This window comes from Sphingobium fuliginis, from assembly GCF_004152845.1.
GTDB classification, from domain to species: Bacteria; Pseudomonadota; Alphaproteobacteria; order Sphingomonadales; family Sphingomonadaceae; genus Sphingobium; species Sphingobium fuliginis.
Genome location: NZ_SEON01000008.1, coordinates 55,285 through 110,907, shown reverse-complemented (window position 1 = coordinate 110,907; position 55,623 = coordinate 55,285). Strand labels below are relative to the sequence as shown.

The following is a 55,623-nucleotide window of genomic DNA, read 5'->3' as shown; positions in this document are numbered from 1 at the left end:
GAGCGTCAGGCTGCGCCCGCCCGCTTGTCGGACCCGGGTCCGCCCGGTCGTGGCATAGCTGGCCCGGGCGGGAACCTGGGTCGATAGCCCGAGCCTGTTCGCCGCCGCCGCGCCCGACGGCGCGAGCTTGTCCCCGCTCTGCGTCGAGAGGGCCTTGGCGACATTGGCGGGATCGGGACTGAGCGCACCGAGCTTGTCATGCTGGCGCGGATAGTCATAAAGACCCCGGCCGATGCGCCGGATGTCGCCGGCGGTCGCGAGGCGCGACAGCGCCATGTCGACCGACCCACGCGTCCCGAAGTCGACGAAGCTCTTGGGCGTGAACACCCAGCCACGGCCCTTGCCGCGCACGCGCTTCATGATCCGAGCGGCTACCGCAGACATTGACTGTGCTCCTACCCGTTAGATAATAGCACGCTTTTTTCTAACAAGCCAGAAGCGCGCATCAGCGCCTAAATCAGCTATTTTTCGCGGTATTTTGACATTTCATCCACATAGGATGCCCAAGCCGCACAGGCAAGCCGGCCGACAGCGCCGGCCATCATCGTTCCCGATCCCGGTGAGGCGATGGCCGCCCCTCGTCCGCACCTGTGGGCGGCGAAACGCCCTCCGGCTCGTTTCGGCGCTCCTGCGGCGGCCGTTCGGATTGCAGTATCTCCCGTGCGCGCGCGAGCCGCCGCGACACCGCCGGCGGCATCGCCGCCAGAAAGCCGGCGATTTCCTGCCCCAAGGCACGATCTTCCGGTTTCCCGGTGCCGGCGAGCGCGACCGCTGCCTCGGCATAGGCGCCGCGGATCTGCTTCTGGCGCGAAAGCGCCATGACATCTTCTGCCCGGCGCTCCTGGTCGGCCGCACGCACGAAGCTTTGCGCTCGCAGTTCGTTGAGCTGCGCGAGATTGAGCCTGCGCCCCTCGCCCCCAAGCCGGGCATCGAGATGGAGCGCGGACGAACGGACCCGCTTCTGGACATGGCCGCGCGCGCGCCGGGGGGTGGCTTCGGCCGCGACACCGCGCGCGCGCAGCTCATGCGCGAAGGTCTCACGCATATGATGGAGATCCGCCTTGCGCGGATTGAAGCGGGTTCCGTCCGCCCCTTCGGTCGCCACCGTCAGATGGACGTGGGGATGATCGGTGTCGGTATGGAGTGCCAGCATATAGGCATGGTTCCCCTCGAACAGGATCCGCGCGAATGCCTGCGCCGCATCATGAAGCGTCTCAGCGTCGGTCGATCCCCCGGGCATCGAGAGCACGAGCGACATCGACGTCGGCCGCTCCCGGCCATGTTCGTTCATGGCCTCGTCGAGCATCGCCCAGTCCTGAGCGATGGCCTTGAGCCGATCCGGCTCGGTGACAATCTCGCCCTCGCTCGATCGGACGGCGAGCTTCCCGTGGCGCGCCACATAGCCGAAATGCTCGGCGACATGATGAGCGCCATATTGCTTGCCGGAGACCTTCACCATCACCTCGGGCGCCTTGCGCACGATCCGCTCGAGCTTGGCGCGCGCCTCGGCCTGGTCCATCGACATCGGCCGGGCGGCCCCGCCCCCGCTTCCGCCCGGTTTGATCCGAACATAAGCGCCGCGCAGGGTCCGCTTGCCGCCTGCCGGCGACCGCCAGGCCTCCATCAGGCTGGGAAGCGGGAGAACCCCCTCCTCCTCACGCATCGGCCGTGTCCCAGTAGCGAAGATCGCCCTTGAGCGCGGCCCCGAGACCGGCGAGCGCATCGACGATCTCGGACCTAAAGCTTGCGACCCTGGCCGCTTCCCGCGCGACGTCGAGGCCGGATTCGACCATCACCGAGGCGTTGAGCGCGCGGGTCGCCTGGTTGAGGTTGATCCCGATCCGATTGAGCTCGCGCCACGCCTGCGCGATGGCCGCCCGCTCCTCGCGCGGCAAGGGCGCGTTTGCACGCAAGCGCCGCGCCAGCAACGTGGTGATCCAGTCGGTACGCTTCATCCCCAGCACATCCGCCGCGCGGTCGAGCGCGGCGATCTCTTCCGGGATCAGCCGAACCTCGACCCGGCAGGTTGCGCGCTGGCGGGCGCGCGGCGCCTGATGCCCCTCCCCCGCCTCCATGGCCAAGGCGTCACCGATCAAGCGGCGCAGCAGCGCCGAGCGGCCGCCCGATACCGCCGCGAGCGCGGCGAAGCGCTGGGCGACATCATCGTCGAGCCGAAAGGTGAGGACGGGCATGTCCCCAACGCTATTGTCATACATCCCCGGCGCCAAGCCTATCCGGCCCTCATCTTTACTCAACTCATCTTATAGTCTGCTTGGGCAGACTATTGTTCTTCGGCCAGCGAACCCCTCTCGAACACCGATCGTCCGCAGCAAGGGGCGGCGCCTTCGGCGCCGCCCCCGCCCATCGACACGAAAAGGGCCGCACCCCGAAGGGTACGGCCCAAACCATCGTGCAAGATAAACTACGAACGCGGAGGAGGCGGGTCAGTTGTTGGCAAGGCCTCGCTTCTCTCGCCGGTCGGACCGATCGACGAGGCAGCGACTTCACGCTCGCGGCCATCCTCGAAAATCACCGTGACCAAAGGCGCCAGCGGGAGCCACGCAGGGAAGCCGTCGACCAAGACCGGTAGTCTAGGAGATCGGATCGGCGCGGAGGGTTTGTCCGTGAGGCCCGATCGAACCGGATCGCGGTCGGTGGGGGCCAATGGCTGTGCCACAGGCGCCCGCGGAGGGACCGGCGCCGGGTGCGTCTGCTTGAGTTCGGCGATGAAGCGCGATCCTGCGGCGAGCGTTGCGCCGGCGTCGCCCCAGCTGGCGACATATGCCTCGACCTCGGCAGGGTAGTCCCTCGCCGTCCGGTGCAGATCATAGAGAAGGCGAATAGGCGCAAACGGCAGGGCCGCCTTGAGATAGGCCGGCATGTCGCCATAGGCGGCATAGAGCGAGACGAACTGCTTGGATCGGCCGAGTGCCGCCGCGATCTCGACCTGGTTCATCCCGCCCTTCAGCATCCGGGCGATCGCATGGGCGAGCTCGACCGACGACAGATTGGCGCGCTGGTCGTTCTCGACGATCTGGTCGGCCAGCAGTTGCACCCCCTCGCCGACCGGCACGACGATCGCGGGGATCGTGGCAAGGCCCGCCAGCTGCGATGCGCGGAAGCGGCGCTCGCCCAGACTTATCCGGTGCATGCCGTTCGCGTCGGGCGGCGTGACCGTGATCGGCTGCAGCACGCCGCGCGACGCGATCGAGGCGGCCAGCTCGGCGAGCGCGTCATCGTCGAAGCTGCGCCGGGGATTGCCGGGGTCGGGCAGGATGCACGCAAGTTCGATATCCTCGACCCGGCGCGCCCGTTCATGGTCGCCGACAAGAAGTCCGAACTCCTCGATGCGCTCGTCGAACTTGCCCATCAGGCGGCCGCGACCTCCTGGCTTGTCATGCGCCGCTCGATCTCGGCGAGCACCGCGCGGATCTCCTCGGCCGCCGCCTTGGCGCCGCTGCCGGTCTCCAGCCATACCGGACGATGATTTTCCGCGGCATGCTTGTAGGTCGGCCGCGCCTTGATGAAGGCCGGGAACATGAGCTTCTCGCCGACCGCATGCGCGAGCTTCACCGCATTCTCCATCTCGCGCCGGTCGAACGGATTGACCATCGAGGGGAGGAGCCCGAGGAAAGCGATCTTGCGACCGGCGCGCGCGGCCTCGGCCTTGCGCAGCGCGGTCAGCAGCATCTTGGCGCATTCGACCGAATCCTCAGCCACCTGCACCGGCGCGATCACGGCGTCGGCCACCGCCATCGCGCTCAAGGTGAGCTCGTCCCACTTCGGCCCCGTGTCGATGACGCAATAGTCGAAATGCGGGCGGAGCGCCGGGAAGCGCCCGATGAAGTCGCGCACATCCTGCGCCGCCTTGACCATCTGCAGGCGGGGATCGGCGCCGAGCACGGTCAGCCCGGCCTGCCCGTCGGCGCACAGGGTAGCGGCAGGATCGAACAGATCGGCGGAAAACCCGCCCTGCCGCTCGGCGCCCAGGCGCCGCGTCGAGCTGCCCTGGGGATCGAGATCGACGAAGGCGACGCGGCGCTCAGGCGGTCCGGCGAGATACCAGGCGAGATGAGTGGCGATGAAGGTCTTGCCGACCCCGCCCTTGAGTAGGCTGACGACGATCGTCTTCATGACCGCGGCACCTCAGCAATAGTCGTCCGGACCATCGCGCAGGTTGCGCTCATAATGATCGCGCGAGGACCAGTCGCCGCCACCGCCAATGCCGGGACCGACATAGCGGAACAGATAGACGGTGAGGGCGAAGCAGCCGAACGCGAAGAGAAACGCGTGATCGGGATGCGCGGCGAAATATGCGGCCATGATAAGTCTCCTTGGAGCCAGTGAAGGGCAAACGAACGGCGCCACTGGCGCCGGCCACGCGCAATCGCGCGGCATCTCAGACCCGCGCCCTCCCCTCCCGCATTTGCGGACGCGGCGTCCGTTGCCCGCATAGTCTGCTCAAGCAGACTTGGGCGGGCCATCCCCCCGGTCGGGGGGATGGCTGCGCCAGATCAATATTCGTCGGCCAGCAGGATGGTGAGCACGCGCGTCGTGACCTCGGGGTTCGCGGCATCCGCCGAGCCATAGGCGAGCTCGAGATCATAATAGTCGATCTTCCAGTAGAGGATCGCATCCTCGAACTCGAAGCGGCCGAAATCATGCTCGCCGATCGGATCGTTGTCGGGCGTGAAGCTGTCATAGTCGCGCACGATCCGGAGGATCTCCGCGCGGCGGCGAAAGCCGCGGAACAGGGCGACGTCGCCGATCAGCGCCGCAACGCCCGCAGTCATCACGATCTGGTTGCGGCCCGGGCTATGGATGGACCGGCGAAGCGCGTCATTGAGTTCGGCGACGCGGGCGATCCGCTCGGCCTGGCTCATCGCATTCGGGGAGGATTGGGACATGAGAACGCTCCTGATCTGTCCGGCCCCGCCCGCCGGGGCCTTCCGACAGGCGTGCCAAGGGCCGGCGGCAGAGCGCGGCCGAGCACCCGCAGGGTCGCAACGGCAGTGGAGAAGCGCGCGGAGCGGGCTTGCACGGGCGCGCGCGCCGGCCAGGCGAGCCGACAGGAGGAAGGTCTTGGCGGGCAGGATCGCGAAGAGATGATCGCGGTGTCCTGATTCTCTGGCTCCGCGGAGAGCCCGGCGCTATCCTCCGCTCATTATGACGAGCAGCGCCACTCTCTTCCGCCTTGCCCCGGCCTGGACCACGTCACTCCTGGCGATGCGGCTGCGCCAAATCCTCGTCCGATCGCAATGCCGCCGCTGCGGCGGGTTGATGCGCGAGGATGTCGATGCCCTTATCGGGCTCCATGGAGCAGGCGCCAGCCTCATAGATCGGCAGGCCCGATGCCGCATGGTCGGCTGCGACGGCGCGGCTTATTATCTCGCGGCGCGCGGCCATGACCGTCCCTGGCACATATTGCTGCACGATGAGCACCTGCGCGCGGGCCTGGCCAACTGCCCTCCAGCGCGCGGCGCGACCGGCCGGGCCATCGTTTGCGCGCAGGGTTGAAAGTGCGAGCAGCCACGGCAGGGATCGTCACCCGAATGGGCTGAGACTTGGCACAAGGCTCAGGGCGAAGCCTAGAGCCCGGTCCGGCCGCGCCGGAGCCGCCATTCTCAGCGCATAGATGCACAGAAATCCGACTTTCAGACGGCAACCGCCCGTCGCAGATTGCCAAGAGCAGAGCACAATTTCTGCGATACCTTACGGAGCTGCTGAAGCCTCTCCGCCGCCTCGCTCTCTTCGATCACGAGCGTCGAACGATCAGCCTGCCGTGCCCGGATCGCGATCACACGAAAGATGGCGGCCCATCGACTGGTCCGTTCGACTGTCAGCTTCGCCTGACCATGGGCGAGCATCGTGCGCAGCCCTTCCTGGTGCCTAAATTCCGCCAGCAGGCTCGCGACACCCTTTCCCTCCACGGAAAAGGGGCCGCCCTCATTGACGAGTGCAGCAAGGTCATCGAGCCGTTGCCCGACCAAATGCCGTAGCTTCACCGACTGTCCTCGTCCCGGGTGAGCGCTCAGATGCAGCAAAGTCTCGGTAACGGCCACCTCCACCGAGGCGAAGCATTGCAGACAGGCACCGCGCCAGGCGTTCACCTCCTGGGTGACGCGCGCCCACAGGGCATCATCGCCGGCATTCGCTATCTCAGCCTCAATCGTCATTATCGCAGCATAGTCGCGGCATCTGAACAATCGGTTCCCATCTTCGGCGCAAGCCGCGAGCGAAGCGAGGGGAATAACCGGGAGCCGAGCGGCTCCCGGCCGAGCCGTCAGGCAAAGGGATCGAATTCGGTGACGATGGCGACGCTGCCGTCGGCGTCTTCGGCGGTGATGACGCCATAATGCTGCCCGATCGCGATGACGAAGGTTACCACCATGAGGCTGCGCGAGAGGCTGAAGGCGTGGCGGCGAGCGATTGCGATGTCGGTGAACATGTCGAGGCTCCTTTGCGCGCCGGCGGGTTCGTCCCGCTCGACAGGCGCCCGATGTGTCCGGCCGGTGGCCGCGATCACTTTTTTGGCTGGAGGCCCAAAAAGCCGTAGCGAAGCGACCGGACCCCTTGCGGGTTGATCGCAAAGGGCACCGGGTGGACCAAGGATCGCGCCGATTGAGAGCGGGCGAACCCGCCGGCCAGGAGGCCAGGTCCCCGCCGATGTCGCGCCCCGCCCCTTGCCCTGCCTGCCGCTCCATCCAGCGGGGGCCGGATGACAGGCCGCCGCTTGTTGGTTAGCCCCGCCGGATGCTGTTCCCGCTCCTGCTTGCCGCCGCCGTGGTCCCCAATGGTCAGACCTTCGCCTGCACACCGACGCGCGTCTGGGATGGCGATGGCCCGATCTGGTGCCGCGAGGGCACCCATGTGCGGCTCGCCGGCATTGCCGCGCGCGAGATCGACAACAGCTGCCGCCCCGGCCAGCCCTCTCCGAGAGCAAGTGGCCCGGCCGCCCGCGATGCGTTGGTGCGCCTGCTTGGCGGACCGCGCGGCCAGACATCCACCGGGCATATTCGGGTGGCTGGCCCCACCATGCGCTGCGTCTCGACCGGCGAAGCCAAGGGCAACCGGACCGGCGCCTGGTGCAGCGCGCCCGGCATCGGCGATCTCAGCTGCGCGATGATCGCTACCGGCACCGTGCTACGCTGGGAGCGCTATGCCAAGGGGCGATGCCGATCCCGCTGATCCGCTTGGGATCATGCCGCGCCTGAACAGGATAAAAGGCCCGGCGGCGATGCCGCCGGGCCGCCCTGTCCGACCTCAGAAGGGGATTTCATCGTCCTCGGGCTCGTTGCCGCCGCCGCTATTCTCGTTCGACTTGGCGCGAGTGAGGAAGGTAACCTCGTCGGCGATGATCTCGACGCCGTAGCGTTCGATGTTCTCGCTGTCGGTCCAGCGGGTGTAGTGGATACGGCCTCGGACCATGACCTTCATGCCCTTGTCGACATATTGCTCGACCGTCTTGCCGACGCCGTTGAAGCAGGTGATCCGGTGCCATTCGGTGTCCTCGAGGCGGTGATTGTTGTCGTCGCGCAGGATCTTGCCGTTGCTGTCGCGCTTCGGGCGCGAGGTGGCGAGGCTGAAATGGGTGATGCGGGTGCCGCCCTGGGTGGTGCGGGTTTCCGGCGTGCCACCGACATTGCCGGCGAGGATGACGAGGTTCTGCATGGTCTGGGTTCCTTCGATGTGGGTCCAAGGGGCCGTCCCTTCGACTGATCCCCGGCCAAGGCGGACAGGACGGCCCATCCACCGGCAGCGCAGCGCCGGGGAACCCCGAGACAAGGGGTGGTGCGGGCAGCCGTGGCACACGGCAACTCGGCCCGATGGCTCGCGGGTTGGATGGGTCGGACGGCCGGCTTAGGGGTCAGATGAGGAGAAGGACGGTGCGTCGCTTGGCCCATGACCGGAGCCCACCCATCGAAGCCGCCGATATTGCCGGCTTTGCTGAGCTCGCCGGTCCGGCATCTCGCGGACCTTACGCGCGTGCCTTATCTGCCCGTCCCTTGAGCCGCGGGACGGGATTGTAGATCCTTCGCATGGCCACTCGTGGGCTCGACACGACGTCCGTTGCACGATCACGCGGAGGGGGAAGAGGAGGTGGGCAAGGTGGCGGCGCCTGGCATGGCTGGGCTCAGGCAGGCCGCCACGGCATCGAGGAGCTGCGTGGTCTCGCAAAGCACGGCGCCGATGTCGCAGGCATAGCCACCTGCCACCAGCGCGTCGATCCGATGCACGGCATAGGCCGGGCCGAGGTTCTTGATGAAATCGGCCAGGGGACGACCGGGCGCCGGCAGGCCTAGCTGCCGCGCCTCGTCGAGGGCGCGGACAAGGTCATGACGGGGATCGCGGGCCAGCGCATCGTCCGTCCAGCCATGACCCAAAAGATGCGCCTTCAAACCCAGTTCGCAGGAGATCGCGAGCAAGTGCAGTGCCGGCGCGGGCGCAATAGGCGCGCCAATCTGCGCGCCGCGATGAAATTCGCGCGCACGATCGAGAAACACCGCTGCAAGCACCGGGTCGCCGGGCGCCGCCAATCTTTCGATCGCGCGCCAGCGGCGCGGCGTCAGCTGGCCGAGCCAGGAAGGACCGGCCTGGTTGCGCAGATGTCGTAAGTGAGCGCCATCGGCTTCGTCCACATCGCGGCCCGTCGACCATAACGACAGCAGCTTCGCCTTCCAGTGGCGGCCATGCACAGCGCGGAATGCAAGGAGCACGCACGCACTGGCGCGATCGGGCATGAACATGATGCGGAACCTCCAAAGGGAACAAGGGACGCGTCCGCCCCGCCCCCTCCCCTCCGGCACCGGAATCCGCGAGATTGAGAAAAGCCGGCCGCCGAAGCGGCCGGCACGGCGGTCAGCCGCGGGATAAAGCCGCCGGCGGCGTTCCGAGCGGTCCGCGGCGATCGACGACATGGATGCCGCGCGCCTTGGCCTCGATCACCAGCCGTTCGGTGACACCGTTGCCCTGGAAGGCGATGACGTAGCGCGGCTTGACCGAGAGCATCTGCTCGTTGCGCCGAAAGCCGGCACGATCGCCAAGCTTGCGATCAAGTCCGAACCGCAGCTGCTGGATGCCGTTCTGCTCGGCCCAGGATGCTGCAAGACGCTCGATGCCCTTCATGTCGCCGCCATGGACGAGATACATGTCGCCCACACGTTCGCGCACGGCCTTGAGGGTCCGCAGCAGATTGTCGGCAAACTGCTTGGCCTCGTCGTCGCTGGCGAAGCGAAGGCGCCCGCCGGCGAAGACCACGGGCGTGCCATGGACCATATTGGCATCGCGCACCCGTTCGCGCCGCGCCTGCAAATAGGCCCGGCCATCGACGATCGCAGCGGTCGTGCCGAGCGAGATGCGGTTGCCGGTCGCGGGCACCCAGGAGCGGCCGGTCTCGTGCAGATAGTGACGCGCCGCGGTGTCGCGCATCCCCTCATAGGCCTGGGCGGACTGCTCGACCTTGCGGGCGAGATCGATCTTGTCCTCGAGGTCGGCGGTCGCGATCTCCGACCCGTCCTGCTCGGCGAGCAGGAGCCGGATCTCGTCGGTCAGGCGATCGATCAGCTGATGCTTCTTGGCGGCCGCGCGGTGGAAGAGATTGACGAAGCCCCAGCCCAGATCCTCGATGTCGCGTTCGAGCGCGGTGAAGGGGAAGAGCGCGAAGAGATCGCTCCAGATGGCGCTGACGGTCTGTTCGAGCGCTTCGGCCGGTGGCGGCGCTTCCATCGAGCGTTGGTCGCCCATCAGGTCGAGATGGCCGAGTTCGAGTGCTTGGAGCACTGCTGAAAGGGAGCTGGTCATGAGGGATTGCCTTTCCGTGTCGCAGGGCCGGCGGCCTTTCCGCCGGATGCGCACCCTCCGGGCCATCGAAAAAGCGGCGGCGGCACCGCCGGGCAACGCCCAAGGGGAACCCGATAAGGTCCGGGTGGTGCGGGCAGGCGCGCCTCGGCGCGCCAACACGGCCGGAGCGTTCGGGTTGCCGCCGCCAGCGCGGTGGCCCATGTGCTGCATCCTCTGGCGAAAGGCGCGGAGGCCCTGTCGCGTCAGGCATTCATGGCGCGGAGGACCTTAAGAAGGGCACCCGCAACCCGATCTCCCGATACGCACAGGACGGCATGAAAGCGCGTCGCATCGCAAGCACCGGGCCGTCAGGCTGTCGACCGTGAGGCCAGATCTTGGGCCGCGTCGCGCTTGGCGGCTGCCGCCTTGCGTTCCGAATAGCGATCCACGAGCTGATCGGCATGGCGACGTGTCAGCACCGTGAAGCGCACCAGCTCCTCCATGACGTCGACGATCCGGTCATAATAGCTTGAGGCTCTGAGACGGCCGTCCTCGTCGAACTCCTTGAACGCCATCGCGATGCTCGACTGGTTGGGGATGGTGAACATGCGCATCCACCGCCCGAGCAGCCGCAACGTGTTGACCGCGTTGAACGACTGCGATCCGCCCGAAACCTGCATGACGGCCAGGGTCCGGCCCTGGGTCGGACGCATGCCGCCGAATTCGAGCGGCAAATGGTCGATCTGCGCTTTCATGATGCCGGTGATCTGGCCGTGCCGTTCAGGGCTGCACCAGACCATGCCTTCGGACCAGAGCGCATGCTCGCGAAGCTCATGCACCGCCGGGTGATCATCGTCCTTGATCTGGTCGGGGAGCGGGAGATCGGCCGGATCGAAGATCCGCACTTCGGCGCCGAAGAGGATGAGCAGCCGGGCCGCTTCCTCGACCGCGAAACGACTGAACGACCGCTCGCGCAGCGAGCCGTAGAGGAGGAGGATGCGAGGTTTCGGCTCGAGCGCGCCGAGCCCGGCGGCGAGATCGAGCCGGATCATTGCACGGTCCAGCGCGGGCATGTGATCGGGTTCGGGAAGGATACGAAGACGCGACATCAGGCAATCCATTTATACAAAAGGGCGGCGCTCGCCGGGCATAGCGATCGGAACTCGGCCGATCGCGCGATGACGGCAGGAACGTCGGTCCGTTCGGCTGTTTCATAGCCGTGACGGCGAAAGAAGGGCTCGGCGGTCGTGGTGAGCAGGTACAGGCTAGTCGCGCCCTCATCAGCTGCAACGCATTCGACCGAAGTGAGAATGGCACCGCCCAATCCGCATCCGCGCCGATCGGCCTTCACGACCAGCGAGCGCAGCAGGCGGTCGGAGCCGTCGCCTTCGATCCCGCCATAACCGACAAGGCCAACATCATCCTCGAACCGAAAGAAGCGGCGTCCCGCCTCGGCGAGATCACTGGCAGGCAGACCCGCCGCGCTCAGCTCCGCCATCAGGTCGGAAAGCGACCTGGGATCCAGCAGTGTAGCGATCATGCAGGAACACGTTGCTCGTACCAGGGCCGCGTCTTCTTCACGATGCTGACGACAGACAGCATTACCGGCACCTCGACCAGGACGCCCACGACAGTCGCGAGCGCGGCCCCGGAATTGAGGCCGAACAGGCTGATGGCGGCTGCAACCGCAAGCTCGAAGAAATTGGACGCGCCGATCAGCGCGGCCGGAGCGGCGACGCACCAGGCCACGCCGAAGCGCCGGCTGAGCCAATAAGCCAGGCCCGCATTGAAGTAGACCTGGATGAGGATGGGAATGGCAATCAGTGCGATGACCAGCGGATGAGCCAGGATCGCCGGGCCTTGGAAGCCGAACAGGAGGACGAGCGTCGTCAGCAGCGCAACCAGCGACAGCGGCCCGAGCGTCGCCAGCAGCCGATCGAGCGCCGGTTGCCCGCCTGACGATAGCAGCGCCCGACGGATGACCTGCGCGACGATGACGGGCACGACGATATAGAGCAGGACCGAGATGAGCAGCGTGGCCCAGGGCACCGTGATCGAGGCGACCCCGAGCAGCAGTCCGACCAGCGGCGCGAAGGCGAAGACCATGATCACGTCGTTGAGCGCCACCTGGCTCAGCGTATAGGTCGGCTCACCCTCGCAGAGGTTCGACCAGACGAACACCATCGCCGTGCAGGGGGCCGCGGCGAGCAGGATGAGCCCGGCGATATAGGCGTTGATCTCGCCCTGCGGCAGCAACGGGCGGAAGAGCCATCCCAGGAACAGCGTGCCGAGCAGCGCCATTGAAAAGGGCTTCACCGCCCAGTTGATGAAGAGGGTGACACCGACGCCCTTCCAGTGTTGGCGAACCGACCCCAACGCGCCGAGGTCGATCTTGAGCAGCATGGGGACGATCATCAGCCAGATCAGCACAGCCACGACCAGGTTCACGCGCGCGATCTCGGCCGATGCGATGGCTGCGAACAGATTCGGCAGCGAATAGCCAAGCGCGATGCCGACAGCGATGCAGAGCGCCACCCAGACGCTCAAATAGCGTTCGAAGCTGTTGATCGCCGGCTTGGGTCGCGCCGCGACGGTCGCGTTCACGCCCCGATCCTCTTGCCGGCGGCGTCGATGACCTGCTCGCCATCTTCCTTGGTGAAAGCCCCGCGCTGGGCGGACGGGAGAAAATCGAGCACCTCTTCCGATGGACGGCAGAGTTTCACGCCGAGCGGCGACACAACGATTGGCCGGTTGATGAGGATCGGATGCTCGATCATCGCATCAATGAGCTGGTCATCGCTGAGCGTCGGATCGGCAAGACCCAGCTCGGCGAAGGGCGTGCCCTTCTCGCGGAGCAACTGGCGTGCGCTGATGCCCATGCGGGCGATGAGCGAAACCAAGCGCGGGCGGTTGGGCGGCGTCTTGAGATATTCGATCACATGCGGCTCGATCCCGGCGTTGCGGATCATCGCCAGCGTGTTGCGCGACGTCCCACACTCGGGATTGTGATAGATGACGATATCGATTGCGGCATTGCTCATGCGCTGGGTGCCTTTTCGCTTGGGAGGTCGGCGCGGCCCTGTTCCTTGCCGATCCGGTTCAGCCGGTTCTGCAGACTCATCTTGTCGAGGCCTTCGAACGGCAGGTTGGTGAACAGCGAGATGCGGTTGAACAGCATCCTGTAAGTATCGAAGAAGGCCGCGTGCTGCACCGTTTCGCTGTCCTCGATAACGGCCGGATCGGGCACCCCCCAATTGGCGGTCAGCGGCTACCCCGGCCAAACCGGGCAAAGCTCGTTGGCGGCATTGTCGCAGACCGTAAACACGAAATCCAAGGACGGCGCATCGGGGCCGGAAAACTCTTCCCAACTCTTCGAGCGGAACCGGCTTGCGTCGTAGTTCAGCTTCTCCAAGAGATGAATGGTGAACGGATGGACCTCGCCCTTGGGCTGGCTGCCGGCGCTGAACGATTTGAAACGGCCTAGCCCTTCACGGCTGAGGATCGCCTCGGCCATGATGGAACGGGCGGAATTGCCCGTGCAAAGAAACAGTACGTTCAACAGGCGATCCGTCATGTTGATGTCCTTTCAGGCAGCACGACAGGCAAGCAGTTCATCCGCAAGTGGATGGCAGAGCTCGGCCCGGCCTCCACAGCAGTCCTTGACGAGGAACAGCATCACGGAGCGGAGCGCATCGAGATCGGCGCGGTAGTTGATGATCCGGCTACGCCGCTCGGATGTGACCAGGCCGGCACGCGCCAGGGTCGCCAAATGCACCGACATCGTGTTCTGCGGGACATCCAGCGCCTTGGCGACCTCGCCGGCGGGAAGGCCTTCGGGTTCGTGACGCACCAGAAGGCGGAAGGCGTCGAGGCGCGTGGCTTGGGCAAGCGCGCCCAACGCGACGATGACAGATTCGTTATCCATATATCCACGATAGCGGATATATGGATATGGTGCAATCGGCGACATGGAGAGATCAAGCAGCCGCCTGCTCGTCCAGATCATCCTCGCAAGCGAGATCGGTTGCCCGCAGCAGAAATCCGGCGGCTTCCTCCGCTCGCGCAGCCGCCGTCAGCAATGCGCGATTATCCTTGCGCAAAATGGCGAGCCAGGATCCGATATAAGCCGCGTGATCGTCGAGATGGGTGGTTGGGAGACCCACATCGGCGCCAACCAGCGCTGCTGTCAGTTCGGCGACCAACTCCTCGAAAGCGTAAGCGTGATCGCCGAAGCGCTTCCCAAACGATCGAGCGAGACGGGTTGGATGCCCTGTCCAGTGGCCGGCCTCATGCGCGATGGTGGCTGCCCAGGCGGCGCGCGTGTCGAACTGCTCGATCGGCGGCATGGTGATGACGTCCGCGCGCAGATCGTAATAAGCACGATCGCCGCCGCTGCGCAGCCGCGCGGGCAGCCGATCGACGAAGCGCGCCGCCCGCGGACCGAGGCGGTCGCCCGGCGGGACGAGGGAGAGGGCTTCGGGATAGAAATCGCCCGGCAGTGTATCGATCTGATCGGCATTGAAGACCGCATAGGACCGCATGACCCGGCGCTGCTCATCGACGAGCTCACCCGGACGTTCGTATGAATCGACCTTCTTCGAATAGGCTTTGTAGAAGATCGCAAATTGCGACTGCTCACCGGCACGGACCTGCCCGCCGAGGCTTTGTGCTTGCCGATAGGTCATCCAGTAGCGAGACCGATAGCCGCACTGCTCGGCGGCCAGCCATAGCCAAAAGGTGTTCATGCCGCGATAGGGCTCGCCATTGGCGCGCAGCGGGCGCCCTTGCGCGGCGCATGATCGCCAGGGCCGTACCCAGGGACGCACACCGGCCTCGAGCCGGTCGATGATGGCGCGCGTGATGGTCTCGGCCGGCGAAGGCCGGCCCGATGATTGGGTCATGGTGGATACTCCGCGAAAGAGCGGCTGTCTCAGCGCCGCCAATGAAGGGCGGCGGGCGACACGAAAGCGCCGCCCGCCGTTAGGCGTTCGCCTCAGGCGGCCTGTTCGAAGTCGCCAGCATCGCCATCGGGGGCGATCTCCCCTGCCCCGCCGTCGCTGTCGTCTTCATCGCTGAGGAAAGCGGAATAGCTCCGGAAGCTTTCGGGCTTTTCGATCGCGCCGAACCGCATCTCGTCGGGCAGCCAGGAGAGCGCCTTTTCCCGGACTTCGGCCTCGACGATGCCCTGCCCCGAACAGAGCGCAGCGCAGGCATTGGCAAGGTCACCCTTCTTGGCGTCCTTGTATCGGCCGCGCAGCACCGGCCCGCCGATCTCGTCGAGCGCTTCGAGCATGACGTCCTTCTTCACCCGCCCGAAAAAGTTCTGGGCATCGGGCCGCCACCATTGCGCGACATCAATGTCGAGCAGCCGTCCGAGATGATCGTGGAAGCCGTTGCGGCGCCCGCCATCGTCGACGTTGAGTGTCGGCTCCAGCGTCTGCGCCATGACATGGGCGAGCCAATCGGCGCGCGCCTGTTCATCCAGTTGCCGGAAGGCATCGAAACGCGACGACAGCGTGTTCCCGCCTGCCCAGCTCACATCGAGCGCCTGGCGCTGTTCGGTCAGGACATTGCTCGCCGCGCTGCCTTCATCGCGGAAGCTGGCGATCGGGAAGCTCGCGGCGGCCGCCTGCAGCGTCGCGTGGTCCCGGACATAGCTGCTGGCGAACACCGTCCGGTGCGCCATCAGGAATATCGTGAGATCGAGCGCGAACCCGGCATCCGAGGCGACATGGGCCGCCAGGATCTGCCGGCGCTGGGTCGCGAGTTCGTCAACCAGCGTCGCGCTGAGCCGGGAGGCCGCGACCTTGCCGGACGGTGCTTCGGGTTCTGCGTCCTCGCCCGCCTGCCGAATGGCGCGCTCACTGAACATGCGGCTGTGCACCCGCGGACTGCCATCGGGCGCCAGATAGATGAAGGTGCCCAGCTGGTCCTTGATCGCATCGTCGACCATAGTGCGCGACGCCTCGATCGTATCGAGTTCCCGCTCGATGTCGGCGAGACGCGCCGAAGCCGCCTCGGCCTCGGGCGTGCCGTCCTCGAGTTCGGTCTCAAGTTCGCGGATGAGCGCGTCGCCCTCATCCGAGAGACTATCGACGCGCTCCTGCTCGTCCTCACTCAATTCGCGCAGCGGCGGATGATATTCGTGGAGCTGGCACTCCGTATCATAGGGCACATGCGTCGCGAGAACCGGCGTCACGAACGCCAGCTTCTGTTCGGCAGCGAGCGCTTCCGCGGCCGCTTCAAGCTTCTGGGCGGCCAGCTGCTCGATGAGCTCCACGTCGATCCAGCTCTCGTCCACATCTTCACCGAACAGGTCGCGCTCGATCCGGCCGCCCGCGCCGACATAGGCCTCGCGGCCGACGAACCGTGCCTTGGCGTCGGTCGCCTTGACCGTTCCGTTGAGGAGCGCACGGCGGATATTGTCGGGATTGTCGCCATAATAGGACCGGCTCATGCTCTCGAACACGCGCGCCTGGCGATCGACGTCGGGCGTGACGGCATAAGCCTGGGCGACCCCCAGCGTGATCTCGCCCGCCGCCAGCGCCGCGAATACGAGAGGAGCCAGTTCGGCAAGCCGTACCCGCTGCTCAACGAAGCGGGTCGTGACGCCGAAACGTTTCGCCACATCCTCGGCACTCGCGCCCTTGTCGAGGAAGTGCTTGAAAGCCGAGCACTCATCCGCCGGGTTCATCGCGACGCGGTGGAAATTCTCGGCAAGGCTCGCTTCGGCCGATCCAGCATCATCCTCGAGCACCAGCACCTGAACCTCATGGTCCCCGGCAAGCCGACCTGAATCGATCAGCCGCTGGAGCGCCCGCAAGCGGCGGCCACCCGCCTTGACGGTGAAATGTCCTGCCTTCTTGAGCGGCGTGACCACGAGATTCTGCAACAGGCCATGCGCGGCGATATTGTCGGCGAGGCTGTCGAGGTCGGCATCGCGATTGGATTTGCGGACATTGTCCTTCGAGAGCGAGAGGTTCTTGACCTTCACGGACTGGATCATCGGTTGTCTCCTTCGAGGGTTGCGCCGACCTCGTCGGCCGGCTTGAGCCACTCAGGCCCACCCGGCCGAAGGCCCCCTCCCCTCTCTTCGGTCGCTTGGCGCGGCCGCGGGTCAGTCCGTGATCCTGGCGAGGATCTCGAGGGCGCGGCTCGGGGGAACGAACAGCCGCGTGCGGTGCTGGATGATCTCGGTGAAGCAGCCCGCCGCCTTGAGATGCGGCAGCGCCTCGGGCTTCCAGTCCAGCAATTCGAGGCGTTGATCGCCGGCGACCAAGGCGCGCTTCAGCCGCAGCGCTCCGATCGGCATGATCTCGCCCGAGGTGCGGACGTGCTCGACCCGCGCGCCGAGGTCGATCTCGACATGGGCCGCGATGCCGAATGCGCTGGCAATCCGCTCAACCAGCGGCGCCGGAATAAGACGCCCGAGAAGCGACTGGCCGTCATCGCTCGTCAGCCGCCAGACCTGGACATGATCGTCGGGCAGCTTGCCCCACACCGGAAGCAGCAGGCCAGTGACCAGATAGATGATCTGCGTGCGCGTCTGCGCCGCCATTGCGTCGCATTCGGCCTGCCAGGCTTCGTCGAAGCTCGCCCGGTCCACGTCGGTCCAATGGGTTTCGGCGAAGAGGTCCTGCCGGTGCCGTTCGGTGCGCGTCGGCCGCACCAGCTCATAGCGGCGCACGGTCCGCCCCTCTTCGTCCGTCAGCGAGAAGGTCGGCCGGCAAATGGCGGCCTTGCCGGAACGCGGGTTGATCAACCCGCGCGCTTCCGGGTCGGCCAGAAGCCAATGCGCTCGCTCCAGGGTCAGCGGCCGATATCGCTCCTCGGTTTCGATACGCAGGATCTCGGTTTCGGCGCCGCTCACGGGATCGCGCCGGATCACCGTCCGGTCGAGGATCGAAATACGGTCGGCCGCGATCGTTTCGACGCCAAGATCGAGGGTGCCGGCCTCGCGTGCCTTTTCCACCCGTGCTTCGATCAAGCCGAGATATTCGTCGAAGATCGCGTTCTGCAGGTCGATGCGCAGCGCCAGGATGCGGTTCAACCACCGCTGGATCGTGGGCAAGGTCTCGGTGAGCCCCCCGCCCTCCCCGGCCAGGTTCAAACCGGTGAGCGCCTGGAACTGATCGAAGTGGACCGATTGGAGTTTTGCCTGGAACAGCAGGCGAAACCACTGGTCGAGCGATTCCCGCGCGAAGTCGGACTCCAGATTGTCGCGGGGGTCGAAAAGTCCCTGCCCGCCGGTCTGGCGTTGGCCACGGGTCAGCGCGCCCAGGCTGTCGAGGCGCCGGGCGATGGTCGAGATGAACCGCCGTTCGCCACGGCAATCGGTGGAAACGGGCCGAAACAAGGGCGGGCAGGCTTGGTGGGTGCGGTGCGTGCGGCCCAGCCCCTGGATCGCCGCGTCCGCGCGCCAACCGGGCTCGAGGAGATAGTGAATGCGGCGGCTCTGATTGGGCGCGTCGAGGCTGGCGTGGTAACTCCGCCCCGTGCCGCCGGCGTCGGAGAAGATCAGGATGCGCTTTTCGCCGCGCATGAAGATGTCGGTCTCCGCGAGGTTCGTGCGCGCGCTGCGCCGTTCGATCCGCTGACGGCCGTCGGCATCGACGACGATCCGCCGGCTGCGGCCCGTCACCTCGGCCACAGCCTCCGTCCCGAAATGCCCGATTATGTGATCGAGCGCCGAGCCGACGACCGGCAGCGCACAGAGTTGCTCGAGGAGCTGGTCGCGCATGGCCATCGCTTCCCGGCACAGCACGGGCTGCCCGGCCTCGTCGATCATCGGTTCCGAGCGCACCGTGCCGCTATCGTCGGTATAGGTGCGCATCTGGCGCACGGGAAAGGCCGCGGTCAGATAATCGACCAGGAATTCGCGCGGGGACAGCTCGATATCGAGCCAGGCGCGCTCCTCGGGGGACAGGTCGGCAAGGGCACGATCGAGCATCGCTTCCGAGGTCGACACGAGCTGGACGACGGCGCAGTCGCCGCGCGCGAGATCGGCGGCGATCGCCGGGATCAGCGAGGGCAGCTTCATCGACAGCAGGATCTGGCCGAAGAAGCGTTGCTTGGTCGATTCGAAGATCGACAATGCCGCGGCCTTCGCGCCGCTATTATAGGTGGCACCGCTGAAGCCGTCGGTGACGCGCGTGGCGGCGAGCGCGGCCTGCAGATTGTTGTGAATGATCGCCCAGGCATCGGCATAGGCATTGTAGACGGCGATCTGTTCTTCGCTGAGCCGATGCTCGAGGATGTCATATTCGACGCCGGCGAAGCTGAGCGCCCGCGCGGCATAGAGGCCCTGCGCTTTGAGGTCGCGGGCGATCAACTCCATCGCCGCGATGCCGCCTCGGCGCAGGGATTCCACGAAGGCCCGCCGGTCGGCGAAGGCCGTCTGCGGTCCCCACAATCCGAGGCGTGTCGCATAGGCAAGATTGTTGACATCCGAGGCGCCCGTCGCCGAGGCGTAGAGAATCCGGGCGCGCGGAGCGAGATTTTGCAGGCGGACGCCGGCAATGCCCTGCTCGGACCCTTTCGTGGCGCCGAACCGGCCCTCGCCGCCGGCCACCCCGGCCATTTCATGCGCCTCGTCGAAAACGATGACGCCGCTGAAATCCTCACCCATCCATTCGATCAGCTGGCGCAGCCGCGTGCCCCTGTCGCCGCGGTTGGAGCGCAGGGTGGCATAGGTCAGGAAGAGGATCCCATCGCCCAGCGCGATCGGGGTGCCGAGCTTCCACTGGTTGAGATGCTGGATGTCGAGCGGCAAGCCGCCAAGCGCCGACCAGTCCCGGCGAGCGTCTTCGACCAGCGTCTCGCTCTTGGATATCCAGAGGTGGCGGCGGTTGCCACGCAACCACTGGTCGAGGATGACGCCTGCCACCTGCCGCCCCTTGCCGGCGCCCGTGCCATCGCCAAGGAAAAAGCCGGTCCGATAGGCGTTACCGGCCTCTGCCGGCGACAGCGAAAGACCCTCCTCGCTGGATATGAACCGCCCGGGAAGATCGCGCTCGAACGCCGCGCCAGCGTAGATCAGCGTTTCGAGCTGCGCGTCCGAGAGCAGGCCGTCGTCCAGGATCCTGGCCGGCAGCACGGGTTCATAAGCGACCGGGGGTGCGGCAATCGATCCCATTGCCTGCGATTCGACCAGCGCGCTTGGGTGCTCACGAGCATCGGCAATCAGCAGACGGCTCGGCCGATAGGGCAGGTAAATCCCTTGCGGTTCGCCCGCGGGTGCGGGCGCGTCGAGACGGTGATAGGCGACCGCGCGGGTCGTGGGCAGGGTCACCGCCGCACGCGAGCAGACGGGGCGGGTCCGCCGCGTGAGGCCCCGGAACAATCCGCTGGGGCGGGAGATCGGCTGCGGCTGCGGCGCGCATGGGGTCGCCATCGCATCGATGGCCGCAAGCGCAGCGCCGAGCGTCGTGCAGGTCTGGCGCGGGACCGAGCCCCCTGCCCCGTCCTTTTCGAGGAGTATGAGCTGGACTGCCTGGCCGGTGCCGTGCTTGGCATAGGCATCGGGCGGCAGGTCGAGATGCAGCCGGGCATGCGCGCCCGCAGTGGCGTGCAGCCAATCCGCGTCCTCCGTCTCGATGCGGTCGGGGAGAATAACGGCGCAGCGCCCGCCTGGAGCAAGCCGCAACAGCGCGGAGCGCAAATGGCGAAGCGCGGCATGGCGATCGCGCGCGCGCCCCTGGCTTCGCGAGAAGGGCGGATTGAGGAGCACGACGCTCGGCACCAGTTGCGGATCGAGCATATCGTCGATCAGTTCGCCATCATGCGTGCTCAGCCTGCCTTCGGGAAAGGCGTGACGCAGCAAACGCGTGCGCCAGGCATCGATATCATTGAGAAGGAGGCGCGCGCCGGCGAGATGGGCGTGTACGGCCAGGAGGCCGGTCCCGGCCGAGGGCTCGAGCACGATATCGTGTGCCGTGATCGCGGCTGCCTTGGCGGCAAGGAAGCCGATCGGCGCCGGTGTCGAGAATTGCTGGAACGCGATCTGCGTTTCGCTACGCACGCTTTGCGTGGGAAGCGCCGCCGTCATAGCGATCCGCTGGGCGAGCCGCGCATTCGCATCTGCCGGGAGCGTCGCGTTCTTCAGATGGAGGACCTGCGCGAGTTCGAGCACATCGTAGGCGTCGCGCAATGACCACAGGCCATCGGCGCTCGAGCCACCGAAAGCGGAGGTCATTTCGGCAAGGAGGTCGTTACGTGCAACCGGACATCCTTCGGACAGCCGGTCGGCTATGCCTTGAGCAGCGGTACGGGCGGGATCATCGAGCGGCAGCGTGAGCGCGAGGGGGTGTGTGGCCATGGGGCATCTCCAGGTCTGACACCTGGCATCAGCGCCAGGTCATCAGCCGGAAGGCTCCCTCCCCTTTCAGGCCGCCTCGGCGGCCCGGCGGACACGCCAAGCATCATTCCAGTCCGCGTGCCGTTCCGGCAGCCGGAGCACCAGTTCGCGTCCATTGGCTGTGAGATGGGGGCGGGCTTTTTTGAGCATGGCGGCAGCGGCGGCACCGCGATCGCCATAGACGATGATACGCTTGACCCGTTCGGGGATGGCGACAAGCCCAAGGCGTTCGACCCCGCCCAGCGCCCAGGTGGGCGTTCCGAACCAGGCCATTGCTGAAAGGGCGTCCTCGATGCCTTCGGCAAGGCCAAGCTCCTCGCCGGCCGGCGCCAGACGAATGGCCGCGTCGCCGAGAAGGCCAAGGGCAATCTTCGGCTTTGGCATGGGTTTGTGCAGGATGTCGGCGAGATCGAGGCAGGTCCGCTGGACGGCGACAACCCCCAGATCATTCTCGACCGCGGCGATCATCGCCGGAAAGAACCGGCGGCGCTCACCGGCCCCGACGATGGTGCGCGGGTTGTAGCGCAGGCAACGCGGATAGGGAGGCGGCAGACCGCGCGCCGCCAGATAATCGGCCGCTGGAGATCCGGCGATGGGCTGGCTCGCCTTCCATAGGCGAAGTGCAAGAGCGCGATGGTCCGCGGCCGCCTTCGGGCGCGGCATTGTGAGCGGCTCCGCATCGTGAAGTTTGCGCCGGCGCAAAGCAGCCAGAACATCGCGCGTGTCGCAGCCGGCAAAGCAGTGGAACAGGATCGCCCGCTCGCCCAGGCGTACCGACAGGCTGGGACCATGATCGTTATGTGCCGGGCACCGGCATTCGCCGCGCGTACCGCGCCAGATCCCACCCAGGGCTTCGACAATGGCTTTGGCGCGATGGGGAGCAGGTATGGGCATCGACTAATCCTCGGAAGTGGTGGAGCGCCGCTGCTGATTGCGCCCTCCCCTCCCCGATATTTCACCCCGGCATGCCTTTGGGTGCCAGGATCCCGAATTCCTCGACGATGCGATCGGTTGTGTAGTGCGTCGCGCCGTCGCGTTCATAGGAGTTGTCCTTGAGCCGTCCGGCTATGCGCACGAGATCCCCGACTTGAGCCCGGTCGGCGATATGTTTTCGCTGGCCTTCGCTGAAGACGCTCACGCGGTTCCAGTGGCTGTCTTCCTGCCATTCGTTATCGTCACCCTTGCGGCGATAATTCGCGCAGACCGACAGCAGGGTGACTTTCGGCCGCGCGTCGATTTCCCCGATCCGGCCGATGATCTCGAACTTGGCGAAGTTGATCATGCACCCTCCATGCGCAAGGTCATTTGGCCGGCAGCCTATCGTAGGCGGCTAACTTCGCGTATCCCTCCAGGCGGGGGGATTGAACGATTGCATCAGGCGCGACGCCGATCTCTTTCTCAAAATAAAAAGAATCAAAACGCCGCTGCTCGCAGCGGAAGCTTTTCCGATTCAAAAGGATTCAGATTCAGGAGGCCGAAAGCACAGCATTTCTGCGGGTTTGAGCAAGCTTATCCTGACCGGACGGGGGATTTTGCCTGCCCTTCCGGGGGCGCTTCCCTGACCGATCGGGGGATGCAACCTGACCTGCTGGGGCCTTCCTGACCGTATGGGGGACAGCTTCCTGCTGGAGTGATTCGCTCGCCATAGCGTTCGTCAGGGACTTTCTTCGGCGTCCGCGCTGCCGTTTGCGCGGGTCCGGGCGCTTGGAAACGCGACTCGCCGCACTTCCTCATGGTTTGCTGCTTCGGAGCGAAGTTCCATCCTGACCTCTTGGGGGCCGAATCCGGTGTCTATCCTGCCCTGACTTGACGCGTAAGGACAGGTCAGGCAGATTTTCTCCCACGCTGGACGAATCGGCGCAGACTTCATGGCATGGATGACGAGCAAGCCCTAGATCACGCTGTAACGCCCTCCCCCACCGGCGATGACGCTTCTCCGGGACGGGCGATGCGGGTGGCTGCCGCCCTGCAGGCAAAGGGCGGTGACGAGTTCGCCAAGCCCGGCAGCATCGTCGAGGTCAAGTTCGTCAAAGGCCAGTCGCTTAGCCTGACTGCTTCGCGTTTGCTTGCGCTGATGATTTTGACCGCGGGCGGTGATGCCTGGGAGGACCGCCCGCACAAGATGCGAAAGGCGGACATTCGCCGCGGCCACAAGGGCAATGAGCGCATCTCGGATATGCTTGAGGAATTGCACCGCACGCTTTTCGCGGTCGACGACAAGTCCTGGCGCGGCAAGAAGGCGACGCTGCGCTTTTCGCTTATCTCGTCGTCGCGCGAAGAAGCGGAAGACGAAGAGGGCGCGGACGCTGGGTGGATCGAGTGGGAGTTCACGCCCGAAGCCCGAAAGCTGATCCAGGAATCGGAGACCTATGCGGTCCTGAACCGCCAGGCGGTGCTCGGCTTCCGATCAACCTATGCGCTCAAGCTGTACGAGATCGGGGCGCTGAGGCTGCATAGGCGCCAGTCGCTCTGGAAGGGCGACATGACGGCGCTGCGTGCGCTGCTCGGCATCGCGCCGGACGTCTACAAGGATTTCGCGCAGCTGCGCCGCAAAGTTCTCGAAAAGGCGAAGGCCGAAATCGACCAGCTCGCCCATTTTCGCGTGGAGTGGCGGGAGATCCGCCAGGGCAGAACTGTCACCGAAATCGAATTCCGCTTTGAGCCCAAGGATGCTCCGGCCCAAATCGCGACCGTGGATGAGATCGGTCGGCACTCTGCGGGCAGAAAGGCGCGGCGCGAGGACGAGGTGGAGACCGTTGCCGTCGAGGCTGTCACACAGGCGGCGGTGGCGGCCTTGGTGTCAAAGGATAAGGCTGGGGCAGGGGAGGTCACCTTCCCGAACGGCACGATCCGCTTTGGCTCGGACACGCTCGCGGCCATCGGCCGTTCGGCTGGCGGCGGTTGGGACATCGATCTCATTGCCGATGCCTATCGCGCGCAGATGGGCGAAAGGCTGGCGAAGCTCAAGGGCGCCAAGCTGATCGCATCCTGGACCGGCTTCTGCGAGAGTTTCCTGGCACGACGCGGGCGCCCCTGAGCCGAAATTGCACCGGTGCAATTTCGGGGTGAACTGCCCCCAAGGGGTCAGGTTGCGAGGGGGCGCAAAAGGTCTGCGGCGCAGATTGGGCAAGTTTCGCCCTTCGGGCTGGGCCGACTTGCGAAAATCAGCCTTCGATTGACCTAAAAGTGCAAATTGAGCTATGCCCCCTCTAGTTTCGCAAGGGGGCCTCTCTTGGCTGCATCACTCGACATTGAGGGCACGCAGGACCTGCTGTCCGTCTCGACGCTCGCACAACGGACCAGCTCTGTCCTCGAGCGGCTCCGCGACTCCGCGCGGAGTGCCCGGGCGGACGAGCGGCGCGAGCCGACGTTCCCGATTGGCAAGGCCGCGGAACTGGTCGGCCGAACCGCGGCGGCCATTCGCGAGGCCGAGAAGGACGGCCGCTTGCCGCCGCCTCCGCGAACCGAGAATAATCGGCGTGTCGGCTATACCCTGGCGCAGCTCAACGACATGCGCGGACTGTTCGGCACCCGGCCCTGGCGGGCCGCAACCGATCCCTGCTGCGTTATCGCGGTGCAGAACTTCAAGGGCGGGGTGGGGAAATCGACTCTTTCGGTGCACCTGGCCCAATATCTCGCGATCAAGGGCTACCGGGTGGCTCTCATCGATTGCGACAGCCAAGCGTCGGCAACCACGCTATTCGGCTATGTGCCCGACCTCGACCTGACCGAGGAGGACACGCTCTATCCATTCCTGCGGCACGACGACATGGAGTCGCTCGACTATGCCCTGCGCAAGACCCACTTCGACGGCCTCGAGCTTGTTCCGGCCAATCTGCGGCTGTTCCAGTCGGAATATGAAATCGCAGCGCGCATGGCGCGGGGGCAGGGGAACCTGATCGACCGCATGGCGCAAGGCATCGCGAGCATTGCCGATCGGTTCGATGTGGTGGTTCTCGATCCGCCTCCGGCGCTCGGCGCGATCTCGCTTTCGGTGCTGCGCGCGGCCAATGCGCTGGTGGTGCCGGTTCCGCCGACGGTGATGGACTTCTCGTCGACGGCGGCCTTCCTCGCCATGCTCGATGAGACAATAGAGACGCTGGCCGATCGCGGCTTGGCGCCGTCGCTGCAGTTCCTGCGCTTTGTGGCGTCCAAGGTCGATGAGAATAAGTCGATGCAGAAGGAACTGCTGAACCTGATGCGGACCCTTTTCGGTCACGCGATCGTCCGTACGCCGCTCAAGGATTCGGCCGAAATCGACAATGCAACGGCGCGGCTGATGACCGTCTACGAGCTGGACGGCCCGGTCACCAGTTCGACGGTGCGCAACCGCTGCCTTGCCTATCTTGATGGCGTGAACAGTGAAATTGAGGTCGACATTCGGTCGATGTGGCCGAGCCATTTGACGCGGCTTCGCAAGGAGGGACTCGCCTGATGCGAGCAAAATTGCACCGGTGCAATTCCGGGTAGAAGGGGTGGATGATGAGCAAGAAGAACGCCAACTTCGCGGCTGATCTGGTCGCCGGAATCGACCCGGGGGCGCAAGCCCCAGCGGCGCGGCGCCCTGGCATCGGTGCGAGCGTGCTGGCGGGCCGGGAAAGCCGGCTTGCCGAATTGGCGACGGGCAGCGTCGTCTCGCGCACCCATGAGCTTGTCGATCCCGCGCGCTGCCGAATGTGGGCGGGGCATAACCGCGAATATGCGCTCCTCAATGAGGAGCGGTGCGCCGACCTCATCGAGAGCATCAAGGCGCAGGGCAAGCAAGAAATGCCCGCCATCGTTCGCCGCGTGAAGGACGATCCTGCCTTCGATTTCGAGGTGATTTGCGGCGCGCGCCGGCATTGGACGATCAGTTGGCTGCGCGCCCACAACTATCCGGATTTCCGCTTTCTCGTCGATATCCGTAGCCTTACCGACGAGGAGGCCTTCCGTCTCGCTGACCTCGAGAATCGGGCGCGCGACGATCTCACCGATCTGGAGCGCGCGCGCGACTATCTGCGCGCGCTCGACGCCTATTATGAGGGGCGCCAGAAGGTGATGGCCGAGCGGATCAATGTCACGGAAAGCTGGCTCAGCCGCTATCTCGACCTTGCCCGGCTGCCGGCGGAACTGATGGCGGCCTTCGCCCTTCCGCAGGATCTCAGGATCAAGCATGTCACCGCGATCAAGCCTCTCTTGAAACCGGAGGATCGGCGGCAGCGTGTGTTCGCCGAGGCGGGACGTCTCGCTCAGGTGCAGTCCGATCGCGCAGCACCGATGCCGGTCCCCGATATCATACGCGCGCTCGCTCTGGCCGCCGATCCCCCCAAGAGGTCAGGATCCCCCAAGAAGTCAGGAAAGCCGGAAACGATCGTGTCCGAAGGGGGGAAACCATTGCTGAAAGTGGAGGCGGTGGATCGTAAGGGTCTCAAACTTACCTTGCTCCCGCATGCCGGTGGTACGCGGGCTGAAGCGGAGGCCGCGTTGAAAGCGCTGCTCGATCAGCATTGGAGCTAGGACAATCTTCAGCGGTTCTGAGACGTGAGAGTTTTGTCTTCACATGTTGAATATGGACTGCCCTATGACTGCAGCCTTCCAGGATGACATTCGCGAGAATGAGATCATCTCGCCCCGTCGTCTGGCGGAGCGCCTGCGCTTCTCCATGGCGCATTTGGCTCGCGTTGCTCGCCTGGATCCTAAGGCCATGACTCTGTATCCCTCCGCCCCGACCGTGCAGATTAAACTGGAGGAAATAGCCCGAGTTATAACGCGAGCGGCAGAACTTGCAGGCGAAGAAGGCAAGGCGGTTATCTGGTTCAAGCATCAACCCATTTCTGGAGTTGGGAAAACGGCCGCGGAATTGGTTGCGAATGGCGATATCGATATCGTCATGGAAGATCTCGATCGTATGGCTGCCGGGGTCTATTCCTGACAGGCGTCACTCAAGGCCGAAAGGTTAGCTTGTCCGCAGGACCTTTAGGCGAATGTCTTCTTCTCGTAGACGGTGACAATCGCCCGGCCATCCCAAACGTAGCACAGGTGCCGCTCCTGTCGGCTGTTGGCGAGTAGGCGAGGGCGGAACACCGCGGCGCACTCGCCGTCGGCGTCGCGCACGCTTTGGTACACGATGCCATCCGAACCTTGCTCACGCAGGTGCCGGCCAAGCGCCTGGCCGGCGGCATAGCTGTCCGGGGCGTAGAGGGCAGGGCGTTCATCGCGCAGGCCGCGAATATCGTGGAGCATGGCGTCCAGGTCGACCGCGTAGACGCGCATGTCGAGTTCCTGCGCCGGTTCGTGGGTGTACGCCATGAAGCGGGTTCGGTGATGGCGCGTCTCGGCAACCGCAGTCTCGATGGTGCTGGCAGCGTAGAACAGCCCGAAACTGCCGTCACAGAACCGGCTGCCATCGGGATTTAGGTGGGTGAACGCTGCCATGATCGCCGATGTTCCGGGTCCCGATACGCGGTCCTCCGGTGGGACGAGGGCGAGGTCCCCGACCTCGTCGCGAAGCCGGTCGTTGGTCATCGCCTCGATCGCATAGACCGCTTCCAGGTCGGCCGGATCCGCGACATCCTCAAACAGCGATATGGGCGGGAACCGGCTTGCGACGATCCGGTAGCACGGTTGCCACCGCACTTGCGTCGTCGCAATGGCATCCATCAGCCGCGCTGCGCGTCGATATATTGACGCACCACGTAGAGATCGGCAACATTGCCCGAGGCCATCCGCTCGATCGCCGGGCGTCCGGCGAACAGCGGCGCCTCATTGGGTTTGCGTACCCATTCGTTGGCGGTACGGGGCAGGAGCATCTTCAGCCCCTTGTAGATCCCCATGACATAGGAGATGCGCTCCAGCGCATCCTTGGGAATCGCCGCGACCGCGCCGCGCTTCCAGGTCTGGAAGGTCGAGCGGCTGTCGAGCCCGAGAAGCTTCATCTGCTCGGCTTCCTTGAGGTCCCAGGCGTCGGCAATGCGGAAAAAGGTGCGCAGCGCCGGACCGCTCAGATCCTTGCGGCTGGGCGCTTTGGCGGGGACGCCGGAATGGGCAGTTGTGGCCATTGGCCATCTCCTTCTTTCTCTGTCTATGTATGATATCTGTACATAACGTCAAGAAGAGATCAGTTTTCATACACGCCGAATGCGCGCGATGCCGCGTCAGGGATGGCCAGAACTGCCGGCGAGCAGCCGGTCGATCTCACCCATCGCCGCGTCGAACTCGGCAAGAGCCGCATGGGGGAGGGCGGTAGCCTGGTCCAAAGACGCCGGCTGCCCATCCCTTCCCGGTTCTTCGACGACCAGCAGGGCCTTCCCCTTGACCGTCTCCCGCCGTGCCATGCGCGCCGCCACAAGGGCGTCGCCGATCGCATAGGTGCCGCGCCGACTGATCCCGAACGCCCAGGTGATCTGATCGAGCCCGAGTGGCGCAAAACCAGCGAGCAGGATCCACACCTGCGGTGCCCGCGCGCTCGAGCGCAGGTGCCCCAACTGCTCGCGCATCAGCACCGCGCGCCGCCGCGCTTGCGCGACCAGCTCGGCAAGCCGGGTCACGCTGCGCTGGAGGCTGCGGGCCGCCAGCATGGCGCGTTCGCCCGGCCAGAGCTGCGGCTGCAGCGTTTGCGCCGTCACCGCGCCGGGGCAGGGGAGGGCGCGGGCCCACGCGCCGGACGCGGTCAGCAGCCGCCCCAGCGCGGCATCGACCGCCCAGAGCGGGGTGCGCGTGGCGGCCTGCTCGATCGCCACCGCGCGGTTCCCAAACGAACGGATTTGCACCGCGCGCTCCAGCGGCGCGAACCGCGGATCGGCGCGCAGCAGCGCGTGCAGGCGGGCCAGACCCGCGAAGGGCAGGGGGGTCTCGTCATCCGCGCCGGCCTGTTTCATTAGCGTGATCGCCCTGCCGATCGCTTCCTCCGCCAGCGCGTCTTCGGCTTGCATCGGGCGGTCGGCCCCGAAGCGAGCGGCCAGAGCGATGGTCTGCGCGGCATCGGCGAGCGGTTCCCACGGATGACGGCTGAGTTCGCCGAGCAGGGCGCGGACCACGGCATAGGCGGAGCAGCCGGTGAGGGGTGTCTCTTGGGGGCCGCGGTCGAGCCCGGCGAACCAGGCGTTGAACCGGTGTTCGGCGTCCGCAAATCCCGCTTGCGCCAGGGATGAAAGCAACACCTCCCGCAGCAGCCCTACGCAGAACAGCCGTTTTTCGATATCGGTGAGGCTGGCGAGGAGCCCGTCGAGCCGGCCGAGCGCCAGCGCGCATTCGCCTTGCGCGAGGGCGAGCTCCTCGGGTGGGACGTCGGTGTCGGCGGCGAGGGGATGGAAGCGCTCCATGCCGGATGTGTAGTGAATGCCAAAACACTGCACAACTACTCAGGTGGTTGGTGAACGAACATGTGATAATTGCAGTTATCACATAAGCGAAATTGACACCTCATTGTATGGTGGAGTACAGCGGCGGCATGGAAGCCAGTGCATCAGCCGGGCAAAAAAGCCTTGAAAACGGCGATTTCAACGCCGCTGCCGCGGTGACGGCGACCTTGCCACCGGCGACCATGCCCGAGCTTGCCTGGACAGCAACACAGATGCGGACGGAGACCCACATCGTCGTCAATGCGGAACTGATCGCCGCTTACCAGGCCGCCAGCTCGCCGCATTCGATCCGCGCGCTGAAATCCGATCTTGAGGCCTTCGACCTGTGGTGCCGACGCACGAAGCGGATCGCGTTACCAGCAACGCCGGAGATCGTCGCCGGCTACCTCGATGCACGATCAGAGCAGGGGGCCAAGCCTGCTTCTCTCGGCCGCTACAAGGCATCGATCGCTAAGATCCACCAGCTGCTCGACCTGAAGGACCCCACGCAGGCCGAGCTGGTCAAGCTGCGGCTGCGCGCCATTCGCCGCGAGAAGGGCACTGCCCAGGCGCAGGCGCGCCCGCTGCGCTTCAAGGGGCCGGTGAAGGACGTCGAGCACGATAAACCCCGTGGGATCAACGTCAAGGCACTCCTGGAGGCTTGCTCGGATGACTTGCCGGGGTTGCGGGACCGAGCGCTGTTGTCGGTCGCCTATGACAGCGGGCTGCGGGCCTCGGAGCTGGTGGCGATTGAGGTCGGGCAAATTCAGGGTGCGCTTGATCCTGAAGCGCGCTTGCTGGCGATTCCGCGAAGCAAAAGCGACCAGAAAGGTGAGGGAGCTACGGCCTTTCTGTCGCCGCGGTCGGTTCGGGCGGTCGCAGCCTGGATGGAGGCCGCCGGCATAGAGGAAGGAGTGTTGTTTCGCAGGGTGCAGGTTCGACGATACAAGGCACGAGCAGCCGTCAAGGGGCGGTCGATCGACAGTATTTCCTCACGAGAGAAGTGGGATTTGCGTAAGACACTGCCGAAGAAGGCTATTTCGGCTCGCACAGAATATGACATTGGGACGGCTGCTCTACATCCCGGCTCCATCGGACCGATCTGGCGATCGATCATCCAGCGGGCATTTGATCGCGACGCGCTGCCGGACCTTGCGAAAGAAGATCTGGCCCGCTTGCTGAAGGGAATAAGCGCGCATTCGACGAGGGTGGGGCTCAACCAGGATCTCTTCGTGGTTGGGGAGGATCTCGCCGGCATCATGGATGCGCTCCGCTGGAAAAGTCCGCGGATGCCGTTGAGCTACAATCGCAATCTCGCCGCTGAGGCGGGGGCAGTGGGTCGCCTGTCAAGTAAGTTGGAGTGATCCGCATGGAGATCGCAGGCGCCGGTCCGCAGCTTTGGGATCTTCAGATTGAGCCTGCCGAGCCGGGTGTCGAGGCTGCGGTCGCGATAGCCATTGCGCTAAGGTTTGTGGGAATTCATCGGGAATTGATGATGGCTGCGGCGAGGTAGATCATGGCCTCGAAGCTGCGGTCTGTTTTGCAGGCGCGCATGGCGAAGCGTTTGAATTCCTTGAGCTTGCAGAAGAAGTTCTCGATGAGGTGGCGCCATTTGTACATTTCTGCGTCGAGCGGAATGGGTTTGGCGCGTCGCGGGTGCTGTGAGATGACGACTTTTGCGCCCCGCTTGTTGAGATCGGCGACGATAACGTTGCTGGCGAAAGCCTTGTCAGCCAGCAGTGCGCCGAACTCGACACCTTTGATGAGTGGAGCAACGCCAACCGTGTCGAAGCGATGGCCGGGCATCAGGCGGAAGCGGACAAGATTGCCCAGCGCATCGGTAAGGGCCAGGATCTTGGTCGTCATGCCCCCTTTGGAACGACCAATGGCCTGGCTCTGAGTCCCCCGTTATGGATGGCCCGCCCCTTACCGAAGCTAGGTGCAGTACGCTGCGATCTGGCTGACTTGGAGGGACGGATGATGCGTATTGCGATGCTCGGTGTGGATTTGGGGAAGAACAGCTGCAGCCTGGTCGGGCTGGATGAGGCTGGCAAGGTAGTGCTTCGCCGCCGGATGCGGCGCGAGACGGTGATCGCGTTCGCCGGCAAGTTGCCGACCTGCGTGGTCGCCATGGAGGCCTGTTGTGGGGCGCATCATATGGGGCGCATCCTGGCAGGCCAGGGACACGAGGTCCGACTGATGTCGCCGGAATATGTCCGGCCCTACGTGAAGGCGCAGAAGAACGACGACCGCGATGCAGAGGCGATTGCGGAGGCGGCAACACGGCCGACGATGCGGTTTGTAACGCTCAAGAGTGAGGAGCAACTCGACATGCAGACGTTGCACCGCGTGCGTGACCGGCTCGTCGCCGAACGCACCTCGCTGATGAACCAGATCCGAAGCCTGTTGCTCGAGCGCGGTCATGTTGTCCCCCAGGGACGCGCTCGACTGGCGGCAGCGCTGGTCGACCTGCTGGACGGCCTGGAGCCGAGGCTGAGCACGCGCATGGCGATGCTGGTCGGCGATATGCGTGACCGTTGGCGATCGCTGGATGAGAGGATCGCCACCTTCGACCGCGAGTTTGCCCAAGCCGCGGAACAGGACGGGCAGGCGCGCCGACTGCTGACCATTCCCGGGATCGGCGCACTCAACGCAACCGCGCTGGTGGCCGCGGTCGGCGATGCCGGCACATTCGCGCGTGGTCGTGATCTCGCCGCCTGGCTCGGCCTCGTGCCACGCCAGGCGACGACGGGCGGCAAGCCCAAGCTTCTCGGCATCACCAAGCGCGGCAGCCGCTACCTGCGTAAGCTCCTGATCCAGGGCGCCAGATCAGCCATGCCGACGCTGCGCAAGACTGATACCCGGCTCGGCGCCTGGTTGCGCGGCCTGCTCGCCCGCGCGCATCCCAATACCGCTGTGGTCGCGCTTGCCGCCAAACTCGCTCGGATCGTTTGGGCTCTGCTGCGCCACGAGCGTACCTACCACATGCCGGCACTGTCGGCCTAAGAAGATCGATCGGCGATAAATGCTGGTCCCAGATGTCTGCGGGGGGCGAGCGATAGATGGCCTGACAGTCAACCGGTGTCCCGGAACCCTATGGCGCAAAATGGCACTCGATGCCGGCTCCTTTATGAGGACCAGGACGCGCGGATCTCCATCTTGGCCGAGGGTCGGTGCCCAAAGGCCGGATACGTTTTCGCAGACTGATCAGACCATCGATCGTAACCCTCTTGCCGACGGGGCGGGCCATACGTTTGCGCCCTGGCCGTGCCGGTGAACCTTGACGATGGTAGCGTCAATCATTGCGTATTCCATGTCCGGTTCGTCCGACAGGGCATCGAAAATCCGCTTGAAAACATCGGTTTCTCGCCAATCACGAAACCGCCGGAACGCCGTGCTCCAGTTGCCGAACATCGCCGGCAGGTCGCGCCATGGACTGGCCGTTCGGACAATCCACAGCACCGCCTCCATGAATAGCCGGTTGTTCCTGCCACTGCGTCCGGGATCGCTGATCTTCCCTAGGCAGTGTGGTTTTATCTGCGCCCATTGCGCTTCCGTCAGGACAAAGCGTTCCGTCCGGAGTGTGAATCACAACTCCAGCAAAATGGGAATCCTAAATCCCCACAAACCTTAGGTCGGCAGGTCCCCGGAACGCTCATGCCGGCCAGCGCAGACGATGCCGTCGACATCGGCCTCTATGATGATCTGCATACGCTCTCTGCGATCGTACGCAGGAAATCTTCGTTCCCTGAGGGCATAGTGTGGAAAGTACGCTAAATAAGCTAAGGGCGAACAATCGGCGAACGCTTACGCGGCGCGGCTATCTTTCGGCAGATTGAGGGCCTTGCTGCCAGCGGAAGCGGCGGCTCGCTTCCATAGGAAATCGCCGGAGAATGCAATATGCTCCCAGCCTACCGGAGACGTATGGGCGGAGAGATCATCAGGCACCGCGACCGAGGTTGATCGTATATGCTGGGTTGTTTCTTGCTCTTTGTCATGCCGATTCCCGTCCAAAAAAGTTCATCTGCGCCTATGGACAGCGAGGAGTAAAGAAACATAGTGTGAGAACGGATATGGAAGGGGTGAAGCAGTCGCCCTTCAGAGCGTCCACAGAACGATCGTTTGCGAGACATGCCGGAGAGCTGGCGGCGTAGGGTCGCCGAAAGCACGAACGCCCCCGCCTCCGATCGGCGCTTTCCCTTATAGAGCGGGCCGCGATCGCCCCATCTTCGTGCCTTCGGCGACTGAACCGCATGAGCCCCGATCGGGGGCCGCGTGAGCGAGCCTGCCTTGACCCAAGGCGACCTGTTCGCCCTCGACAGCCCGTTGCTGACTGGGGTTCGTGGCGAGCGTTCGTTGATGGCGTTCCCCTTCTTGAGCAAGGGCAAGGGGACCAAGCCGCTCGCCTACAAGACCGACACGGTTTCGATCTACGACAAGGAGGTTCTGCGTTATATCGCGAGCCTTTTGCTGGCGAAGCTGGACGCCGGCGCGGAGTTACGGTGCAATCGTCGTCGGAAGGGAAGGAGCGGGTGGATAGGGCACGACCGATCCATGCGGACGCTGTTCGCAAATACATCCTGCGACATATCAGCGACGATGAGGCGCGAATGCTCGTGACGATCGTGGAGCGATTGGAAAAATGGATAAGTCGTCACCTTTCCCGGAATACTATCCCAGCGGGAATGCGGCTATCCTTTACCTATCTTCACCATCAGACTGCCCCGAGCGGAGGCTATGCCAGGAAGCGCGCGCCGGCGATCAGCAGCGATCCGGCGATAATCGCAGCGGCTATCCGATGGCCGGAGGTCAAGATGGCGTCGGCCTGTCCGTTGTTTGGTGACCTTGTCGGGCGCGCGTCCTCAAGGCGACGTATCGCCGCGCGCAGCAGCCGGGGGGCATCGTCACCGATCTTGCCGAGTTCCCACGCCAGTGCCTGTAGCGTTGGCGTCCAATAATCGGGCGCCAGCCTCGCCGCGAGTATCCGAACCGAGGATCGTTGCATGGCGGCCGATAAATCGAAGTCCGGCTCGATACGCGACAGAACGCCATCGACCGTGACCAGTGCCTTGAATATTAGCAGAAGGTCGGCGGGCATCGTCATGCCTTCCTCCCGCAAAAGCGGAAAAAAGTCAGCCACCATCGCGCTCAATACCAGTCGCCCGCCGCCATGCCGGACGATAAGCCGCTCGGCAGCAGCCTGGATCTGCTCGCGCGACGTGCCGCTGCCCGCCGACCACGTCGCGATAACGTCGGCTAGCTGTGCAGGATCGCCTGCGTTCAGGGCCTGGACGAAGCTGATGAACTCTTCTCGTCGACGTGGCGATACGTGGCCGATCATGCCCAGATCGAGGAGCGCGATCCGGTTGCCGGCCACGCATAACAGGTTGCCGGGATGGGGATCGCCGTGGAACCGGCCGTTCATCAGAACCATGTCGAGAACCATATCGGCACCGAGCGCCGCGATCGCGGCGGGATCGATCCCCGAGGCGCGCAACTCCTCCCGATCGCGGGGCGGGACGCCGTCTATGTAGTCCATCACCAACAGTGTTTCGGACGTCCAGGCCCAGTGGATGTCGGGGACTACCACGCGTGCCTCATGTGCGAAGTCCGCGCGGAGCCGATCGGCGTTCCGACCCTCGGTGGTGAAGTCCAATTCCTCCGATATGGCTTCCGCAAGCTGTCGCATCATCGCGGTCGGCGCGAAACGGCGCGCTTCCGCACTGGCCTTCTCGACGATCGCCGCCAGTTGCGCGATCAGACGCAGGTCGGCCTCCATACGCGGACGGATGCCGGGGCGCCGGATCTTGAGCACCACCTCGCGCCCATCCGTCAGGGTGGCACGGTGGACTTGCGCCATCGAGGCGGCCGCGAGGGGCGCGGGATCAAACCTGGCGAAGGCTGTTTCCGGCGGTTGGCCGAGCGCATCTTCGACCGCGGGGCGCAAGTGCTCGAACGCCACGGTCGGTGCGCGGCTGTGCAACTGCTCCAGTTCGGTGATCCAATCCTCGGGCAACAGGTCGCCCCGCGTCGCCAGGATTTGCCCAAGTTTGACGAAGGTCGGCCCGAGTTCCTCGAGCGCAAGCCGCGTGCGCCGCGGCAGGGGCATCGCGTCCGCGTCGGGGCCATCGTCTCTGACATCCGCACTCCTTTCGATTCCCAGTCGCTGGAGGATGACGCCGAGTCCGAAACGGGAGGCGACATGAAGGATCTCCCCAAGGCGGTTTCGGTCCCGACCGGCGAGCAGAAGCATCTTGATCATCCCGGATTGATAGCAGAACCGTCCTAGCCTGCCATGCCCGCGAGCAAGTGAATATCCGAAGGCAGGCATAGGCGTCGATCAGGAAGGGGGGCCGTTCCCGAAACGCGATCCCAATTGGGAAAGTCACACATCCGGATGCCCCTTTGGCTGTCTCACTGACCTGCCCCCTTCATGATCACTCGGTTTGAGTGAGAGGCCGCTGACTACGGATGCGGGCGATCGCTATGTGGCATATCATAAATCTGTTGTCGGTCATCGGGATCAACTCGTCGGTGGGCTGTGAAGTGTGGTAACTCCACCTTACCGATGAGCCCGGTGGCCACCGAGATCGAAATTCCATGGGGTGAGGCATGCCCCACCCCATGTGATCTCCTCAATCTGCACCGGAAATTACACTACGTGCGCGGACGCTAACCTTCCTCGTTCAGGATGTGGGGCAGCATGATCGATCCTGCACAGCCTACTCGCCGCGCTTGCGCCACTTGCGGACCGTCTCGTCGCTCATGCCACAGCGTTTGGCCGCGAGACTGGCCAGCTCGGCAGAAAGGACAATTTCCGCCCGCACAGCAGGCATGGTTCCGGCTTGGCCTGTATCTGCACTGTCACCAAACCTCAGGCGCGACAGCGACAAAGCGTCACGCCTAATCGGCGATGGCGCAGCTTACCATGTCCCAGTGACGGGTCGCAACCAGACAGCTAGGGGCGGTTCCATATCGCTTGCAAAATCGTGGCTCGCTCCCTAGCGTGGCCTCAGGACAACGGTCGATATTCATATGAAAAGGTGAAAAAATTGAGTTTGCAAGAAACTGACCGGAATATGGTGTCGGGTGGCGACATGCCGGAGGTTATTAGCCAAAGGAAATCAATTCAATCCGTAGAAATTGGTGCACGGGTCCTAATTTCTCTATTGAAAACAGATCCTGGTGGATCTTTTCTTCGCGATGTTGCGTCCCATTCTGGGCTCTCCCGCAGTCAAGCACATCGATATTTGCTTGCCTTCGTCAATGCCGGAATGGTTGAGCAGGATGCGTCCAGCGGGCGGTATTCACTTGGTACACTTGCAGTACGCTTGGGGCTGGCGGCGATTGCAACGCTCGACCCTGTGCGAATCGCCACCAGACACCTTGAGGGACTGCTGAAGGAGTTGCACACGACCGGGTTACTCAGCGTTTGGGGCGACTATGGGCCCACGGTGATTCGCTGGATTGACGGTGGCATCCCACTATTTACTTCAATGCATGTTGGATCTATTTTGCCGTTGCAGGGCTCGTCTACCGGCAGTCTTTTCCTAACCTATTGCCCACCTGCGCAGACTAGAGGGCGTATTGAGAGGGAAAGAGCCGAGGGGATAATCGTTAAAGATGCTGATCTATCCAAGGAAATCGAATCTGTGCGCAAACTTGGATATGCGAGAACATACGGCTCGGTAGTGCCAGGTCTTGCAGCAGTGTCAGTTCCGGTTTTCGACTCGCAGAATTGCTTAGTCGCAACGATGAGCGTTCTTGCCCGTTCACAGGACAAGGCTTATTTTAGCCAAGCAAAGATCGCACAAATTGTAAAGGTGGCGCAGCAAGCAGGCGAAGCGATCGGTTGGCCAGGCCCAGCTTGACCCTTTGTATCGAAATGCGTAACGCGTTGCACAATAAGGGCTGCGACTTCCTTAACTCCTGACAGTGTGTTGTGGGTTCGATCCGGCCCTGTGGCAGCTTCAGGAGAGCGCGGTTCAGTGAACCTTCAAAATCCCGCGACGGAATCCGGCATAGGCCGACGGGAATTCATCGCCATGATGGCGATGATACAGGCGCTACAGTCGCTGGCCTTCACCTCGCTGCTGCCGGCGCTCGGACATATCGCTGCCGATTTTGAGGTTGCTCAGTCGAACCAGCGCCAACTGATCATCAGCGTTTTCCTGGTGAGTTCGGGATTGAGTTCGCTGGTTCCCGGTACAATCTCCGATCGCTATGGGCGCAAGCCGGTCCTGCTCGGCTACATGGCGTTGTTCGTGGCCGTCAATGCGGTGTCAGCTCTGGTGCGCGACTTCCACGTGCTTCTGGCGCTGCGCGCGATACTGGGGTTCGCGTCGTCCGGGCTGACGGTGCTGCCGTTGGCGATCATCCGCGATCGCTATGAAGGTGCCGGCATGGCCAAGCTGCAGGCGGTGGTGGCGATGCTGTTCATGGCGGTGCCGACCTTCGCGCCCAGCCTTGGCTATGCGATCCTCGAGTTTGCGGGATGGCGCGCGATCTTCCTGGTGATCGGTGCTTTGGCGCTGGCAGTGACCGGCTGGTTCCTGCTCAGAATGGAGGAAACCAATCCGAAGCAGAACCGGCAAGCGCAGCGCTCGGGCAACTTGCTGGGCAACGTCGCGACCGTGCTCGGGAACCGGGCGTCGATCGGCTATGTCATTGGCATGTCGCTGATTTTCGGCGGGCACTTCGGGTTCATCAACAGTTCGCAGCAACTGATTGGCGAACATTTCGGCGCAGGCTCGGCCTATCCACTGATCTTCGGCTCGATGGCAGCGACCATGGCGCTGGCCAGCCTGGTCAATTCGGCTATCGTCGAGCGCTTCGGCACCCGGCGGATCGGCCATGCCGCAATTTTCTGCCACCTTGCGGCATCGGTGGGACAATTGCTCTTGGCCTCTGCTCCCGGCGAAACCCTGGTCCAGTTTGTCGTCCTCATGTCTCTCAATATGTGCCTGCTGATCACCGTCTTCGTCAATTTCACTGCAATTGCCTTGCAGCCTTTCGGGCATATTGCCGGCGCGGCCGCATCGGTCCAGGCATTCTTCCGGCTGGTTCTGGGGGCAGGGCTGGGCGGCCTAATCGGTTATGTCTACGATGGCACACCGCGGCCGCTCGCGATTGCGCTGGTCCTGGTCGGGTCGCTGACCTTGGCCCTTGTGCTTTATAGCGAACGGGGCAAGCTGTTCCAGCGCCTCAATCCGTCGAGCCGATAGACGCTTGCCTCAGGACGAGGTCAATGGCTTCTCAAGCGTTTCGGGGATGCCGGGCGCCGCAATATCCGAGACCATCCGCACCCCGTCGATCACGATCGGACTGGCGACTCCCGTGCGCTGGTCGCGCGTGATTGCCATGCCCCGCGCGACGACCTGCGGGTTGGCGAAGACATCGTTGAGTTCGTTGATCGGACCCGCCGGAACGCCGGCGTCCTCGAGCGCGTCGGCCAGCTCCTGCCGGGTCCAGGTTGCGGTCAGCGCTTCGAGCGCGGCGAGCAAGTCCTCGCGGTGGCGAACCCGGCCTGGGTTGGTGGCAAAGCGGGCTTCGCTATCAAGCCCGGTGCTGAGCACCCGGCACAGGCTGGCGAACTGGCCATCGTTGCCCACTGCGATGACCAGATCCCCGTCGCTGGTCGGGAAGGCCTGATAGGGCACCAGATTGGCGTGGCCGTTGCCGACCCGGCGCGGCACGGTACCCGAGGTCATCCAGTTCAGCGCCTGGTTCGCCATGACGCTTACCTGGGTATCGAGCAGGGCCATGTCGATATGGGCGCCCAGTCCGGCTTCGTGCCGCCGGTTGATTGCGGCCAGGATCGCGACTGCGCTGTAGACCCCGGTGCATAGGTCGGCCACGGCGATCCCGGCCTTCTGCGGCTGGCGCCCGGCTTCTCCGGTCATCGACATCAAGCCGCCCAAGGCCTGGGCGATATAGTCATAGCCGGGACGGTGGGCATAGGGCCCGGTCTGGCCGAAGCCGGTGATCGAGCAGGTGATCAGTCGAGGGTTGAGCGCGCTCAACGCGGGATGATCGAGCCCGTATTTCTTCAGCCCGCCGACCTTGTAGTTTTCGATCACGACATCGGCCGAGGCGGCCAGTTCGCGGACAAACCGCTGTCCGGCCGGGCTGGCGATATCGATCGCAATCGATCGCTTGCCGCGGTTGGTGGAGTGGTAATAGGCCGCGCCGAGGTTTTCGCCGTTTTCCGAGATGACAAATGGCGGGCCCCAGTGACGGGTATCATCGCCGCTGACCGGCCGCTCAATTTTGATCACTTCGGCGCCAAGATCGGCCAGCAGCTGTCCGCACCATGGGCCGGCCAGGATCCGGGCCAGCTCCAGCACGCGAACCCCGCTCAGCGGCTTGGCCATGCCGTCGGCGGGAGATTGCCTCTGCCATCCTGTCGTCGTCATCGCTTCAGTCCACCGCTTGCCCGGCGATCCGGGCCGCCCATTCCTTGGCCATGTCGCCGGCCGCCTTGGCCATCGCGAAGGCGTCGATGCCGACCGCGATGAAGCGCGCTCCGCCATCGAGGAATTGCTGCACCAGGCGCTGGTCGCGCGACAGGATGCCGCAAGGTTTGCCGGTTGCCCGGATTCGGGCCAGAGCGCCCGCGGTCACTTCGTACAGCGCGGCGAAATTGCTTTCGCCCAGCAGACCCAGCGACGCGGCCAGATCGACCGGGCCGACGAACAGCGCATCGATGCCGTCGACGGAGGCGATCGCCTCGATGTTTTCCAGCGCCAGCGCGGTCTCGATCTGGACGATGATGCACAGCTGCCGGTTGGCATCGGCGACATAGGCCGGGTAGCGCCCCCAGCGCGCGGCCCGGGCACCGCCGATACCGCGCTCGCCTTGCGGTGGATAGCGCGCAGCCTTGACCATCGCCGCAGCCTGTTCTGCGGTTTCGACCATCGGCACCATGATCGTCTGGGCGCCGAGATCGAGAATTTGGCGGATCGCGATCGGATCGTCGCTCGGAACGCGCACGACCGCCGAGCAGGGCGGATTGGCGTCCACCGCGCGGAGCTGATCGGCGATGCCCGGCAAGGTCTGGGCGCCGTGCTCGGCATCCACCAGCAGCCAGTCGTAGCCAAGCCCGGTGCAGATTTCGGCGATGTTCGGGCTTGCCAGCGCGAGCCAGAAGCCGAGCTGCACCGGGCCTTCGCCCAGGCCTTGCTTGAAGCGGTTCGCAGGAGTTTTCATCTGCGTGGCTGCCTCAAACGAACCGGAAACCGATCGCGCCCATCGGCCCGAAATCGGCGTTGAAAACGTCGCCCGGCCGCGCTTCGACCGGACGGGTGAACGAGCCGCCCAGCACGACCTCGCCGGGTTCGAGCGCCTCGCCCCAGGGCGCCAGCCGGTTGGCCAGCCAGGCGATGCCATTGGCGGGGTTGTTGAGCACGCCCGCCGCGATCCCGGTTTCCTCGACCACCGCGTTGCGGCTCAGCATCGCGCCGATCCAGCGCATGTCGACCTTTTCGGGCCGCATCGGCAGGCCGCCAACGATGATGCCGGCGTTGGCCGCATTGTCGCTGATCGTGTCCTGCACCTTGCGGCGGGCGCCGGTCTCGGCATCCACCACTGTCGTGCGGCTGTCGATGATTTCAACCGAAGGGATGACATATTCGGTTGCCCGCAGGACGTCGAACACGGTGACATTCGGGCCTTCGATCCGGCGGGCCAGGACAAAGGCCAGTTCGACCTCGACCTTGGGGGTGATGAAACGGTCGCAAGGGATGTCGCCGCCCTGTTCGAACACCATGTCGTCGAGCAAGGTGCCATAATCCGGCTCGGTGATGCCTGCGACCTGCTGCATGGCGCGCGAGGTGAGGCCGATCTTGTGGCCATGGACCGTCCGCCCGCGCGCGAGCTTGAGATCGACCCATTGCTTACTGATCCGATAGCCATCGGCAATCGTCATGTCCGGATAGCGGGCGGTGAACTGGCGGATTGGCTTGCGGTTCTGCTCGGCGGCATCGAGTTCCCGCGCGAGCTCCGCGACTAGAGCAGGATCAAGCGTTGGTTGCGATTGACCGGGTCGAGCGCCGCGATTCGGGCTTGTCATATCCTCTCCCCACACCTTAACCTATATGCCAAATGCATTGCACAATAACGAATGGTCGTCTACCACATCCTGCGCCCTCCCAACGACCCCTGCCTTGATCGCAAAGGCGGCGGCGAATAGGCACAAGAGCAAACCTGCGGAGATAGAGGATGACCATCGACACAAGCGTGCGGGAAGAAAAGATTATGGGGCGAGGCCTGACTTCGCATACCCTTCTGGCCGGCGATCCGAGCAAGCCGGCGGTGCTGCTGCTGCACGGGGCAGGACCGGGAGCCCATGCCGGATCGAACTGGCTGCACCTGATGCCCGACCTGGCGGAAAACTTCTTCGTGATCGCACCGGACCTGATCGGCTTCGGACAGTCGGTCATCCCCGAACCCTGGCCCGACAATGTCATGGCCTGGATCGGTACACGGGTGGACCAGTGCTTCGGGCTGCTGGACACGCTGGGCATCGATAAAGCCCATGTTGTCGGCAATTCGATGGGCGGTGCGCTGACCCTGCAGATGATGAGCGAGGAGCCTGACCGGATCGACCGGGTGGTGCTGATGGGCTCGATCGGTGCGCCGGGCCCGAAGACGCCCGAACTGGTGCGGCTGCTGTCGTTCTATTCCGATCCGCGGCCCTCGCGCTATCGCCAGCTGATGCACAGTTTCGCCTATGACCCCGACAAGTTCGAAGGCATGGAAGAAATCGTCAAGAATCGCTACAAGATCGCCACCGATCCCGAGATCATGAAGACCGCGGTCAAGATGATCGATTCGATGAAGCAGGGTGTTGATACGCTCAACATGCCGCCGTCGATCCTGTGCAAGCTGCCGCACAGGGTGCTGATCTTCCACGGCCGGCAGGATCGTATCGTTCCGCTCGATACCAGCCTCTACCTGATCGAACACCTCAAGCATGCCGAGCTCTACGTGCTCGATCGCTCCGGCCACTGGTCGCAGCTCGAACGCTGGGATGTGATGCGACCGATGCTGGAGATTCACTTCGGCGCGCGTTCGTTCTGAGCGCAGGCGGCGGCATAAGTGCCGAGCGCTTGCTTTGCAGAGCCGGGCTGGGCAACCAAGGAAGTGAAGGGGTGGTCGGGCGTCTTGTCTGGCCACCCTTTCCGTTTGAAGGTGCCGCGCATGAATGAATCAGCAACCGATGCCGAAGCCTTCTGGGCGTTTTCGCTTGAGGTCTATGCCAAGCCGCAGGTGGCGGAACTGTGCATTGCCCTACAGGACGAATACGGTTTCGACGTCAATCTGCTGCTGCTGGGCCTGTGGGTGGCGGAGACGCAGCGGAAGGCGCTTGATGCCGAACGGATTCGTGAACTGCGCGAAGCCGTCGCGCCGCTCAACGACAACCTGGTGCAGCCGCTGCGCCGGGTCAGGCGCTGGGCCAAGCCCTCCGATCCCGTTATCGAAACTGCGCGATACAAGCTTTACGGAGCTCTCAAGCAAGTGGAATTGAACGCCGAACGTCTTGTCCAGGCGGCGCTGGTGGAAGCATTAAGGCCAGGTTTGGCGCGAGTCGATGAAATGCCAACGCCTCAAGCCGCGGCGAGGGCAAGCCTGGAGCGATACCGGCAGTTCCTTGAAGCGCCCGATGCCGCCGCCGTGCCGCTTGTGCAGCTGATCGTCAGGGCGCTTCCTTAGCCGGCATTGCCGGGGTCTGCGCGGGCGGTTTCGCATCCTTGATGTACGCGTAGATTTCCGCGATCTCGTCGTCGCTCAGTTCGGTCGGACGAAATGGCGGCATTTCGATCAGACCCTGGCGCACCACTGCCTTCAGGTAGTCGAGCTCAAGATCCTTGCGGCCGATCAGTGCCGGGACCGGACGTCCTAGCTGCTTGAGCAACATCGTGCCGGGATGGCCGGGCCCTGGATTATGGCACCCAGCGCACTTGAGGACGTAATTCTCAGCGCCATCGGGCTTTTCGGCATTTGCCTTGCTGCAAGCACCGAGGACAGCGAGGAGCGATAAGACAGCTAGCTTTTTCATCGTGTCTCCAACTTGAATAATTGCGGGACGGCTCAGGCGGATGCGAACAGGGCCGTCGGGTCGAGCGCCTTCTTGACTCGCTCATGCAAGGTTGAAAGCCCCTTGGTTTCGAAGGTCTTGCCAACCGCTTCACGCATTCCGGGTTCTGCGACTGCCTGTCCGAAACCAGCTTCGGCCTGGCCCGCGATAAGCGCAGCGGCACACGCGCGTGCTAGGGCAGCGCTTTCAGACTGCGCGGTGGAAAAAGGCAAAAGCTGGCGATGATTGGCCGAACGCCAGATCGCGACGGTTTCGCCGAGATAGTCGAATTCATGCTTGGCGCAGATGTCGCGCGACAGTTCGTAGAGCCGCATCGCCTCCTCACCGTCTACGGGGCTCACCGGGTTGGCGGCAACCGCCTGATCGCCGCTCCATGCCGGAACGAATGCTGGCGCATCGGCCACCACGCCGGTCATCGCGCCCATGCGCCACGCCCACAGGCGGGGATCGATGCCCTTGCCGTCGGCGATCACCCGCGCACCGGAGATCGACGAAAACGCTCCCTTGACCATATCCCACAGGATCGGGACATTGCCTGGCAAGCCATAGAGCGCGCCATAGAGATTCCAGTGGCCCAGGCCCAGCGCCTCGCCAGCAGCGGCTACCGCGCTGGCCGCCATCGGTCCCTTGCCATCATAGTCGCCGCGCTTCTTTCCGAGCAGGGCGGTTTCGTGCAGCGCGCTGCCGACCGCGACGCCATTGGCCACGACCATGTTGAGCTTGAGCGGCCCGAGCACGTCGAGCAGATCGGCCAGCTGGTCTTCCTTGGGCACGGTGACCATGAAGGTCTGGTGGGCCGGCGGTTGCGGCATCATCCACATGCCGACCTTGGTCGGCACGGCGAAATCCGATTGCGTGAACAGGCCATCGACCCAGGGGCCATAGCCGAACTTGAACAGTTGCCAGCAGGTGCTCTTGGGCATGGCGCCCATGCCGGTCCGCACCAGCTTTCCGTCCGCAAGCATGACTTCGAGCCCGCACTGCATCAGGAAGTGGTCGGAATAGGGCGTATAGCCGGGCTGACGCTGGACGAAACTTGCGGCCACGCTGGCGTCGGGATTGCCACAATGGTCGATCCACAGCTTGATGCCCTTTTCCTTGATATGGGCATCGAGCTGGTGGAAGGTCACCCCAGGTTCGACCAGGCAATAGGCCAGGGCCTCGTTGACCTCGAGAATTTTGTTCATGCGCTGCAGATCGAGGATGATGACCTTGTCCAGCCCGGCCTTTTCGAGGCCGTGGGCGCCGTTGCACACGGGTTGCAGCACACCGCCGGCGGTTCGCGCCGCCTCCAGCGCCTTGGCGAGCTGGGTTTCATCCGCCGGCAACACGATGCCAAGCGGTGCCGCGCCGCTGATTGCAAAGCGGGCCAGCGCCTGAGGGGTGCGATCGACTGCCGCAGCGCCGATCGCAGCTTCCACCGCGGTCAGCGCGGCCATCTGGCGAGCTTGGTCTGTCATGGGTCCTGTTCCGCCTGTCTATTGCTGGAGAATCTTCACGTAACGATCGAGATTGGCTGCATCGACGGCAAAGTCCGCCGAACGAATCCCGATGCCGATGGCGCTGGCCGGTTCGCTGTCGCGCCACGAAAAACAGCAAGTCGGGCAGCGGTGGATGGTCCACACCACCTTGCCGCCTTCCTTGCCTTGATAGTCATCGAGGGCGCCGCCGGTCGCGCAGCGCGGACAGACCGTCTTGCTCATTGCAAAGCTCCCAGTTGCATGGCCCGGATCTTCTTGCTCAGCTCGTCGATGTCCGGCCCGGTCGGAGGGGTGACCAGATGGGCTTCGCCGACGGGGTCGGGGGGCAGGTAGCTGGTCGCGTCGATGATCAGGCGGTGACCCTTGCCGGGAACGACGGCCGAGGGGTCGATCGGCACCGCCGGCATGTTGAGCAGGACAATGATGTCGTCGGCGCGGGTGCGGGTGGAAAGCGCCCACATCACCTGGTTGAGATCGAACGGATCGACATCGGCATCGACCATGATCAGGTTCTTGAGATACATCACCCCGTGCGGAGTGCTCAGCGCGCGCAGCGCGACGGTCTTGGCAAAGCCCGCCATCCGGTTCTTGACCGAAATGATCCCGGTCAGCCCGTGCTGGTACAGCGCGTTGACCGCGGTGACTTCCGGAAAATTCTGGCGCAGCTGCGCATAGATCGGCGCCGAGGTATGCAGGCCGATCAAGGTATCGTGTTCGGTCCAGCCGCGGCCGATATAGATGTTCTCGAAGATCGGGTTCTTGCGGTGCGAGATGGCCGTCACCTTGAAGATCGGCGCCTTGCGGACCCCGCTGTAGGAACCGGGAAACTCTCCGAACGGACCTTCCAGGACCCGTTCGCCCAGTTGCATTTCGGCTTCGATCACGATTTCGCTGTCGGCGAGGATGTCGATGCCATTGCCCGACTTGGTCAGCCGGATCGGCGCGCCCATCATCGCCGAGGCATAGGAATATTCCGATTCTTCGTAACCGATCGGTGTCGCCGCGAACACCGCCAAGCCCGGATGGTTGCCCAGCATGACCGCGATCTTGAGCGGCAGGCCGGTACGTTCGGCCGCCATGATCTGCCTGCCCATGTCGTGCGACGGGATGGTCATCAGGGTGAAGCTGTCGGGACCTTGCAGTTGCAGCCGGTAGATGCCGACGTTCTGCTTGCCGAAATTGTCCGGGTCTTCCGGATCGCGCGACGCCACCGACGCCTTGCCGAGGTAGAAGCCGCCATCGTATTCGTTGATGCGGAAGACCGGCAGCACGTCGTAGAGGTTGATCCCGCTTTCGATCCGGCATTCGTGAACCGGCGCTTGGCCTTCGGGAACGATGCTGATCTGCGCCGCCGCATCGCCCCAGCGGCCGGCGATCTCGAAGAACAATTCGCGGATTGTCGTGCCTTTGGGGCGGCCGAGCAACAGCGCAATATTATCCCACGAACCGTGCACGCCGACCGCGGTGCGCTTTCCGGGGTATCCGGCAATATTGTCGAACACGATCGCTGGCGCACCGTTGGCGTCGCGCGATGCGGCGACCGCGATGTTGCGCACGTCGGGCTCGGGCATCACCCGCTCGCTCCAGGTGATCGCCTGGCCCGCATCGCCTAGCAGTTCGAGGAAGTCCCGCAGCGAGGTGATTGACCGCGATCGCTTGGCCAGATCCTGCATCATCAGTTCCCTTCAGTCAGACCAGCTCAATGGCCGCCGTGGCCGGCGGTGGCCGTCTGGACGGTCACCCATTTCCACTCGGTCATGATTTCCAGATCGGCCTCGGTGCCTTCGCGCCCGAACCCCGAAGCCTTGGTGCCGCCAAACGGGACGTGCGGTTCGTCGTGCAGGGTCGGAGCGTTGATATGGACCATTCCCGCTTCGGCCTGCTGGGCAAAGCGCAGGGCCTTGTCGATATCGCGGGTGAAGATCGACGCGCTCAGGCCGTATTCGGTGTCGTTCGCCAGGTCGATCGCTTCGTCGAGCGAGTCGAATGGATAGAGCGAAGTGACCGGGCCGAAGGTTTCTTCGGCAAAGACCGTCATCTCTGGCGTCACGCCGCTCAGCACCGTGGCGGAGCAACTGTTGCCATTCCATTCCGCACCTGCGAGAACTGCAGCGCCCTTGGTGCGGGCGTCGTCGATATGCCGGCGGACGCGATCGCGTTGGCGTTCGGAAATGATCGGTCCGAGCATGGTGGTGGGCTCGCGCAGGTCGCCGCCCTTGGCCTTGGCCGTCGCGGCGGCGAAGGCCTTGGCAAAGGCGTCGAAGATCGGTCGTTCGACGTAGATCCGCGATGCCCCCATGCAGACCTGGCCCTGATACATGAAGATGCTAAACAGCGCGGCACCGACGGCCTTTTCGAGATCGGCATCGGCGCACACGATCAACGGGCTCTTGCCGCCAAGTTCGAGTGTGTACTTCTTGAGGTTCCGGGCGGCGATCCCGGCGATGTGTTTGCCGACTCGCGACGACCCGGTGAAGGTTATCGAGGCAACCTTGGGATGGCCGGTCAGGGCATCTCCGATTTCCGCGCCATTGCCGTAGACGATGTTGAACAGCCCATCGGGCACGCCGGCCTCGCGCCACAAGGCGGCGAGCAGATCGGCGACCTTGGGTGCGGCTTCGGACGGCAGCAGAACGAAGGCGTTGCCGGTCGCCAGTGCCATCGCAGATTGCTTGATGCCCTTGATCAGCGGCACGTTGAACGGGGTAATCCCGGCGACTACCCCCACCGGCTGACGGAGGCTCATGCTGAAGCGTCCCGGCGTGTCGGAGGGAATTGTCTCGCCGCGGACCCGCCGCGGCACCCCGGCGGCGGCGCGCAGGAAGCTCAACGCGAACCGCGTCTCGAACCCGGCCTTGGCAGCGGGCGAACCGATTTCGTCGATCAATACCTCGCTGAACAGCGCGGCGTCGCGCTCCATGATTTCAGCGGCCTTGACCATCCAGCCTTCGCGCACCGCAGCGGGCAGATCGCGGTGCTGGCGAAACGCCTTGTCGGCGGTCTCGACAGCATGATCGACGTCGGCGGCGGTGCCCGCCGCAACCCTGGCGTAGACGCTGTCGTCGACCGGATTAAGGTCGTCGAAATAGGTGCCACTTCCAGGCGCTACCGCCAAGCCGCCAATCCAGTGATCGAGGTTCTTCATCTTGCTGCTTTCCTTGGGTCTGAATCCGGCGCCGTTACGCGCTTGTGCGCATCGCCTTCGGCCAGATGCCCTGCTTGCCCGGAGAGAGAATGCCGTTGGGATCGAGAACATCCTTGAGGCGGTGGTGGAGATCCCAGAGTGCGCCGTCGTTGTGTTTGTAGGTCCTGGCGATCTGATCCATGAAGGCGAGGTGCGTGCGGTATTCGCCGAACCCCGCCTCCGCAGCCTCGTCAACCAGCAGGCCGAACAGGTCGTAGGCGCTCTTGCGCATCGTCTCGTCGGCGCGGTCGTACATGATCATCAGGATGTGATGCATGTCGCGCCAGCCGACCAGGAATTCGCCGATGTAGTCGAAGCCGTGATCGTTGCAGCGCTGCTTGATCAGCTTGTATTGGGCAAGTGCTTCGGAACCACTGGGCGCCGAGATCGGCGAAAAGTTGATGTGCCCGCCGCCGCCGATCCAGTTCATGATGCTGAATTCGGTCATGTTCGGCTCGCCGCGCATCAGCCGTACGCGATAGTCCCAGGCCGGATCGTTCTTGCGATCGAAATGGACCTTGGCGCCGGGAATGCTCATCAAGGCATCCTCCACCACCTTCCAGTTGTTCTCGATCACCGGCGGCGGGCCGTACAGCGCACCGTAATAGTTCCACATTCCCAGATCGTGGTCCGCGGCGATCTTGGCACGGATCGACGGCGGCAGCGGGCCCTTGCCATCGTAATAGTGGCGCCGCGTGGTCTTGGCCGAGGCCTCCCACAGCAGATCAACCGCAACCGCCGCATTCGGGATGATCTGGTTGACCTTGAGCGCCCGGGTGACCTCGAAGATCGCCTCAAGATCCTCCTCCTTCTGGTAGGTGATCATGAAGGGCTTGTAGCTCGGCGGTTCCGGCATCAGCCAGATGCCCATCTTGGTCACCACGCCGAAATTGGATTGGGTGAACATGCCGTCGAAATGCGGGCCGGCCACGTGCTTGGTGACCTGCCAATGCTTCGATCCGGCAAGCGCGCCCTGGCCGGTGCGGACGATTTCACCATCGGCCAGCACCACTTCCATGCCGCACTGCATGACAAAATGGTCGCCATAGGGGGTATAGCCGGCGCCATGCTCCAGCGCATTGCCGATCACGCCGCCCCAGGCTGGTGCGGCAGGATCGATCCACAGCTTGCTGCCGATCTGGCGCAGATGGCGGTACAGCTGCATGTAGGATACGCCCGGCTCGACCAGCGCGTAGCCATATTTCTCGTTGACCTCGATCACGCGGTTCATCCGCCGCAAGTCGAGCATGACATAACCGGATTTGCGCGGAGCCGGGCCACCATAGGCAAAATTGCGGCCGGTCCCGATGGTCCAGACAGGGATCTTGTAGGCGTTGACGACTGCCAGGATCTTCTGGATTTGCTCGACACCGTCGGGCGCAACAGCGGCGGACGGCAGCATTTCGCCATCGGCCAGCGGAGAATAGGCGTCCCGGTAAGCCGAAAGCGGAAGCTCGTCGAGGAATACCCATTGCTTGCCGACAACCGCGGCAAGCTCGTCGAGCGCCTTGTTGAAGGTGGATGCGTCGACACCCTGGGGAACAATGCGGCTCAAGACAGGTCTCCCCCGATTTCATAAACCCAGGAGGCCAGCAGTCCGGGGCTGCTGGCCGCGATATCGCACGAACCCGACTGACAGGTGTTCAAGCGAGCTTCGGTTGGGGCGCCGAGCGCGTCGCGAACCAGGTGCGCGACGGCCACCGGCCATGCCGCCGCGGCGCCTTGGAGCAGTTGCGCCGCGCCCTCGGTCCGATGCTGCCAGCGTCCGCCCGTGTAATGGTGCCGCCACAGCAACGCCGGGCGGGCGCCGCGCTCAACCAGGACCTGTCCGGCGATCATGGCTGCGGGATCCGAAGTCAGGCCAACGATCAGGCCATCGGCATCGTCCAGTTCGTGCAGAAGGACATTGAGCGACCGGTCAAGCCGGATGGTCCGGCCAACCACGCCGCTTTCGGCAAGCGTCGCCGCGAACATCCGGCTTTCCGGCGACGCGCTTTCCTCGATCACCGTCACCCTGCGTGCGCGGGCCGCCGCCGCTCCGGGCAATACGCCAAGCCCGGCCACGGCTGCGCCCAGCGCTCCGGCTCCCAGGAGCTCGCGTCGCTTGATATCCCAAGCCATCATGCTTGCCTTTCGATCTTCAGCGGCGCCGGTTCGGCGACCGCACTCTCGGTGGAAAGTCCCTGCCAGCGGCCCGCTGCGTTGCGATGTATGTCGAAGTGATCCAGCACCCGTGTGCAGCTGTGATCGACGATGTCCTGAAGGCCTGCAGGACGGGCGTAGAATGCCGGGACCGGTGGAAAAATGACCGCGCCCATTTCGGTGCAGGCGACCATGTTGCGCAGGTGAGCCAGGTTGAGCGGCGTCTCGCGGGTCATCAGCACCAGCTTGCGCCGCTCCTTCAGCATCACATCGGCGGCGCGCGTGATCAGATTGTCGGACAGACCGTGGGCCACCGCTGCCAGAGTGCGCATCGAGCAGGGCGCTATCACCATGCCGTCGCACAGGAACGAACCGCTGGCGATGCTGGCGCCGACATTGCGGACGCTGTGCACCACATCGGCCGCACCTTCGATCAGGCGACGGCCGTCCGGAATTTCTTCGCGGATGTTGAGCAAGGCGGCTTGCGACATGACGAGGTGAGTTTCCCAGCCACCTTGTTCGCGGAGCATTTCGAGCAGGCGCTGCCCGTAAACCGAGCCCGTCGCTCCGGTTATGGCAACGACCACGCGCTTCATGGGCGGACTGCGCCGCCCGCGCGTTCCCTGCGTACTCCCGTCGCAACGTTCATGGCCGAATCCTTCTCCCTCAACCATTATGCAACAAATTGTACTATAAGCAACATGTAAGAGCACCTTGAAGCTATGTCCTTCGGGGCTTCTCCGCTTCAATCGCAGGCTGCGGCGGCAAGCCGAGACTTATGGCCTTGAGTTCCAGGAATTCGTCGATCCCGTGACGCGATCCCTCGCGCCCCAGTCCCGATTCCTTGACCCCGCCGAAAGGCATGGTTTCCGAAGAAATGATGCCGTTGTTGACGCCGACCATGCCGACCTCGAGACCTTCGGCAAGGCGCCAGAACCGGTCCATGTCGCGGGTGAATGCGTAGGCGGCCAGGCCCGAGCGGGTGCTGTTGGCCAGGGTCAGGGCTTCGGCCTCGGTTTCGAAACGGAAGAGGGGAGCGACCGGTCCGAAGGTCTCTTCCAGCGCCAGCCGCATGTCCGGGTTGGCGCCGGTCAGGACCGTGGGCTGGTGGAACAGCTCGCCGGCTTCATGGCCTTCGCCTCCCGTGACGATCCGGGCACCGCGCCCGACGGCATCGCCGACATGTTCGCGCACCTTCTGCAATGCCGCGGCGGTGATCAGCGGGCCCTGATCGGTCTCGCCTTCCAGGCCGTTGCCGACGCGGAAAGCCGCGACTCTGGCGGCCAGCGCTTCGGCGAACCGGTCATGGATGCCGTTCTGCACCAGGATGCGGTTGGCGCAGACGCAGGTCTGGCCGGTGTTTCGGAACTTTGAAGCGATCGTGCCCGCCACGGCGACGTCGATATCGGCATCGTCGAACACGATCAGCGGAGCGTTGCCGCCCAGCTCCATCGACACCCGCTTGAGCGTCGTCGCGCACTGCGCGGTCAGCAGCTTGCCAACCGTGGTGGAGCCGGTGAAGGTGAATTTGGCAACGCCGGGATGGCTGGTCAGGACCGATCCGATCGCCGGCGCATCGCCTGCGATGACGTTGAAAGTGCCCGCCGGAACACCGGCCTCGAGTGCCAGCCGGGCCAGCGCGAAGGCCGTGAGCGGGGTCAGTTCGGCGGGTTTGAGTGTAACGGTGCATCCTGCGGCCAGGGCGGGCGCGACCTTGCGCGTGATCATCGCTGCGGGAAAATTCCATGGCGTAATCGCGCCGACCAGGCCCACCGGCTGCTTGAGAACCAGGACCCGGCGATCGCGTTGGGCGGGGATGATCTCGCCATTGATGCGCCGGGCTTCTTCCGCGAACCATTGGATGAAACTGGCCGCATAGTCGATCTCGCCCAGCGCTTCGGCGAGCGGCTTGCCCTGTTCGGCCGTGAGCAGTATTGCCAGATCGTTGCGGTTTTCGCGAACAAGCGCGAACCAAGCGTGCAGAATGGCGGCGCGTTCGGCGGCCGAATGGGCCCGCCATTCCCCGAAGGCTCTGGCGTTGCTTTCGACGGCGCGGTTCGCCTCGACCGCACCTAGGAGGGGGATTTCCGTCAGCGCCATCCCCGTCGCAGGATTGATCACGGCAATCGCCCGCTCGGTAGTGGCTATGGCCTCGCCATCGACGATCGGCAGGCCTGCAGCGAATTCGGGCCGGGACAAGGATGGCTGGGAAACAGGCATGGAGCGAAACCTTGGCAGTCGGTTGGGAAGTTCAAGGGATGCAAACGAAACGGGGCGGAACCGCCGGAGCGGATCCCCCCCAATCGATGGGGTGACCTTTCGGTCACCCCAGGCAGAGCCGTCAGTACTTGTAGGCGACCTTGAGGAACCATTCGCGCGGCCGCGAATAGGTTGCCTCGGCGACGCCGCCAACGTCCAAATCCACATAGCCGCCCTGGATGTAGCGCTTGTCGGTTAGGTTCGTGACACCTGCCGTTACCGTGAAGTGGTCGCTGGCGTCGGTGAACGAAGCGCTGGCGCCGAACACGCTATAGGCGGGTTGATACAGCTGCGGGCTGTTGATGGCATCCTTGAAGGTGCCGCTCTGATGGTACCAGTCGCCGCGAAGAACGAACTTGCCCTTGTCGCTCTCGTAAACGGTCGCATTCGCGGCGATCGTCGCTGTCCATTCGGGCACGAACGCAAACTTGGAGTTCACGTTTACCGGGAAAGCACTTGGATCCACCGAACGATAATAGGCATCGAGGTAACCGACACCATAGTCGATCCTTAGCCAGTCGGTCGGGGCGGCCTGGCCTTCGATCTCGAAGCCCTTGATCCGGCCCTCACCCCCGTTGCGAACCTTGGGCGCGATACCCTCGTTCACGACGATTTGGATGTCGCTGTAGTCGGATTGGAACAGCGCGATGTTCATGCGCAGGCGCCGGTCGAACAATTCGGTCTTGAGGCCGACTTCGTAGGATTCGACGAATTCCGGGGTGAAAGCAGGGGTGACGAGTTCGCCCGGGAATATACGCTGGCTGAAGCCGCCATTCTTGAAGCCCTTGGAATAGGACGCATAGCCCATGATGTCGTCGGTGAACTGATAGTTCACCGAGACCGCCGGGGTCCATTCCTTGGCCTTGGCGGACACCTCGACCGCGGGCAGATTGTGGTTGCCGCCAGGATTGGTCGCCGACGGAACACATGCCGGGTCAGGGAACCCGTTCGGCAGCAGCTGCGGCGCTGGCTGGCCGACCAGACAGCGGCTGTACTGAATGAACACGCCATCAGGATAGGGTGGGAGAAGACCCGCGGTGAAATCGCGATAGATTACCTGGGCCGAAGGGTCGAAACGCTTGGTTTCGTCGGTGTAGCGGATACCTGGAGTGATCGAAAACTTGTCGGTGACCTTGTAGGTGAACTGCATGTAAGCTGCGTAGCTGTCGTTGTTGATTTTGCCACCGCTAAAAAAGTTCGCGAAACCGAACCGCAGCGGTTCGATGTCCTGGCCCTTTTCCTTCAAGTAATAGGCGCCCAGAGCGAACTTGAGCCTGTCGTCGAACAGGTTACCGTTGAGCTGCAATTCCTGCGAAGCTTGCCAAAGGTCGATGTTGTTGGTCAGCTGCAGCACTTCGTGCGGAGTCACGTCGAAGTCGTATTCGATGACCGACTTCTGGTCGCGGTACGCACTGATCGACTTGAGTGTCACGCCGCCGAAATCATACTCGAGCGTCAGATTAGTACCCCAAAGGTCGAAGTCGGAACGGTTCGGACCTCCGGCCCAAGTCGTATCGATATCGCCTGTAACCCATCGGGAAGAAACGCAGTTCGGATTGCTGACCGGTGCCAGTTCACCCGGGGCGCCACATTGTCCAGCGCCACCGCCCAGCTTGTTGTAACCGAAGTTTGAGCTAGGGAAGGCAACTTGACGGCCGTCAGGCAGATTCACGATTTGCAGAAGATCGGGTGAGTCCCGGTTTTCGATGAGATAGATAGCTGCCTGTTCTTCGCGACGAATGTTGACGTCGGCGGCGAGAATTGCCTTGAAGTTGTCGGTCGGTTCCCACTTGAAGGCCACGCGGCCAGAGAAGCTGTCCTTGTTGCCCTGCCGTCCGCCGTCGAACAGGCGGCGCTGGTAGCCGTCGCGGGTTTCGTAGGACGCTACGGCGCGCATCGCCAGCGTATCGCTGATCGGGATATTGACGATGCCCTTGATATCGGCGCGGTTGAAGCGACCGGTCGCGGCTTCAAGTTTCAAATCAAATTCGTTCCCGGGTTCGTTGGTATTGACGATGATCGCGCCGCCAATCGTGTTCTTGCCGAACAGGGTGCCCTGCGGACCGCGCAGGATCTGGACGTTCGAAATGTCCGCCATGTCGAGCAGGCCCCCGACCGAACGGGCAACATAGACGCCATCAACATAGATGCCGACACCGGGATCGACGGTGATGTTGAAGTCAGTCTGGCCGACGCCGCGGATGAAAGCGGTGAGCGATGCGCTGGAGCCAGAGATGTTGCCGACGGGTTGAATGTTGACGTTGGGCGCGAAGGACGCCACCTGCGCGACGTTGGCAATCTGGCGGTCTTCGATCATGGCACCGCTCATCGCGGTAACCGCGATCGGCGTTTCCTGCGCGTTCTCTTCCCGCTTGCGGGCCGTGACCACAATGTCGTCGAGACCGCCTCTCGAGGCTTCTTGCTGTGCGCCCGGATCGACATCTTGCGCATGAGCAGAATTCGGAGCAAGTGCGAAACTGGCCATAGTCAGGCCGGTCGTAGTTATCAGCATGCGTTTGGCGTTGTAGAAAGATGTAATTCCAGGCATAGTTTCTCTCCCTCATCGATCACAGGCTTTTCGCCTTAGTGCTAGAATTTTACCTCAAAGGTCGCTCCGATTTTCCGTGGCTGTTCGTAAAATCCATCGTTCGACAGCGGGCCCGGCCGCATCGTCTGGAAAACCTTTTCGTTTGTAAGATTGGTGGCCCACACTGCTACTTTCCAATTCTCGTTTTCGGGTGTCCAGGACAACGATGCGTTAGAAAGAGTGTATGGTTTCTGCGAGAAGTTGTTCGCAAAGTCGTAATAGAGACGCGAACTGAACGAGACATTTCCGTTTAGTGCCATGCGTCCGGCCCCAAGGTCGTGTCCCCATTCAAACCCGACATTTCCCGACCATTTCGGCGCCCGGGTCATGACGAACCCGGAGGCATCCAGGGTCACGACGGTATTGCCCCCGTCCGCCTGAGGGAAGAAACCCTGAGCCAGCGGGAAATCCTTGTACT

Annotated in this window: 54 protein-coding genes and 4 pseudogenes (2 of these 58 cut by a window edge); 12 read left to right on the top strand and 46 right to left on the bottom strand. The window is 64.0% G+C overall.

Annotated elements, in window-relative coordinates; translation table 11 throughout:
• The 10 genes from EWH10_RS17790 to EWH10_RS17750 form a co-directional block, all read right to left on the bottom strand.
• A protein-coding gene (locus tag EWH10_RS17790) for a DUF6088 family protein (protein ID WP_130030126.1) crosses the window boundary here: on the bottom strand, positions 1-384 show its 5' portion. Its footprint begins 225 nt before the window's first position; the window shows 384 of its 609 coding nt (coding positions 1-384); the start codon lies at positions 382-384; the stop codon falls past the left edge of the window.
• Between the two features lie 157 nt (positions 385-541).
• A complete protein-coding gene (locus tag EWH10_RS17785; protein ID WP_031297234.1) occupies positions 542-1,663 on the bottom strand; it encodes a relaxase/mobilization nuclease domain-containing protein in 1,122 nt (373 codons plus the stop codon).
• The gene (locus EWH10_RS17780; RefSeq protein WP_031297232.1) at positions 1,656-2,192 is read right to left on the bottom strand and encodes a plasmid mobilization protein; all 537 of its coding nucleotides are present in this window, start codon (positions 2,190-2,192) and stop codon (positions 1,656-1,658) included. The genes EWH10_RS17785 and EWH10_RS17780 overlap by 8 nt, the downstream gene beginning before the upstream one ends.
• A gap of 230 nt (positions 2,193-2,422) precedes the next feature.
• Positions 2,423-3,370, bottom strand: a complete 948-nt coding sequence (locus EWH10_RS17775) for a ParB/RepB/Spo0J family partition protein (protein ID WP_021224350.1) — start codon at positions 3,368-3,370, stop codon at positions 2,423-2,425.
• Positions 3,370-4,134, bottom strand: a complete 765-nt coding sequence (locus EWH10_RS17770) for a ParA family protein (RefSeq protein WP_021224349.1) — start codon at positions 4,132-4,134, stop codon at positions 3,370-3,372. The genes EWH10_RS17775 and EWH10_RS17770 overlap by 1 nt, the downstream gene beginning before the upstream one ends.
• A 12-nt stretch (positions 4,135-4,146) precedes the next feature.
• Positions 4,147-4,323 carry a hypothetical protein gene (locus tag EWH10_RS21815; RefSeq protein WP_013039042.1) on the bottom strand — a complete coding sequence of 59 codons (177 nt, stop codon included), beginning with the start codon at positions 4,321-4,323 and terminating at the stop codon, positions 4,147-4,149.
• Between the two features lie 191 nt (positions 4,324-4,514).
• Positions 4,515-4,907: a DUF3768 domain-containing protein gene (locus EWH10_RS17765; RefSeq protein ID WP_031297230.1), complete on the bottom strand. Its 393-nt coding sequence runs from the start codon at positions 4,905-4,907 to the stop codon at positions 4,515-4,517.
• A 307-nt stretch (positions 4,908-5,214) separates the two neighbouring features.
• Positions 5,215-5,406 (bottom strand): hypothetical protein, encoded by a 192-nt coding sequence (locus EWH10_RS17760; RefSeq protein WP_229742696.1) that lies wholly within the window; start codon positions 5,404-5,406, stop codon positions 5,215-5,217.
• A gap of 248 nt (positions 5,407-5,654) precedes the next feature.
• On the bottom strand, positions 5,655-6,176 hold the full coding sequence (locus EWH10_RS17755; protein WP_021224345.1) for a hypothetical protein: 522 nt from the start codon (positions 6,174-6,176) through the stop codon (positions 5,655-5,657).
• Positions 6,177-6,283: 107 nt separating this feature from the next.
• Entirely contained in the window at positions 6,284-6,448 is a 165-nt protein-coding gene (locus tag EWH10_RS17750; RefSeq protein WP_013849896.1) for a hypothetical protein, read from the bottom strand.
• 305 nt (positions 6,449-6,753) lie between these two features.
• On the opposite strand from EWH10_RS17750, the gene EWH10_RS17745 reads away from it, so the two are divergent.
• Complete coding sequence (locus EWH10_RS17745) at positions 6,754-7,188, top strand: thermonuclease family protein (RefSeq protein WP_130030125.1); 435 nt, start codon at positions 6,754-6,756, stop codon at positions 7,186-7,188.
• Positions 7,189-7,263: 75 nt separating this feature from the next.
• Here EWH10_RS17745 and EWH10_RS17740 read toward each other — a convergent pair whose 3' ends face one another.
• The 14 genes and pseudogenes from EWH10_RS17740 to EWH10_RS17675 all read right to left on the bottom strand — a co-directional run bounded on the left by EWH10_RS17740 (position 7,264) and on the right by EWH10_RS17675 (position 22,418).
• On the bottom strand, positions 7,264-7,671 hold the full coding sequence (locus EWH10_RS17740; RefSeq protein WP_130030124.1) for a single-stranded DNA-binding protein: 408 nt from the start codon (positions 7,669-7,671) through the stop codon (positions 7,264-7,266).
• Positions 7,672-8,078: 407 nt separating this feature from the next.
• Positions 8,079-8,741 carry a hypothetical protein gene (locus EWH10_RS17735; RefSeq protein WP_229742698.1) on the bottom strand — a complete coding sequence of 221 codons (663 nt, stop codon included), beginning with the start codon at positions 8,739-8,741 and terminating at the stop codon, positions 8,079-8,081.
• A gap of 118 nt (positions 8,742-8,859) precedes the next feature.
• Positions 8,860-9,801 (bottom strand): DUF2493 domain-containing protein, encoded by a 942-nt coding sequence (locus tag EWH10_RS17730; RefSeq protein ID WP_021224341.1) that lies wholly within the window; start codon positions 9,799-9,801, stop codon positions 8,860-8,862.
• Between the two features lie 347 nt (positions 9,802-10,148).
• On the bottom strand, positions 10,149-10,889 hold the full coding sequence (gene arsH, locus EWH10_RS17725; RefSeq protein ID WP_130030122.1) for an arsenical resistance protein ArsH: 741 nt from the start codon (positions 10,887-10,889) through the stop codon (positions 10,149-10,151).
• Entirely contained in the window at positions 10,889-11,320 is a 432-nt protein-coding gene (gene arsN2, locus EWH10_RS17720) for an arsenic resistance N-acetyltransferase ArsN2 (RefSeq protein ID WP_130030121.1), read from the bottom strand. The genes arsH and arsN2 overlap by 1 nt, the downstream gene beginning before the upstream one ends.
• Positions 11,317-12,384, bottom strand: a complete 1,068-nt coding sequence (arsB, locus tag EWH10_RS17715; protein WP_130030120.1) for an ACR3 family arsenite efflux transporter — start codon at positions 12,382-12,384, stop codon at positions 11,317-11,319. Before arsB ends, arsN2 begins: the two co-directional genes overlap by 4 nt.
• The gene (arsC, locus tag EWH10_RS17710) at positions 12,381-12,821 is read right to left on the bottom strand and encodes an arsenate reductase (glutaredoxin) (protein WP_130030119.1); all 441 of its coding nucleotides are present in this window, start codon (positions 12,819-12,821) and stop codon (positions 12,381-12,383) included. Before arsC ends, arsB begins: the two co-directional genes overlap by 4 nt.
• Positions 12,818-13,354: pseudogene (locus EWH10_RS17705) on the bottom strand (arsenate reductase ArsC). The gene arsC and the pseudogene EWH10_RS17705 overlap by 4 nt, the downstream one beginning before the upstream one ends.
• A gap of 12 nt (positions 13,355-13,366) precedes the next feature.
• A complete protein-coding gene (locus EWH10_RS17700) occupies positions 13,367-13,705 on the bottom strand; it encodes an ArsR/SmtB family transcription factor (protein ID WP_013849891.1) in 339 nt (112 codons plus the stop codon).
• A 52-nt stretch (positions 13,706-13,757) separates the two neighbouring features.
• Complete coding sequence (locus tag EWH10_RS17695) at positions 13,758-14,681, bottom strand: ArdC family protein (protein WP_130030118.1); 924 nt, start codon at positions 14,679-14,681, stop codon at positions 13,758-13,760.
• Between the two features lie 92 nt (positions 14,682-14,773).
• Positions 14,774-16,786, bottom strand: a complete 2,013-nt coding sequence (locus tag EWH10_RS17690; RefSeq protein WP_130030117.1) for a ParB/RepB/Spo0J family partition protein — start codon at positions 16,784-16,786, stop codon at positions 14,774-14,776.
• Positions 16,787-16,897: 111 nt separating this feature from the next.
• Positions 16,898-21,097: a strawberry notch-like NTP hydrolase domain-containing protein gene (locus EWH10_RS17685; RefSeq protein ID WP_188453294.1), complete on the bottom strand. Its 4,200-nt coding sequence runs from the start codon at positions 21,095-21,097 to the stop codon at positions 16,898-16,900.
• 66 nt (positions 21,098-21,163) lie between these two features.
• On the bottom strand, positions 21,164-22,030 hold the full coding sequence (locus tag EWH10_RS17680) for a DUF7146 domain-containing protein (RefSeq protein ID WP_130030116.1): 867 nt from the start codon (positions 22,028-22,030) through the stop codon (positions 21,164-21,166).
• Positions 22,031-22,091: 61 nt separating this feature from the next.
• Positions 22,092-22,418, bottom strand: a complete 327-nt coding sequence (locus EWH10_RS17675) for a single-stranded DNA-binding protein (RefSeq protein WP_007688082.1) — start codon at positions 22,416-22,418, stop codon at positions 22,092-22,094.
• Between the two features lie 666 nt (positions 22,419-23,084).
• On the opposite strand from EWH10_RS17675, the gene EWH10_RS17670 reads away from it, so the two are divergent.
• From EWH10_RS17670 to EWH10_RS17655, 4 genes are all read left to right on the top strand, one after another.
• The gene (locus EWH10_RS17670) at positions 23,085-24,173 is read left to right on the top strand and encodes a replication initiation protein (protein ID WP_007688083.1); all 1,089 of its coding nucleotides are present in this window, start codon (positions 23,085-23,087) and stop codon (positions 24,171-24,173) included.
• A 195-nt stretch (positions 24,174-24,368) separates the two neighbouring features.
• Positions 24,369-25,571 (top strand): AAA family ATPase, encoded by a 1,203-nt coding sequence (locus EWH10_RS17665; protein ID WP_007688084.1) that lies wholly within the window; start codon positions 24,369-24,371, stop codon positions 25,569-25,571.
• Positions 25,572-25,618: 47 nt separating this feature from the next.
• Positions 25,619-26,632 (top strand): ParB/RepB/Spo0J family partition protein, encoded by a 1,014-nt coding sequence (locus EWH10_RS17660; RefSeq protein WP_013849890.1) that lies wholly within the window; start codon positions 25,619-25,621, stop codon positions 26,630-26,632.
• A 64-nt stretch (positions 26,633-26,696) separates the two neighbouring features.
• Positions 26,697-27,047 (top strand): hypothetical protein, encoded by a 351-nt coding sequence (locus EWH10_RS17655; RefSeq protein ID WP_007688086.1) that lies wholly within the window; start codon positions 26,697-26,699, stop codon positions 27,045-27,047.
• Between the two features lie 44 nt (positions 27,048-27,091).
• Here EWH10_RS17655 and EWH10_RS17650 read toward each other — a convergent pair whose 3' ends face one another.
• The 3 genes from EWH10_RS17650 to EWH10_RS17640 all read right to left on the bottom strand — a co-directional run bounded on the left by EWH10_RS17650 (position 27,092) and on the right by EWH10_RS17640 (position 29,436).
• Entirely contained in the window at positions 27,092-27,775 is a 684-nt protein-coding gene (locus EWH10_RS17650; protein ID WP_013041559.1) for an RES family NAD+ phosphorylase, read from the bottom strand.
• Positions 27,775-28,173, bottom strand: coding sequence for an MbcA/ParS/Xre antitoxin family protein (locus tag EWH10_RS17645; protein WP_007686501.1), 399 nt, complete (start codon positions 28,171-28,173; stop codon positions 27,775-27,777). Before EWH10_RS17645 ends, EWH10_RS17650 begins: the two co-directional genes overlap by 1 nt.
• A gap of 96 nt (positions 28,174-28,269) precedes the next feature.
• Positions 28,270-29,436 carry a hypothetical protein gene (locus tag EWH10_RS17640; protein WP_007686500.1) on the bottom strand — a complete coding sequence of 389 codons (1,167 nt, stop codon included), beginning with the start codon at positions 29,434-29,436 and terminating at the stop codon, positions 28,270-28,272.
• Positions 29,437-29,657: 221 nt separating this feature from the next.
• Here EWH10_RS17640 and EWH10_RS17635 point away from each other — a divergent pair, with 221 nt between their 5' ends.
• Positions 29,658-30,818, top strand: a complete 1,161-nt coding sequence (locus EWH10_RS17635; protein ID WP_130030158.1) for a tyrosine-type recombinase/integrase — start codon at positions 29,658-29,660, stop codon at positions 30,816-30,818.
• Between the two features lie 17 nt (positions 30,819-30,835).
• On the opposite strand, the pseudogene EWH10_RS17630 reads toward EWH10_RS17635, so the two are convergent.
• Both EWH10_RS17630 and EWH10_RS17625 read right to left on the bottom strand, forming a co-directional pair.
• Positions 30,836-30,916, bottom strand: a pseudogene (locus EWH10_RS17630) (transposase); the annotation flags it as partial.
• Positions 30,917-30,933: 17 nt separating this feature from the next.
• Positions 30,934-31,359: pseudogene (locus EWH10_RS17625) on the bottom strand (IS5 family transposase); the annotation flags it as partial.
• A 75-nt stretch (positions 31,360-31,434) separates the two neighbouring features.
• On the opposite strand from EWH10_RS17625, the gene EWH10_RS17620 reads away from it, so the two are divergent.
• A complete protein-coding gene (locus EWH10_RS17620; protein ID WP_025552281.1) occupies positions 31,435-32,460 on the top strand; it encodes an IS110 family RNA-guided transposase in 1,026 nt (341 codons plus the stop codon).
• A gap of 201 nt (positions 32,461-32,661) precedes the next feature.
• Here EWH10_RS17620 and EWH10_RS17615 read toward each other — a convergent pair whose 3' ends face one another.
• Positions 32,662-33,015, bottom strand: coding sequence for an IS5 family transposase (locus EWH10_RS17615; protein ID WP_130030115.1), 354 nt, complete (start codon positions 33,013-33,015; stop codon positions 32,662-32,664).
• Between the two features lie 729 nt (positions 33,016-33,744).
• Here EWH10_RS17615 and EWH10_RS22255 point away from each other — a divergent pair.
• On the top strand, positions 33,745-34,074 hold the full coding sequence (locus EWH10_RS22255; protein WP_422917700.1) for a hypothetical protein: 330 nt from the start codon (positions 33,745-33,747) through the stop codon (positions 34,072-34,074).
• Positions 34,075-34,189: 115 nt separating this feature from the next.
• On the opposite strand, the gene EWH10_RS17600 is transcribed toward EWH10_RS22255, so the two are convergent.
• On the bottom strand, positions 34,190-35,716 hold the full coding sequence (locus tag EWH10_RS17600; RefSeq protein WP_130030114.1) for an ABC1 kinase family protein: 1,527 nt from the start codon (positions 35,714-35,716) through the stop codon (positions 34,190-34,192).
• A gap of 463 nt (positions 35,717-36,179) precedes the next feature.
• A pseudogene (locus tag EWH10_RS22250) lies at positions 36,180-36,290 on the bottom strand (IS481 family transposase); the annotation flags it as partial.
• A gap of 216 nt (positions 36,291-36,506) precedes the next feature.
• Here EWH10_RS22250 and EWH10_RS17595 point away from each other — a divergent pair.
• Both EWH10_RS17595 and EWH10_RS17590 read left to right on the top strand, forming a co-directional pair.
• Positions 36,507-37,325 (top strand): IclR family transcriptional regulator, encoded by an 819-nt coding sequence (locus EWH10_RS17595; RefSeq protein WP_373278219.1) that lies wholly within the window; start codon positions 36,507-36,509, stop codon positions 37,323-37,325.
• Positions 37,326-37,499: 174 nt separating this feature from the next.
• Positions 37,500-38,678: an MFS transporter gene (locus EWH10_RS17590; protein WP_025548137.1), complete on the top strand. Its 1,179-nt coding sequence runs from the start codon at positions 37,500-37,502 to the stop codon at positions 38,676-38,678.
• Positions 38,679-38,687: 9 nt separating this feature from the next.
• Here the strand turns inward: EWH10_RS17590 and EWH10_RS17585 are convergent, their stop codons facing one another.
• From EWH10_RS17585 to hpaH, 3 genes are read right to left on the bottom strand one after another with little or no spacing between them, the layout of a single operon-like run.
• A complete protein-coding gene (locus EWH10_RS17585) occupies positions 38,688-39,827 on the bottom strand; it encodes a CaiB/BaiF CoA transferase family protein (RefSeq protein ID WP_025548139.1) in 1,140 nt (379 codons plus the stop codon).
• A 46-nt stretch (positions 39,828-39,873) separates the two neighbouring features.
• Complete coding sequence (locus EWH10_RS17580; protein WP_025548141.1) at positions 39,874-40,662, bottom strand: HpcH/HpaI aldolase family protein; 789 nt, start codon at positions 40,660-40,662, stop codon at positions 39,874-39,876.
• Positions 40,663-40,675: 13 nt separating this feature from the next.
• Positions 40,676-41,524 (bottom strand): 2-oxo-hept-4-ene-1,7-dioate hydratase, encoded by an 849-nt coding sequence (gene hpaH / locus EWH10_RS17575; protein ID WP_130030113.1) that lies wholly within the window; start codon positions 41,522-41,524, stop codon positions 40,676-40,678.
• A gap of 149 nt (positions 41,525-41,673) precedes the next feature.
• Between hpaH and EWH10_RS17570 the strand changes: the two genes are divergently transcribed.
• Together EWH10_RS17570 and EWH10_RS17565 are read left to right on the top strand one after the other, a co-directional pair.
• A complete protein-coding gene (locus EWH10_RS17570; protein ID WP_130030112.1) occupies positions 41,674-42,534 on the top strand; it encodes an alpha/beta fold hydrolase in 861 nt (286 codons plus the stop codon).
• Positions 42,535-42,654: 120 nt separating this feature from the next.
• The gene (locus EWH10_RS17565; RefSeq protein ID WP_130030111.1) at positions 42,655-43,167 is read left to right on the top strand and encodes a TIGR02444 family protein; all 513 of its coding nucleotides are present in this window, start codon (positions 42,655-42,657) and stop codon (positions 43,165-43,167) included.
• Here EWH10_RS17565 and EWH10_RS17560 read toward each other — a convergent pair.
• The 11 genes from EWH10_RS17560 to EWH10_RS17510 all read right to left on the bottom strand — a co-directional run.
• Complete coding sequence (locus tag EWH10_RS17560) at positions 43,151-43,513, bottom strand: c-type cytochrome (protein ID WP_130030110.1); 363 nt, start codon at positions 43,511-43,513, stop codon at positions 43,151-43,153. The two genes, EWH10_RS17565 and EWH10_RS17560, sit on opposite strands and share 17 nt — an antisense overlap.
• A gap of 32 nt (positions 43,514-43,545) precedes the next feature.
• Positions 43,546-44,991 (bottom strand): FAD-binding oxidoreductase, encoded by a 1,446-nt coding sequence (locus tag EWH10_RS17555; protein ID WP_229742706.1) that lies wholly within the window; start codon positions 44,989-44,991, stop codon positions 43,546-43,548.
• Positions 44,992-45,030: 39 nt separating this feature from the next.
• Entirely contained in the window at positions 45,031-45,255 is a 225-nt protein-coding gene (locus EWH10_RS17550) for a non-oxidative hydroxyarylic acid decarboxylases subunit D (RefSeq protein WP_025548151.1), read from the bottom strand.
• Entirely contained in the window at positions 45,252-46,709 is a 1,458-nt protein-coding gene (locus EWH10_RS17545) for a non-oxidative hydroxyarylic acid decarboxylases subunit C (protein ID WP_229742708.1), read from the bottom strand. The genes EWH10_RS17550 and EWH10_RS17545 overlap by 4 nt, the downstream gene beginning before the upstream one ends.
• A gap of 23 nt (positions 46,710-46,732) precedes the next feature.
• On the bottom strand, positions 46,733-48,178 hold the full coding sequence (locus tag EWH10_RS17540) for an aldehyde dehydrogenase family protein (RefSeq protein WP_025548154.1): 1,446 nt from the start codon (positions 48,176-48,178) through the stop codon (positions 46,733-46,735).
• A 34-nt stretch (positions 48,179-48,212) separates the two neighbouring features.
• Entirely contained in the window at positions 48,213-49,772 is a 1,560-nt protein-coding gene (locus EWH10_RS17535) for an FAD-binding oxidoreductase (protein ID WP_130030108.1), read from the bottom strand.
• On the bottom strand, positions 49,769-50,338 hold the full coding sequence (locus tag EWH10_RS17530) for a hypothetical protein (protein ID WP_025548156.1): 570 nt from the start codon (positions 50,336-50,338) through the stop codon (positions 49,769-49,771). The genes EWH10_RS17535 and EWH10_RS17530 overlap by 4 nt, the downstream gene beginning before the upstream one ends.
• Complete coding sequence (locus EWH10_RS17525) at positions 50,338-50,955, bottom strand: UbiX family flavin prenyltransferase (RefSeq protein ID WP_025548158.1); 618 nt, start codon at positions 50,953-50,955, stop codon at positions 50,338-50,340. Before EWH10_RS17525 ends, EWH10_RS17530 begins: the two co-directional genes overlap by 1 nt.
• Positions 50,956-51,079: 124 nt before the next feature.
• Positions 51,080-52,579 carry an NAD-dependent succinate-semialdehyde dehydrogenase gene (locus EWH10_RS17520; protein WP_025548160.1) on the bottom strand — a complete coding sequence of 500 codons (1,500 nt, stop codon included), beginning with the start codon at positions 52,577-52,579 and terminating at the stop codon, positions 51,080-51,082.
• A 121-nt stretch (positions 52,580-52,700) separates the two neighbouring features.
• The gene (locus EWH10_RS17515; protein ID WP_130030157.1) at positions 52,701-55,103 is read right to left on the bottom strand and encodes a TonB-dependent receptor; all 2,403 of its coding nucleotides are present in this window, start codon (positions 55,101-55,103) and stop codon (positions 52,701-52,703) included.
• Positions 55,104-55,207: 104 nt separating this feature from the next.
• A protein-coding gene (locus tag EWH10_RS17510; RefSeq protein WP_130030107.1) for a TonB-dependent receptor crosses the window boundary here: on the bottom strand, positions 55,208-55,623 show its end. Its footprint extends 1,756 nt past the window's final position; the window shows 416 of its 2,172 coding nt (coding positions 1,757-2,172); its start codon lies beyond the right edge, outside the window — the gene reads right to left on this strand; its stop codon occupies positions 55,208-55,210.

Bases quoted from the DNA above. Each gene is read 5' to 3' on its own strand.
- EWH10_RS17760 (WP_229742696.1), bottom strand. From the start codon at position 5,406: ATGGCCGCGCGCCGCGAGATAATAAGCCGCGCCGTCGCAGCCGACCAT.
- EWH10_RS17775 (WP_021224350.1), bottom strand. From the start codon at position 3,370: ATGGGCAAGTTCGACGAGCGCATCGAGGAGTTCGGACTTCTTGTCGGC.
- EWH10_RS21815 (WP_013039042.1), bottom strand. From the start codon at position 4,323: ATGGCCGCATATTTCGCCGCGCATCCCGATCACGCGTTTCTCTTCGCG.
- EWH10_RS17785 (WP_031297234.1), bottom strand. From the start codon at position 1,663: ATGCGTGAGGAGGAGGGGGTTCTCCCGCTTCCCAGCCTGATGGAGGCC.
- EWH10_RS17660 (WP_013849890.1), top strand. From the start codon at position 25,619: ATGAGCAAGAAGAACGCCAACTTCGCGGCTGATCTGGTCGCCGGAATC.
- EWH10_RS17735 (WP_229742698.1), bottom strand. From the start codon at position 8,741: ATGCCCGATCGCGCCAGTGCGTGCGTGCTCCTTGCATTCCGCGCTGTG.
- EWH10_RS17675 (WP_007688082.1), bottom strand. From the start codon at position 22,418: ATGATCAACTTCGCCAAGTTCGAGATCATCGGCCGGATCGGGGAAATC.
- arsH (WP_130030122.1), bottom strand. From the start codon at position 10,889: ATGTCGCGTCTTCGTATCCTTCCCGAACCCGATCACATGCCCGCGCTG.
- EWH10_RS17740 (WP_130030124.1), bottom strand. From the start codon at position 7,671: ATGCAGAACCTCGTCATCCTCGCCGGCAATGTCGGTGGCACGCCGGAA.
- EWH10_RS17680 (WP_130030116.1), bottom strand. From the start codon at position 22,030: ATGCCCATACCTGCTCCCCATCGCGCCAAAGCCATTGTCGAAGCCCTG.
- EWH10_RS17695 (WP_130030118.1), bottom strand. From the start codon at position 14,681: ATGACCCAATCATCGGGCCGGCCTTCGCCGGCCGAGACCATCACGCGC.
- EWH10_RS17550 (WP_025548151.1), bottom strand. From the start codon at position 45,255: ATGAGCAAGACGGTCTGTCCGCGCTGCGCGACCGGCGGCGCCCTCGAT.
- EWH10_RS17750 (WP_013849896.1), bottom strand. From the start codon at position 6,448: ATGTTCACCGACATCGCAATCGCTCGCCGCCACGCCTTCAGCCTCTCG.
- EWH10_RS17690 (WP_130030117.1), bottom strand. From the start codon at position 16,786: ATGATCCAGTCCGTGAAGGTCAAGAACCTCTCGCTCTCGAAGGACAAT.
- EWH10_RS17670 (WP_007688083.1), top strand. From the start codon at position 23,085: ATGCGGGTGGCTGCCGCCCTGCAGGCAAAGGGCGGTGACGAGTTCGCC.
- EWH10_RS17655 (WP_007688086.1), top strand. From the start codon at position 26,697: ATGACTGCAGCCTTCCAGGATGACATTCGCGAGAATGAGATCATCTCG.
- EWH10_RS17585 (WP_025548139.1), bottom strand. From the start codon at position 39,827: ATGGCCAAGCCGCTGAGCGGGGTTCGCGTGCTGGAGCTGGCCCGGATC.
- EWH10_RS17530 (WP_025548156.1), bottom strand. From the start codon at position 50,338: ATGGCTTGGGATATCAAGCGACGCGAGCTCCTGGGAGCCGGAGCGCTG.
- EWH10_RS17570 (WP_130030112.1), top strand. From the start codon at position 41,674: ATGACCATCGACACAAGCGTGCGGGAAGAAAAGATTATGGGGCGAGGC.
- EWH10_RS17635 (WP_130030158.1), top strand. From the start codon at position 29,658: ATGCCCGAGCTTGCCTGGACAGCAACACAGATGCGGACGGAGACCCAC.
- EWH10_RS17755 (WP_021224345.1), bottom strand. From the start codon at position 6,176: ATGACGATTGAGGCTGAGATAGCGAATGCCGGCGATGATGCCCTGTGG.
- EWH10_RS17685 (WP_188453294.1), bottom strand. From the start codon at position 21,097: ATGGCCACACACCCCCTCGCGCTCACGCTGCCGCTCGATGATCCCGCC.
- EWH10_RS17770 (WP_021224349.1), bottom strand. From the start codon at position 4,134: ATGAAGACGATCGTCGTCAGCCTACTCAAGGGCGGGGTCGGCAAGACC.
- hpaH (WP_130030113.1), bottom strand. From the start codon at position 41,524: ATGACAAGCCCGAATCGCGGCGCTCGACCCGGTCAATCGCAACCAACG.
- EWH10_RS17540 (WP_025548154.1), bottom strand. From the start codon at position 48,178: ATGAAGAACCTCGATCACTGGATTGGCGGCTTGGCGGTAGCGCCTGGA.
- EWH10_RS17525 (WP_025548158.1), bottom strand. From the start codon at position 50,955: ATGAAGCGCGTGGTCGTTGCCATAACCGGAGCGACGGGCTCGGTTTAC.
- arsC (WP_130030119.1), bottom strand. From the start codon at position 12,821: ATGAGCAATGCCGCAATCGATATCGTCATCTATCACAATCCCGAGTGT.
- EWH10_RS17645 (WP_007686501.1), bottom strand. From the start codon at position 28,173: ATGGCCACAACTGCCCATTCCGGCGTCCCCGCCAAAGCGCCCAGCCGC.
- EWH10_RS17580 (WP_025548141.1), bottom strand. From the start codon at position 40,662: ATGAAAACTCCTGCGAACCGCTTCAAGCAAGGCCTGGGCGAAGGCCCG.
- EWH10_RS17565 (WP_130030111.1), top strand. From the start codon at position 42,655: ATGAATGAATCAGCAACCGATGCCGAAGCCTTCTGGGCGTTTTCGCTT.
- EWH10_RS17555 (WP_229742706.1), bottom strand. From the start codon at position 44,991: ATGGCCGCGCTGACCGCGGTGGAAGCTGCGATCGGCGCTGCGGCAGTC.
- EWH10_RS17730 (WP_021224341.1), bottom strand. From the start codon at position 9,801: ATGACCAGCTCCCTTTCAGCAGTGCTCCAAGCACTCGAACTCGGCCAT.
- arsN2 (WP_130030121.1), bottom strand. From the start codon at position 11,320: ATGATCGCTACACTGCTGGATCCCAGGTCGCTTTCCGACCTGATGGCG.
- EWH10_RS17520 (WP_025548160.1), bottom strand. From the start codon at position 52,579: ATGCCTGTTTCCCAGCCATCCTTGTCCCGGCCCGAATTCGCTGCAGGC.
- EWH10_RS17515 (WP_130030157.1), bottom strand. From the start codon at position 55,103: ATGGCCAGTTTCGCACTTGCTCCGAATTCTGCTCATGCGCAAGATGTC.
- EWH10_RS17600 (WP_130030114.1), bottom strand. From the start codon at position 35,716: ATGATCAAGATGCTTCTGCTCGCCGGTCGGGACCGAAACCGCCTTGGG.
- EWH10_RS17780 (WP_031297232.1), bottom strand. From the start codon at position 2,192: ATGCCCGTCCTCACCTTTCGGCTCGACGATGATGTCGCCCAGCGCTTC.
- EWH10_RS17620 (WP_025552281.1), top strand. From the start codon at position 31,435: ATGCGTATTGCGATGCTCGGTGTGGATTTGGGGAAGAACAGCTGCAGC.
- EWH10_RS17545 (WP_229742708.1), bottom strand. From the start codon at position 46,709: ATGATGCAGGATCTGGCCAAGCGATCGCGGTCAATCACCTCGCTGCGG.
- EWH10_RS17650 (WP_013041559.1), bottom strand. From the start codon at position 27,775: ATGGATGCCATTGCGACGACGCAAGTGCGGTGGCAACCGTGCTACCGG.
- EWH10_RS17590 (WP_025548137.1), top strand. From the start codon at position 37,500: ATGATGGCGATGATACAGGCGCTACAGTCGCTGGCCTTCACCTCGCTG.
- EWH10_RS17745 (WP_130030125.1), top strand. From the start codon at position 6,754: ATGCTGTTCCCGCTCCTGCTTGCCGCCGCCGTGGTCCCCAATGGTCAG.
- EWH10_RS17640 (WP_007686500.1), bottom strand. From the start codon at position 29,436: ATGGAGCGCTTCCATCCCCTCGCCGCCGACACCGACGTCCCACCCGAG.
- EWH10_RS17700 (WP_013849891.1), bottom strand. From the start codon at position 13,705: ATGGATAACGAATCTGTCATCGTCGCGTTGGGCGCGCTTGCCCAAGCC.
- EWH10_RS17765 (WP_031297230.1), bottom strand. From the start codon at position 4,907: ATGTCCCAATCCTCCCCGAATGCGATGAGCCAGGCCGAGCGGATCGCC.
- EWH10_RS17560 (WP_130030110.1), bottom strand. From the start codon at position 43,513: ATGAAAAAGCTAGCTGTCTTATCGCTCCTCGCTGTCCTCGGTGCTTGC.